The 45,450-nt window shown below is 69.9% G+C and carries 48 protein-coding genes; 19 read left to right on the top strand and 29 right to left on the bottom strand.

The window, feature by feature from the left end; translation table 11 throughout:
• Nucleotides 1-91 precede the first annotated feature (91 nt).
• Genes FPZ12_RS35110 through FPZ12_RS35100 form a run of 3 tightly spaced genes read right to left on the bottom strand, consistent with a single transcriptional unit; the run spans nucleotide 92 to nucleotide 3,263 of the window.
• Nucleotides 92-1,582 carry a precorrin-2 C(20)-methyltransferase gene (locus FPZ12_RS35110; protein WP_144757436.1) on the bottom strand — a complete coding sequence of 497 codons (1,491 nt, stop codon included), beginning with the start codon at nucleotides 1,580-1,582 and terminating at the stop codon, nucleotides 92-94.
• Nucleotides 1,579-2,202, bottom strand: a complete 624-nt coding sequence (locus FPZ12_RS35105; protein WP_144757434.1) for a precorrin-8X methylmutase — start codon at nucleotides 2,200-2,202, stop codon at nucleotides 1,579-1,581. The genes FPZ12_RS35110 and FPZ12_RS35105 overlap by 4 nt, the downstream gene beginning before the upstream one ends.
• Nucleotides 2,199-3,263, bottom strand: coding sequence for a nitrite/sulfite reductase (locus FPZ12_RS35100; protein WP_144757432.1), 1,065 nt, complete (start codon nucleotides 3,261-3,263; stop codon nucleotides 2,199-2,201). Before FPZ12_RS35100 ends, FPZ12_RS35105 begins: the two co-directional genes overlap by 4 nt.
• Nucleotides 3,264-3,372: 109 nt before the next feature.
• Between FPZ12_RS35100 and FPZ12_RS35095 the strand changes: the two genes are divergently transcribed.
• From FPZ12_RS35095 to cobN, 4 genes are all read left to right on the top strand, one after another.
• Nucleotides 3,373-4,305 (top strand): ABC transporter ATP-binding protein, encoded by a 933-nt coding sequence (locus FPZ12_RS35095; RefSeq protein ID WP_144757430.1) that lies wholly within the window; start codon nucleotides 3,373-3,375, stop codon nucleotides 4,303-4,305.
• Complete coding sequence (locus FPZ12_RS35090) at nucleotides 4,302-5,153, top strand: ABC transporter permease (RefSeq protein ID WP_144757427.1); 852 nt, start codon at nucleotides 4,302-4,304, stop codon at nucleotides 5,151-5,153. The genes FPZ12_RS35095 and FPZ12_RS35090 overlap by 4 nt, the downstream gene beginning before the upstream one ends.
• A gap of 73 nt (nucleotides 5,154-5,226) precedes the next feature.
• Nucleotides 5,227-5,463: a helix-turn-helix transcriptional regulator gene (locus tag FPZ12_RS35085; RefSeq protein ID WP_144757425.1), complete on the top strand. Its 237-nt coding sequence runs from the start codon at nucleotides 5,227-5,229 to the stop codon at nucleotides 5,461-5,463.
• 53 nt (nucleotides 5,464-5,516) lie between these two features.
• Complete coding sequence (cobN, locus tag FPZ12_RS35080; RefSeq protein WP_144757423.1) at nucleotides 5,517-9,056, top strand: cobaltochelatase subunit CobN; 3,540 nt, start codon at nucleotides 5,517-5,519, stop codon at nucleotides 9,054-9,056.
• Here cobN and FPZ12_RS35075 read toward each other — a convergent pair.
• Together FPZ12_RS35075 and FPZ12_RS35070 are read right to left on the bottom strand one after the other, a co-directional pair.
• Complete coding sequence (locus FPZ12_RS35075; RefSeq protein ID WP_144757421.1) at nucleotides 9,053-9,610, bottom strand: dihydrofolate reductase family protein; 558 nt, start codon at nucleotides 9,608-9,610, stop codon at nucleotides 9,053-9,055. The genes cobN and FPZ12_RS35075 overlap by 4 nt on opposite strands.
• Nucleotides 9,603-10,130, bottom strand: a complete 528-nt coding sequence (locus FPZ12_RS35070) for a cupin domain-containing protein (protein ID WP_144757420.1) — start codon at nucleotides 10,128-10,130, stop codon at nucleotides 9,603-9,605. The genes FPZ12_RS35075 and FPZ12_RS35070 overlap by 8 nt, the downstream gene beginning before the upstream one ends.
• Nucleotides 10,131-10,195: 65 nt before the next feature.
• Between FPZ12_RS35070 and FPZ12_RS35065 the strand changes: the two genes are divergently transcribed.
• Nucleotides 10,196-10,705, top strand: a complete 510-nt coding sequence (locus FPZ12_RS35065) for a MarR family winged helix-turn-helix transcriptional regulator (protein ID WP_144757417.1) — start codon at nucleotides 10,196-10,198, stop codon at nucleotides 10,703-10,705.
• A 381-nt stretch (nucleotides 10,706-11,086) separates the two neighbouring features.
• On the opposite strand, the gene FPZ12_RS35060 is transcribed toward FPZ12_RS35065, so the two are convergent.
• The 4 genes from FPZ12_RS35060 to FPZ12_RS35050 are packed head-to-tail and all read right to left on the bottom strand — an operon-like array spanning nucleotide 11,087 to nucleotide 13,647.
• Nucleotides 11,087-12,412, bottom strand: coding sequence for a HAMP domain-containing sensor histidine kinase (locus tag FPZ12_RS35060; RefSeq protein WP_144757415.1), 1,326 nt, complete (start codon nucleotides 12,410-12,412; stop codon nucleotides 11,087-11,089).
• Nucleotides 12,399-13,076, bottom strand: coding sequence for a response regulator (locus tag FPZ12_RS35055; RefSeq protein WP_144757413.1), 678 nt, complete (start codon nucleotides 13,074-13,076; stop codon nucleotides 12,399-12,401). Before FPZ12_RS35055 ends, FPZ12_RS35060 begins: the two co-directional genes overlap by 14 nt.
• A 17-nt stretch (nucleotides 13,077-13,093) precedes the next feature.
• Nucleotides 13,094-13,264 carry a hypothetical protein gene (locus tag FPZ12_RS45820; RefSeq protein WP_166463008.1) on the bottom strand — a complete coding sequence of 57 codons (171 nt, stop codon included), beginning with the start codon at nucleotides 13,262-13,264 and terminating at the stop codon, nucleotides 13,094-13,096.
• Entirely contained in the window at nucleotides 13,261-13,647 is a 387-nt protein-coding gene (locus tag FPZ12_RS35050) for a hypothetical protein (RefSeq protein ID WP_144757411.1), read from the bottom strand. Before FPZ12_RS35050 ends, FPZ12_RS45820 begins: the two co-directional genes overlap by 4 nt.
• A gap of 114 nt (nucleotides 13,648-13,761) precedes the next feature.
• Between FPZ12_RS35050 and FPZ12_RS35045 the strand changes: the two genes are divergently transcribed.
• Nucleotides 13,762-14,538: a LamB/YcsF family protein gene (locus FPZ12_RS35045; RefSeq protein ID WP_144757409.1), complete on the top strand. Its 777-nt coding sequence runs from the start codon at nucleotides 13,762-13,764 to the stop codon at nucleotides 14,536-14,538.
• On the opposite strand, the gene FPZ12_RS35040 is transcribed toward FPZ12_RS35045, so the two are convergent.
• Together FPZ12_RS35040 and FPZ12_RS35035 are read right to left on the bottom strand one after the other, a co-directional pair.
• Nucleotides 14,513-15,739, bottom strand: a complete 1,227-nt coding sequence (locus FPZ12_RS35040; protein WP_144757407.1) for a cytochrome P450 — start codon at nucleotides 15,737-15,739, stop codon at nucleotides 14,513-14,515. The genes FPZ12_RS35045 and FPZ12_RS35040 overlap by 26 nt on opposite strands.
• Entirely contained in the window at nucleotides 15,739-16,494 is a 756-nt protein-coding gene (locus FPZ12_RS35035) for an alpha/beta fold hydrolase (protein ID WP_144757405.1), read from the bottom strand. Before FPZ12_RS35035 ends, FPZ12_RS35040 begins: the two co-directional genes overlap by 1 nt.
• 75 nt (nucleotides 16,495-16,569) lie before the next feature.
• Here FPZ12_RS35035 and FPZ12_RS35030 point away from each other — a divergent pair, with 75 nt between their 5' ends.
• Nucleotides 16,570-16,809, top strand: a complete 240-nt coding sequence (locus FPZ12_RS35030; protein ID WP_144757403.1) for a pyridoxamine 5'-phosphate oxidase family protein — start codon at nucleotides 16,570-16,572, stop codon at nucleotides 16,807-16,809.
• Nucleotides 16,810-16,849: 40 nt separating this feature from the next.
• Here FPZ12_RS35030 and FPZ12_RS35025 read toward each other — a convergent pair whose 3' ends face one another.
• A complete protein-coding gene (locus tag FPZ12_RS35025; protein WP_243770199.1) occupies nucleotides 16,850-17,080 on the bottom strand; it encodes a hypothetical protein in 231 nt (76 codons plus the stop codon).
• 196 nt (nucleotides 17,081-17,276) lie between these two features.
• Between FPZ12_RS35025 and FPZ12_RS35020 the strand changes: the two genes are divergently transcribed.
• From FPZ12_RS35020 to FPZ12_RS35005, 4 genes are all read left to right on the top strand, one after another.
• Nucleotides 17,277-19,637 (top strand): Tex family protein, encoded by a 2,361-nt coding sequence (locus FPZ12_RS35020; RefSeq protein ID WP_144757398.1) that lies wholly within the window; start codon nucleotides 17,277-17,279, stop codon nucleotides 19,635-19,637.
• A gap of 105 nt (nucleotides 19,638-19,742) precedes the next feature.
• Nucleotides 19,743-20,165: a DUF6401 family natural product biosynthesis protein gene (locus tag FPZ12_RS35015; protein ID WP_144757396.1), complete on the top strand. Its 423-nt coding sequence runs from the start codon at nucleotides 19,743-19,745 to the stop codon at nucleotides 20,163-20,165.
• A gap of 88 nt (nucleotides 20,166-20,253) precedes the next feature.
• Nucleotides 20,254-23,121: an AfsR/SARP family transcriptional regulator gene (locus tag FPZ12_RS35010; protein WP_243770198.1), complete on the top strand. Its 2,868-nt coding sequence runs from the start codon at nucleotides 20,254-20,256 to the stop codon at nucleotides 23,119-23,121.
• 54 nt (nucleotides 23,122-23,175) lie between these two features.
• A complete protein-coding gene (locus FPZ12_RS35005; RefSeq protein ID WP_150980633.1) occupies nucleotides 23,176-23,817 on the top strand; it encodes an SDR family oxidoreductase in 642 nt (213 codons plus the stop codon).
• Here FPZ12_RS35005 and FPZ12_RS47155 read toward each other — a convergent pair.
• Nucleotides 23,814-23,990, bottom strand: a complete 177-nt coding sequence (locus FPZ12_RS47155) for a hypothetical protein (protein ID WP_424923673.1) — start codon at nucleotides 23,988-23,990, stop codon at nucleotides 23,814-23,816. The genes FPZ12_RS35005 and FPZ12_RS47155 overlap by 4 nt on opposite strands.
• 95 nt (nucleotides 23,991-24,085) lie before the next feature.
• On the bottom strand, nucleotides 24,086-24,550 hold the full coding sequence (locus FPZ12_RS34995) for an Lrp/AsnC family transcriptional regulator (protein WP_144758847.1): 465 nt from the start codon (nucleotides 24,548-24,550) through the stop codon (nucleotides 24,086-24,088).
• 78 nt (nucleotides 24,551-24,628) lie between these two features.
• On the opposite strand from FPZ12_RS34995, the gene FPZ12_RS34990 reads away from it, so the two are divergent.
• Entirely contained in the window at nucleotides 24,629-25,657 is a 1,029-nt protein-coding gene (locus FPZ12_RS34990) for a Glu/Leu/Phe/Val dehydrogenase dimerization domain-containing protein (protein WP_144758844.1), read from the top strand.
• On the opposite strand, the gene FPZ12_RS34985 is transcribed toward FPZ12_RS34990, so the two are convergent.
• Together FPZ12_RS34985 and FPZ12_RS34980 are read right to left on the bottom strand one after the other, a co-directional pair.
• The gene (locus FPZ12_RS34985) at nucleotides 25,624-26,724 is read right to left on the bottom strand and encodes a carboxylesterase family protein (protein ID WP_144758841.1); all 1,101 of its coding nucleotides are present in this window, start codon (nucleotides 26,722-26,724) and stop codon (nucleotides 25,624-25,626) included. The two genes, FPZ12_RS34990 and FPZ12_RS34985, sit on opposite strands and share 34 nt — an antisense overlap.
• On the bottom strand, nucleotides 26,721-27,590 hold the full coding sequence (locus FPZ12_RS34980) for a VOC family protein (RefSeq protein ID WP_144758838.1): 870 nt from the start codon (nucleotides 27,588-27,590) through the stop codon (nucleotides 26,721-26,723). The genes FPZ12_RS34985 and FPZ12_RS34980 overlap by 4 nt, the downstream gene beginning before the upstream one ends.
• Before the next feature lie 83 nt (nucleotides 27,591-27,673).
• Here FPZ12_RS34980 and FPZ12_RS34975 point away from each other — a divergent pair, with 83 nt between their 5' ends.
• Complete coding sequence (locus FPZ12_RS34975; RefSeq protein WP_243770197.1) at nucleotides 27,674-28,633, top strand: Lrp/AsnC family transcriptional regulator; 960 nt, start codon at nucleotides 27,674-27,676, stop codon at nucleotides 28,631-28,633.
• Here the strand turns inward: FPZ12_RS34975 and FPZ12_RS34970 are convergent.
• From FPZ12_RS34970 to FPZ12_RS34945, 6 genes are all read right to left on the bottom strand, one after another.
• Complete coding sequence (locus FPZ12_RS34970) at nucleotides 28,630-29,748, bottom strand: flotillin family protein (protein ID WP_144758832.1); 1,119 nt, start codon at nucleotides 29,746-29,748, stop codon at nucleotides 28,630-28,632. The genes FPZ12_RS34975 and FPZ12_RS34970 overlap by 4 nt on opposite strands.
• A gap of 10 nt (nucleotides 29,749-29,758) precedes the next feature.
• Entirely contained in the window at nucleotides 29,759-29,986 is a 228-nt protein-coding gene (locus tag FPZ12_RS34965; protein ID WP_144758829.1) for a hypothetical protein, read from the bottom strand.
• Between the two features lie 47 nt (nucleotides 29,987-30,033).
• Nucleotides 30,034-30,465, bottom strand: coding sequence for a MarR family winged helix-turn-helix transcriptional regulator (locus tag FPZ12_RS34960; RefSeq protein ID WP_144758826.1), 432 nt, complete (start codon nucleotides 30,463-30,465; stop codon nucleotides 30,034-30,036).
• 155 nt (nucleotides 30,466-30,620) lie between these two features.
• Complete coding sequence (locus FPZ12_RS34955; RefSeq protein WP_208026126.1) at nucleotides 30,621-31,910, bottom strand: aminotransferase family protein; 1,290 nt, start codon at nucleotides 31,908-31,910, stop codon at nucleotides 30,621-30,623.
• An 18-nt stretch (nucleotides 31,911-31,928) separates the two neighbouring features.
• Entirely contained in the window at nucleotides 31,929-33,266 is a 1,338-nt protein-coding gene (locus FPZ12_RS34950; protein WP_144758823.1) for an FAD-binding oxidoreductase, read from the bottom strand.
• The gene (locus tag FPZ12_RS34945; RefSeq protein WP_144758820.1) at nucleotides 33,266-33,751 is read right to left on the bottom strand and encodes a MarR family winged helix-turn-helix transcriptional regulator; all 486 of its coding nucleotides are present in this window, start codon (nucleotides 33,749-33,751) and stop codon (nucleotides 33,266-33,268) included. The genes FPZ12_RS34950 and FPZ12_RS34945 overlap by 1 nt, the downstream gene beginning before the upstream one ends.
• 87 nt (nucleotides 33,752-33,838) lie before the next feature.
• Between FPZ12_RS34945 and FPZ12_RS34940 the strand changes: the two genes are divergently transcribed.
• Together FPZ12_RS34940 and FPZ12_RS34935 are read left to right on the top strand one after the other, a co-directional pair.
• Nucleotides 33,839-34,429: a TetR/AcrR family transcriptional regulator gene (locus FPZ12_RS34940; protein WP_144758817.1), complete on the top strand. Its 591-nt coding sequence runs from the start codon at nucleotides 33,839-33,841 to the stop codon at nucleotides 34,427-34,429.
• Entirely contained in the window at nucleotides 34,426-35,076 is a 651-nt protein-coding gene (locus FPZ12_RS34935) for a VC0807 family protein (RefSeq protein WP_144758814.1), read from the top strand. Before FPZ12_RS34940 ends, FPZ12_RS34935 begins: the two co-directional genes overlap by 4 nt.
• On the opposite strand, the gene FPZ12_RS34930 is transcribed toward FPZ12_RS34935, so the two are convergent.
• Together FPZ12_RS34930 and FPZ12_RS34925 are read right to left on the bottom strand one after the other, a co-directional pair.
• On the bottom strand, nucleotides 35,060-36,007 hold the full coding sequence (locus FPZ12_RS34930; RefSeq protein WP_144758811.1) for a DivIVA domain-containing protein: 948 nt from the start codon (nucleotides 36,005-36,007) through the stop codon (nucleotides 35,060-35,062). The two genes, FPZ12_RS34935 and FPZ12_RS34930, sit on opposite strands and share 17 nt — an antisense overlap.
• Nucleotides 36,008-36,078: 71 nt before the next feature.
• Nucleotides 36,079-37,293 (bottom strand): FAD-dependent monooxygenase, encoded by a 1,215-nt coding sequence (locus FPZ12_RS34925; RefSeq protein ID WP_144758808.1) that lies wholly within the window; start codon nucleotides 37,291-37,293, stop codon nucleotides 36,079-36,081.
• 106 nt (nucleotides 37,294-37,399) lie between these two features.
• Here FPZ12_RS34925 and FPZ12_RS34920 point away from each other — a divergent pair, with 106 nt between their 5' ends.
• Complete coding sequence (locus FPZ12_RS34920) at nucleotides 37,400-38,293, top strand: TetR/AcrR family transcriptional regulator C-terminal domain-containing protein (RefSeq protein ID WP_144758805.1); 894 nt, start codon at nucleotides 37,400-37,402, stop codon at nucleotides 38,291-38,293.
• Nucleotides 38,294-38,345: 52 nt separating this feature from the next.
• Nucleotides 38,346-39,728 (top strand): serine/threonine-protein kinase, encoded by a 1,383-nt coding sequence (locus FPZ12_RS34915; RefSeq protein ID WP_150980630.1) that lies wholly within the window; start codon nucleotides 38,346-38,348, stop codon nucleotides 39,726-39,728.
• A gap of 1 nt (nucleotide 39,729) precedes the next feature.
• On the opposite strand, the gene FPZ12_RS34910 is transcribed toward FPZ12_RS34915, so the two are convergent.
• From FPZ12_RS34910 to FPZ12_RS34890, 5 genes are read right to left on the bottom strand one after another with little or no spacing between them, the layout of a single operon-like run.
• Entirely contained in the window at nucleotides 39,730-40,470 is a 741-nt protein-coding gene (locus tag FPZ12_RS34910) for an HAD family acid phosphatase (protein ID WP_144762085.1), read from the bottom strand.
• 47 nt (nucleotides 40,471-40,517) lie between these two features.
• Complete coding sequence (locus tag FPZ12_RS34905; RefSeq protein ID WP_144762082.1) at nucleotides 40,518-41,669, bottom strand: THUMP-like domain-containing protein; 1,152 nt, start codon at nucleotides 41,667-41,669, stop codon at nucleotides 40,518-40,520.
• Nucleotides 41,670-42,638 carry a class I SAM-dependent methyltransferase gene (locus FPZ12_RS34900; RefSeq protein ID WP_144762079.1) on the bottom strand — a complete coding sequence of 323 codons (969 nt, stop codon included), beginning with the start codon at nucleotides 42,636-42,638 and terminating at the stop codon, nucleotides 41,670-41,672. It lies immediately after the preceding gene.
• Nucleotide 42,639: 1 nt separating this feature from the next.
• On the bottom strand, nucleotides 42,640-43,419 hold the full coding sequence (locus FPZ12_RS34895) for an enoyl-CoA hydratase/isomerase family protein (RefSeq protein WP_144762076.1): 780 nt from the start codon (nucleotides 43,417-43,419) through the stop codon (nucleotides 42,640-42,642).
• 60 nt (nucleotides 43,420-43,479) lie between these two features.
• On the bottom strand, nucleotides 43,480-44,244 hold the full coding sequence (locus FPZ12_RS34890; protein WP_144762094.1) for an ABC transporter ATP-binding protein: 765 nt from the start codon (nucleotides 44,242-44,244) through the stop codon (nucleotides 43,480-43,482).
• A 280-nt stretch (nucleotides 44,245-44,524) separates the two neighbouring features.
• Between FPZ12_RS34890 and FPZ12_RS34885 the strand changes: the two genes are divergently transcribed.
• Nucleotides 44,525-45,064 carry a cysteine dioxygenase gene (locus FPZ12_RS34885; RefSeq protein ID WP_144762073.1) on the top strand — a complete coding sequence of 180 codons (540 nt, stop codon included), beginning with the start codon at nucleotides 44,525-44,527 and terminating at the stop codon, nucleotides 45,062-45,064.
• An 11-nt stretch (nucleotides 45,065-45,075) separates the two neighbouring features.
• On the top strand, nucleotides 45,076-45,447 hold the full coding sequence (locus FPZ12_RS34880; RefSeq protein ID WP_150980636.1) for a rhodanese-like domain-containing protein: 372 nt from the start codon (nucleotides 45,076-45,078) through the stop codon (nucleotides 45,445-45,447).
• Nucleotides 45,448-45,450 lie beyond the last annotated feature (3 nt).

Here is a 45,450-nt window from a genome sequence, read left to right as displayed (position 1 = left end):
GTGGGGTGTGGGGCGGGTTATGCGGCTTTCGTTGCCGGGCGCCGGGTGTGAGGCGCGCCAGCGCCGAAGGTCCTGCCGGGCACCCAAAAACTCAATAAGACCTTGGCGTCCAGACCTGCCCATTCGTCACCTGGGTCCGGGACGAGCCGACGATCAGCAGGCATCGCATGTCGACCGTCGCCGGATCGAGCTCACCTAGCGTCGTCACGTGCACCGACTCCTCTGGGCCACCGACGTCCCGCGCCACGACCACAGGCGTCTCAGGCAAACGGTGCCGTAGCAGGACTTCCCGCGCCTGAGCCAATTGCGTCGTCCTCGAACGCGAAGCCGGGTTGTAGATCGCCAGGGCCAGGTCCGCGGCACCGGCCGCGTCCAGCCGACGTTCGATGATCTCCCACGGCTTCAACCGGTCCGACAACGAGAGCACACAATAGTCGTGCCCCAACGGCGCGCCGACACGAGACGCCGCGGCCTGCGCAGCCGTCACACCGGGCACAACGCGCACGGACAGCGGTTCCTCCAACGAAGCCGACTGCTCCAGAACCGCCGAGGCCATCGCGAAAACACCCGGGTCGCCCGAGGAGACCACTGCGACCCGCGCCCCGCCCTTGGCGAGTTCCAGCGCTTCGCGGGCCCGTTCCGCCTCGACGCGGTTGCCCGACGCGTGCCGCTGCTGCCCCGCGCGCTGCGGGACCTTCGCGACGTACGGGCCGTAGCCGACGATGTGCTCGGCCTCCTCCAACGCCGCCGCGGCCTCCGGCGTCAGCCACTCCGGACCCGCCGGGCCCAGCCCGACGACCACGATCTCCCCGGTGGCCACCGACGCGAGAGGTTCCTCGACCACGCCGGATTTCCTTGCCGCGTAAGCAGGACTGGGCACGAGCGCGAGCGAGAAGTACGGCACCGACTCCGGGTCGACCTCCGCGAACGACTCGACGCGCTGGGCCTCCCAGGTGGCCCGCTCGACGAAGAACGCCTCGTCGAGTTTGCCCGCCTCCGACAACGCCTCGCGCACGGAACCGAAGGTGCGCCCCAGTTTCAGCACCGCCGCGGCCTGCGTGTCCGCGAGCCTGCGCGCCAACTCCGGCGCAGGCAAGGTGCCAGGCAAGACAGTCAGCACCTCGTCCCGCTGCACCAAGGGACGCCCCAGCACCGACGAAGCCGCGCTCACCGATGTCACGCCGGGCACGGCTTCCGCTTCGTACCGCTCACACAACCGTTCGTGCATATACATGTAAGAGCCGTAGAAGAACGGATCCCCTTCGCACAGCACAACGACATCGCGGCCCGCGTCGAGGTGCTCCGCGAGGCGTTTGGCGCTCAGCTCGTAAAACTCCGCGATCGCGCCCTCGTACCCGCCGGGGTGTTCGGTGGTCTCGGTGGTGACCGGGTAGACCAGCGCCTCCTCGAGCTGCCCCTCCCGCAGGTACCGCTCCGCCACCGAGCGCGCGATGCTGCGGCCGTGCCGGGCGCTGTGGTACGCGATCACCTGCGCCTCGTTGATCAGCCGCGCCGCTTTGACGGTCAGCAGCTCCGGGTCACCAGGACCCAATCCCACACCCCAGAGTTTCCCGGTGCTCATTCGACCTCACTCGCCAGCGCGTTCACCGCGGACACGGCCATCGCGCTGCCACCGCGCCGCCCGTGCACCACGAGGTAAGGGGCGGGCGCCCGCTTCACCAGTTCCACTTTGGACTCCGCGGCGCCGACGAAACCCACCGGCACGCCGATGATCGCGGCAGGCACCCCGGCACCTTCCTCCAGCATTTCCAGCAGCCGGAACAACGCCGTCGGCGCGTTCCCGATCGCCACCACGGACCCCGCGAGCTTATCCCGCCACAGTTCCAGCGCCGCGGCCGAACGGGTGGTGCCCATGCGCTCCGCGAGCCCGGGCACCTGCGGGTCGGACAGCGTGCACAGCACCTCGTTGTCCGCGGGCAACCGGCGCCGCGTGATCCCGCTGGCGATCATCTGCGCGTCACACAGCACGGGAGCGCCGCCGTTCAACGCCGCGCGCGCCGACTCGGCCAGCTCCAGCGAATAAGCGAGGTCCTCGACCAGATCGACCATCCCGCAGGAGTGGATCATCCGCACCGCCACCGGCTCCAGATCCTCGGGCAGGATCCCGAGATCGGCCTCCTCACGGATCGTGGCGAACGAGTGCCGGTAGATCTCCGCACCGTCCGAAATGTAGTCGATCACGCTTTTCCCTTCTGTACCAACGACTCCGCGACCCGGTCGGCGGGCACCCAGTCACCTTCGACGCGGTAGCCGCCATTCTCGGCGACCACGTCGGCCGCGTCCCGCGGTTTACCGCACCGCCGTGCGCAACCGGAGAAATGCGCCCGTGCGGACACTTTCCGCGCATCGGCCCGCACATCGGCGAGAGATTTCGCACAACCCGGCCTGCCGATGCACGCGCTGACCTGACTGTCCGTCGACAACGCCGACAGCTCCGTCCGGAACTCCGGCACGACCACCGTGCGCCACGGCGTCACCACCACCTCCGGCGACTCCGCCAGCAACCGCAACGCCGAGGACGGCAACTCGCCGAACAGCGGCGCGATACACAAGCCCCGGCCACCGTCGTCGCGCGCGAACTCCCCCACCCGCACCGGCCTGGCCGGCTGCCGCGGCGCTCCGGCGAAACGCGGAAGCTCCCGCATCCGCCACGCGTCGCCCCGGATTTCCAGGAACCGCAACGCTTCCCGCACCAGCGCGGGTACGGGATCCGCCTCCGGCCCCACCACCTGGCCCGCGAGCAGCAGCACACCGCCGTCTTCCGTCGCCTGCCAGCACACGTCGGCGTCCTCGGCCGCGACATCGCCACGCCCGTCGTCCAAAGCGAACAGGAACCTGCCCGGCAACGCGGCCAGCTCCGGCCGCGCGCACACCGCCGCGTCCAGCGAAGCGACCAACGGCCGCACATCCACCAGCCCACCGGCGAGACCGCTCAACGGCGAAGCGAGAAAGTTCCGCACGCGCTCGTGCGAAGGCGCAGGCAGCAGACCCGCCGCGGACAACCGCGCGACCAGCTCGCCCGTGTCCCGCGAAAGCCCGCGCAGCTGGACGTTTCCCCGCGAAGTCAGGTGCGCCGAGCCGTCGCCCAGCTCTTCGGCGCAGTCCGCCAACACCCGCAGCTGCGCGGAAGTCACGCGCCCGCCGGGCAGCCGGACCCTGGCCAGCGCGCCGTCCGCGGCGTCGTGTGTCGCGAATACGCCCGGGCACGCATCGGGGCGAGCACGCGCCGGGACCTCGGACATGCCCTCACTGTAAACGCCTGTTCTCCGGAGACCCCAGAGCAGGACTTGGAAGGTATGTAGCACACCTGCTACATTACATCGCAGGATCTTGATAATGGGGAGAACTCCTATGACAGTCTTGAGCGGCGCCACGGGGGTGGTGCGGCCGGTCGCGACAGGCAGCGGGCCGGTGCTGGACGTGCGTGACCTGCGCATGCGCTACGGCAGTCACGACGTGCTGACAGGCGTGCACCTCACCGCCCGCAAGGGGGAGGTGGTGGCGCTGCTCGGGCCGAACGGCGCGGGTAAGACCACCACGGTGGAAATCCTGGAGGGGTTCCGGATGCGCTCGGCCGGTGAGGTCCGGGTGCTCGGCACCGACCCGGCGCGCGGTACCGAAGCGTGGCGGGCGCGGCTGGGCGTGGTGCTGCAGTCCTGGCGTGACCACGCGAAATGGCGGGTGCGCGAGCTGCTCGCGCACCTCGGCTCGTTCTACGCCGGCTACTCCACGGACCGGATCCGCCGCCCGTGGGACGTGGACGAGCTGATCGACACCGTCGGCCTCACCCCGCACGCGGGCAAGCGCGTGATGAGCCTGTCCGGTGGGCAGCGGCGGCGGCTCGACGTGGCGATCGGCATCGTCGGCAAACCCGAGCTGCTGTTCCTCGACGAGCCGACGGCGGGCTTCGACCCCGAGGCGCGCCGCGAGTTCCACGACCTGGTGCACCGGCTCGCCGACGACGACGAGACCACCATCCTGCTCACCACGCACGACCTCGACGAGGCCGAGAAGTTGACCGACAGGATCCTGATCCTGGCCGGCGGTTCGATCATCGCGGACGGTTCGGCCGACGAGCTGTCCCGCCGGATGTCCACCGGTTCCGAGGTCAAGTGGACCAGGGACGGGCAGCGGTTCGTGCACACCACCGACGAGGCGACGAGGTTCGTGCACCAGCTGTTCCTGCAGTACGGCGACGCGATCGAGGACCTCGAAGTGCGCCGCGGCAGCCTCGAAGACACGTACATGGCGCTGGTGAAGGAATTCGAGGAGGGGACGCGATGAGCGCCGTACTGAGCGCGGGCCGCGCCGGGTTGACCAGAGGCCGGATCGAGCTGCGGCACACCCTGACCACCCCGCAGGACGTGTGGGCCTACGTGTTCCCGGCCGTCGCGCTGATCGTGGTGATGACCTTCATGCGCGGGTCGAGCGTGCCCGGCATGCGGTTCTCGCTCAGCTCGCTGACGCTGCCCGGGGTGCTGGGCATGAACATCGCGCTCGGCGGGCTGATCAACCTCGCCACCCAGCTGGCGAGCGAACGCGAGGACGGCACGCTGCTGCGCGCCAAGGCCGTGCCCAACGGGATGCTCGGCTATCTCGTCGGCAAGATCGTGCAGGTCAGCGGCATGACGCTGATCGCGGTCGCGCTCGTGCTGATCCCCGGGGTGTTCCTGTTCGACGGGCTGGAGCTGACCGCGGGCACGTGGTTCACCCTGCTGTGGGTGCTCGTGCTGGGGCTGGTCGCGACCATGCCGATCGGCGCCGTGGTGGGCTCGCTGCTGAGCAGCCCGCGCAGCATGGGCGTGGTGATGCTGCCGACGATGGCGATCATCGGCATCTCGGGCGTGTTCTACCCGATCACCGCGCTGCCCACCTGGCTCCAGGGGCTGGGACAGGTGTTCCCGATCTACTGGCTGGGCCTCGGCACGCGGTCGGCGTTGCTGCCGGACAGCCTGTCGGCGGTGGAGCTGACGCACTCCTGGCGGCATTTCGAGACGATGGGCGTGCTGCTGGCGTGGGCGGTCGCGGGGCTCGTACTGGCGCCGGTCATCCTGCGTAGGATGGCCCGGCGCGAGTCCGGTTCCAGTGTGGCCGCGCGGATGGAAAAGGCTATGCAACGGGCACCACGATGATCGAGGCACCACACGCGGCGAGCGTGACGCAGGAGGGATCGCGTGGAGGACCGACCGGGTGCGGGTGTCCCGCATGAGCGCTGAGACGATCCACAACCGCATCGCGATGCTGCGCGCCGAGCGCGGGATCTCGCGGCGGCAGCTCGCGGACGCGCTCGGGGTGCACTACCAGACCATCGGCTACCTCGAGCGCGGCGAGTACAGCCCCTCGCTCTACCTGGCGCTGAAGATCGCGCAGTACTTCGAGGTCGGCGTGGAAGTGATTTTCTCCACTGAACCCTTCCCGCGCCTCGGGGAGCGGTCTGCTTGACGCGGGGCCTCCCGCCCCCGGAAAGTGAGGGGGCGAGAAAGAGGAGGCCCCGCGTGATCCTGCTGCTGTCCACTTCGGACACCGACCTGCTGAGTGCCAGGGCGGGCACGGCCGAGTACCGGCTGGCCAACCCGGCCCGGCTCGACCTTGCCGAGCTGCCCGGGCTGCTGGAGGGCGCGGACATCGTGGTGGTCCGCATCCTCGGGTCGGCGCGCACCTGGCAGGAGGGCCTGGACCTCGTGCGTGCCACCGGGAAACACGTCGTGGTCCTCGGCGGTGAGCAGACGCCGGACGCGGAGCTGATGGAGCTGTCCACCGTTCCGGCGGGCATCGCCACGGAGGCCCACGCGTACCTGGCGCAGGGCGGCCCGGCGAACCTCGAGCAGCTGCACAGGTTCCTGTCCGACACGCTCCTGCTCACCGGTGACGGTTTCGAGCCGCCCGCGGAGCAGCCGTTGTGGGGCGTGCTCCCGCGCGAAACCCGCCGCACCGACGGGCCGGTCGTGGCGGTCCTCTACTACCGCGCGCACCACTTGTCGGGCAACACGGCGTTCGTCGAGGCGATGTCGCGGGCGATCGAGGACGCGGGCGGCCAGGCGCTGCCGATCTACTGCGCCTCGCTGCGCTCGCGTGAGCCGGAGATGATGGCGGAGCTGCGCAAGGCGGACGCGCTGCTGGTGACGGTGCTCGCCGCGGGCGGCACCCGCCCTTCGGAAGCCGGCGCGGGCGGGGACGACGAAGCCTGGGACGTCGCGGAGATGGCGGCGCTCGACATCCCGATCCTGCAGGCGCTGTGCCTGACGAGCGACCGGGAGACGTGGGCGGCCAACGACGAGGGACTGTCCCCTTTGGACGCCGGGAACCAGATGGCGGTGCCCGAGTTCGACGGGCGGCTGATCACGGTTCCGTTCTCCTTCAAGGAGATCGACGACGACGGCCTCCCGCACTACGTGGCCGACCCCGAGCGCGCGAGCCGCGTCGCGAAGATCGCGCTGTCGCATGCGAAACTGCGCCACACCCCGCCGCCGGAGCGGAAGATCGCGCTGATGCTGTCCGCGTACCCCACCAAGCATTCGCGGGTGGGCAACGCCGTCGGCCTTGACACCCCGGCGTCGGCCGTCAAACTGGTGCGCCGCATGATCGAGCAGGGCTACGACCTCGGCCCGGAACCGTTCCCCGGCATCGAATCCGGTGACGGGGACGAGCTGATCCACGCGCTGATCGCCGCGGGCGGGCAGGATCCGGAATGGCTCACCGAGGAACAGCTGTCGGGCAACCCGATCCGCGTGCCGGCGGCCCGTTACCGCGAGTGGTTCGCGGAGCTGCCCGAGGAGCTGCGCGCCGAGATGGAGCAGCACTGGGGCCCGCCGCCCGGCGAGCTGTATGTGGACAACGGCGACATCGTGCTGGCGTCGCTGCAGGCGGGCAACGTGGTGCTGATGATCCAGCCGCCACGCGGGTTCGGCGAGAACCCGGTGGCGATCTACCACAACCCGGACCTGCCGCCGAGCCATCACTACCTGGCCGCGTACCGCTGGCTGGAGGAGGAGTTCGGCGCGCACGCGGTGGTGCACCTCGGCAAGCACGGCTCGCTGGAATGGCTGCCGGGCAAGACGGCCGGGCTCTCCGCGGCCTGCGCCCCGGACGCGGTGCTGGGCAATCTGCCGCTGATCTACCCGTTCCTGATCAACGATCCCGGCGAGGGCGCGCAGGCGAAACGGCGTGCGCACGCCACGATCGTCGACCACCTGATCCCGCCGATGGCCCGCGCCGAAAGCTACGGCGATCTGGCCCGGCTGGAGCAGCTACTGGACGAGCACGCGAACATCGCGGCGATGGACCCGGCGAAACTGCCCGCGATCCGCGCCCAGATCTGGACGCTCATCCAGGCCGCGAAGCTGGACCACGACCTCGGCATCAGCGAACGCCCGCACGACGCGGAGTTCGACGACTTCCTGCTGCACATCGACGGCTGGCTGTGCGAGGTCAAGGACGCGCAGATCCGCGACGGGCTGCACATCCTCGGCGAAGCGCCCACGGGTGAGGCGCGGGTGAACCTCGTGCTGGCCATGTTGCGCGCCCAGCAGATGTGGGGCGGCAAGGCGGGCGCCGTGCCGGGCCTGCGTTCCGCGCTGGGGCTGAAGGAGGACGCACCACTGTCCGAAGTGGACACTGTCGAGCAGACGGCGCGTGAGCTGGTCGAGCAGCTGGAAGCGGCGAACTGGTCCGTCGACGCGATCACCGCCGAAGAGCCCGTGGCGGGCGTGCTGCGCTTCGCGGCGACGGAGATCGTGCCGCGTCTGGCGGGCACCACGGGCGAGATCGACGCGGTGCTGCATGCGCTCGACGGCGGGTACATCGCGGCGGGGCCGAGTGGTTCTCCCTTGCGTGGCTTGGTGAACGTGCTGCCGACCGGCCGCAACTTCTACACGGTGGACCCGAAGGCCATCCCCAGCAGGCTGGCGTGGGAGACGGGCCAGGCGCTGGCGGACTCGCTGCTGCGGCGGTACCGGGAGGACACCGGCGAGTGGCCGCGTTCGGTCGGCCTGTCTGTGTGGGGCACGTCGGCCATGCGCACGTCCGGTGACGACGCCGCGGAAGTCCTTGCGCTGCTGGGGGTTCAGCCGGTCTGGGACGAAGCGTCGCGGCGGGTGACGGGTCTGGAGCCGATCTCGCTCGCCGAGCTGGGCCGCCCCCGGATCGACGTCACGGTGCGGATCAGCGGGTTCTTCCGCGACGCGTTCCCGCACGTGATCGACCTGATGGACGACGCGGTGCGGATGGTCGCCGCGCTGGACGAGCCGGAGTCGGAGAACTTCGTGCGCGCCCACACGCGGGCGGACCTGGCGTCACACGGGGACGAACGCCGTGCCACGACAAGGATTTTCGGCTCGAAGCCGGGCGCGTACGGCGCGGGTATCCTGCCATTGCTGGACTCCGGCAACTGGCGCGACGACGCCGACCTGGCCGAGGTGTACGCGACGTGGGGCGGTTACGCCTACGGCCGCGGCCTCGACGGGAAGTCCGCGCGCGAGGACATGGAAAGCTCGTACCGGCGGATCGTGGTGGCGGCGAAGAACACCGACACCCGAGAGCACGACATCGCCGACTCGGACGACTATTTCCAGTACCACGGCGGCATGATCGCCTTCACGCGTTCGCTGACCGGTGAGGCGCCCGCGTCGTACATCGGCGACTCCACGAGCCCGGACTCGGTGCGCACCCGCTCCCTCGGCGAGGAGACGGCGCGCGTTTTCCGTGCCAGGGTGGTGAATCCGCGCTGGCTGGCCGCCATGCGGAAGCACGGGTACAAGGGCGCCTTCGAACTCGCCGCCACCGTCGACTACCTGTTCGGCTTCGACGCCACGGCCGGCGTGGTGGACGACTGGATGTACGAGAAACTGTCCGAGACCTACGTGCTGGACCAGCAGAACCAGGACTTCCTCTCGCAGTCGAACCCGTGGGCGCTGCGCGGGATCATCGAGCGGCTCAACGAGGCCGCCGACCGTGGCCTGTGGGAGAACCCGGACCCGGACCTGCTGGCGCAACTGCGCGAGGTGTACCTGAAAACCGAGGGCGATCTGGAGGATTAAGGCTGTCCGGCCGTCGCGGGGCGGTAGGTGAGGACGACAGCGCCGCTGGCGAACGTCGTCGTGTCGAGTAGCGCCAGTGTCATGGCGCTGGCTTCGCGGAAGAGCGGCTCGCCGCGGCCTTTGATGACCGGGCATACCCAGATCCGGTACTCGTCGAGCAGGCCGGCCGCGGCGAGCGCGTCGGTGAGGGCGCCGGTGCCCCAGATCAGGATGTCGCCGCCCTCCTGTTCTTTGAGCGCGGCGACCCGCGAGACGAGATCGCCGCCGGGGATGACGACGGTGGGGTTCCAGGCCGACGTGTCGACCGGCTGCGACGCGACGACGTACTTGGTGATCCCGTTGACGTGGTCCGAATACGGGTTTCCGCCCATCTGCGGCCAAGCCTGCGCCATGCCTTCGTAGGTGACGCGGCCGAGCAGGAGCGCGTCGGCGGCCGTGGTCATCGCGAAGGCGTACGCCTGTGCTTCCTCGTCGGAGTACTGCAGCGACCACTCGTGCGGGTTGTCGATGAAGCCGTCGAGGGTCGAATAGGTGGAGTTGATGACCTTACGCATGTCTTGCCTCCAGTGAGCCGGCCCGGCGGGCTTCCCGCCAGACGATGCTGTCGACGAAATGGTTGTCATAGCGTTCTTGCGCGGCGAGGACATCGTCCGGCGCGGCGTCGCCCCTGCGGACCCGGTCGAGGAGCCGGAAGTACCCGAACCGCTCGACTCCGGGGGTGAACGCGATCAGCACGTCCGCCCCGGATCCCGGCGCCGCACCGAACGCGTGCACGGTGCGCGGCGGCACGAACAGCAGGTCGCCTTCCCGCGCCGTGACGATCTCCTCGCCGAGGAGCACCTGCAGGACACCGCCGACGACGAAGAACGTCTCCGCCGAGACGCGGTGGTAGTGCGGCGAGGCCCCGTCCTGCCCCTCGCCCAAGGTCGTGCGCGTGGCGCTCAGGAAACCTCCGGTGGCCGGCACGTCGGCGAGCAGGGAGATCGTGCTGGGGCCCGTTCCCAGGACTTCCGCTTCGTTCCGCCGTGTCACCAGCGGCGAAACCTTCTGGCTGGTCAGCTCTGGTGTGCTCATGTCCTTATAGTCACACGACTGATAGTAAGGTGTCAAACTATCTCTCGTCGAATAGAGTGGAGCCCGTGAGCAAGACGCAAGAAGGTCACGCCGATGCCGTCGACGCCGTGGTCGAGGCCTGGCAACGCGAACGTCCGGACCTGGATCTCGATGCCATCGCCGTCGCCGGCCGCCTCGGCAGGCTGACGCTCCTCCTGGCACCCGCGCAGGAAACGGTCTTCGCCACTTTCGGCCTGCAGAAAGGCGAATTCGACGTCCTGGCGTCACTCCGGCGCTCCGGCGATCCGTACACGCTGCGGCCGTCACAGCTTTCCGCGACGCTGATGCTGACCCGCGCCGGCATGACCAACCGGCTGGATCGGCTGGAGGCGGCAGGGCTCGTCGAGCGCACCCTCGACCCCGAGGACCGGCGCAGCTTCCGCGTCCGGCTGACCGACAAGGGCTACGCCACCGTGGAGGACGCGATGACCGCGCACACGGCCAACGTCACCCAGCTGCTGTCCGCGCTGAGCGAGAAGCAACTCGGCACGCTCGACGGGCTCCTGCGAATCCTGCTGCGCGATCTGGAGCCCTGACCGGCTTTCCGCACCGGAACCGTCGCCCGATGCTCCCGCAAGCAACCAACACACCCGACCGAGCGGCCAACACGCCAACGGGGGCGGCCAACACGCCCGCGCGAACAACCAAGACGCGCGAGCGAACAACCAACACGCCCGAGCGGGCAGCCAACACGCCCGAGCGGGCAGCCAACACGCGCGAGCGGGCAGCCAACACACCAACGCGGGCAGCCAACACGCCCGAGCGGGCAGCCAACACACCAACGCGAGCGGCCAACTCGCCAACGGGGACGGCCAACACGCCAGCGCGGGCGACCAACACACCCGCGCAAACAGCCAACACGCCCGAGCGAGCGGCCAACACGCCAGCGCGGGCGGCCAACGCGCATCGTGGGAGTCCTAGGAAGCGAGGCTCACCGTGAAGGCGGCCCCGCCCTCCGGGGCGGGGCCTGCCGAGATCGTCCCGCCCATCCGGGTCACCAATCCGTGCGCGAGAGCCAAGCCGACGCCGGACCCCACCGGCCGGGAGCCGCGGTACTTGGCGTTCAGCGCGCCGCGTTCGAAGGCCATCGCGTAGTCCTCCGGCGCCAGCCCGGGCCCGCCGTCCCGCACCTGGAGCACGCCGGAAGCGTTCAGGGACAACACGATCGGCGCTCCGGCCGGCGTGGCGCGCAGGGCGTTCTCCGCCAGGATGTCCAGCACCTGACGCAGACGTCGCGGATCGGCCACGACGTGCACCGGCCCGGCCGGAAGCTCCGTCGAGAACCGCACCCCGGCCTGCTCACACCGCACCCGCCACACTTCGGCGGCAGAACGCACCGTCTCGCCGAGGTCTATCGAAGCCAGGTCCAGCCGGAACTCGTCCGCGCCCAGCCGGGCCAGATCGAGCAGGTCGTTCACCAGCCGCTCCAGTCGAAGCGACTCACGCTGGATCGTCTCCCCCGCCTCCGCAGGCGGAACCACACCGTCCACAAGGGACTCGGCGAACCCGCGCACCGCCGTCAACGGCGTGCGCAGCTCGTGGGAGACCGACAGCAGGAACTCCCGCTGCCGCGATTCGCTGTGCTGCAACGCCGCCGACAACTCGTTGACCGCGTTCGCCACCTCGGCCACCTCGGCCGGCCCCTCGACCGGCGCGCGAAGATCCCGGCGGCCCTGGCTCATCGTCGCCGCGACGCCCGCCGTCCGGCGCAACGGCCGCGCGAGCAGACGCCCCAGCACCAACCCCGCCACAGCCGCCACGAGCAGACCGGCCCCCAGCGCCAGCAACAGGTTCCGCACGAACACCCGCTGCGTGTTACGCGCCATCTGCACCGGCTCCACCAACGCGAACGCCGTCCCCGCCGCGCCCCGGATCTCGACCAGATACTCCTGCCCCGCCACGGTCCGCTTCACCGACACCGAGCCATCAGCCCGCTGCAGACCGGCTTCCAGCGCCGCACGCGAGGCCGCCCCGTCACTGGCCAGCCGGGCCGTCACCACCGAAATCCCTTGCCCCCGAAGGACATCCGCGACTTTCGCCAACCCAACCCGCGAACCGAGGCCGGTCGCGTCGAGCTGGCTCGCGACCACATCCGCCTGTGCCGACAAGGACCGCTGCAGCACGTCCTCCCCCGTGCGCCGGACCAGCGAAGCGGCGACGACGCCCGCCACCAGCACTGCCACCCCGGCGACGGCGAGACAGACCGCGGTGATCCGCGCGGCCAGGGAGCTACGACGCCGCATAGCCAACGCCACGGACCGTCCGAATAGGACTGGAATCGCCGAGTTTCGCCCGCAACTGCGCGATGTGCACGTCCACCGTCCGTGTCCCGGCCGAAGCCTCGTAACCCCACACCGCGCTCAGTAACTGCCCGCGCTCGAACACCCGGCCCGGCTGCCGCGCCAGTTCCGTCAGCAGGTCGAACTCCGTGGAGGTGAGCGAAACCTCGGTGCCGGATGCCCACACCTTCCGCTGCGCGACGTCGACCCGCACCGCCCCGATCGCGAGCACCTCCGCGGGCGGCCCCGCGGCGCGGCGCAGTACCGTCCGCACCCTGGCGGCCAGCTCGCGCGGGCTGAACGGTTTGGTGACGTAGTCGTCCGCGCCGAGTTCCAGCCCGACCAGCCTGTCCACCTCGTCATCGCGGGCCGTCACGAACAACACCGGGGTCCAGTCGCCCGCGGAACGCATGGTGCGGCAGACCTCCACACCGTCCATTCCGGACAGTCCGATGTCGAGCACCACGGCGACGGGGCGGAGCCGCCGTACCGCGGCCAGCGCCCCTTCGCCACTGGACTCGACGTGCGCGCCGAAGCCGTCCCGCTTCAGATAGCGCACGATGAGGTCGGCGATCGCGGCTTCGTCCTCGACGACGAGGACGAGGCCGCGGCCTGCGGGTGCGGTCATCGGCACTCCGGGCTGGCTCACGGCGAGCCGTCGCCCGCCACCTCCGAATCGATCGCGTCCAGCGTAGTCCGCACCCGGCTCAGCTCGTCGGCTCCCGTCGGAGCGCTCGACCGGTCGTCGCAGGCCGTGCAGCAGAGCGCGAGCGCCGCCGCGGCCAGTGCGGCCGCCGCCACCCGTCGCAGGCTCATTTCGCCACGCAGTGGGCGTTCTTGAAGTCGGTCAGGCGCTGGTCGACCGACTTCAGGTCGTCCACCCGGCCCGCCCGCCGGTCGGCCCGCGCGCCCAGCCGGTCGGCGATCTTGGCGTGCCCCTTCCCCCGCTGGTCCTGCGCCTTCGCCCGCAGCCACGCCACCGAACCCTGCACGTCGGCGCCACCGTTGATCTTGTCGGCCAGTTTGGTCTTCCGGTCGATCAGCCGCGGCAGCACGTCCGCGCACAGGTGCTGCGACTCCTCCGGGCTCAGCGTGATGGGCGCGTAGGTGGTGGTGTCCGCCGAAGCCACCGGGGCACCGGCGGCGAGCAGGGCCGCGGCACCGCAGGCGGCGAGCGCGGCGCGTGCTGGGATGCGCATCAGGTCACTCCTCGTCTCGTCGGCCCGACACGACGCCGGGACATGTGGGACTGTGCTGTACGAGGATTCGAGGAGCGTCGGCGCTTTGTTCGGGTTCGGTAAAGAAGATGGGGAGTGGCGTTGATCGATTTGAACAGTGACCTCGGCGAGGGCTTCGGCATCTGGCCGCTGACCCACGACGACGCCCTGCTGGGCATCGTGACCAGCGCGAACGTCGCCTGCGGCTTCCACGCCGGCGACCCGAGCGTGCTGCGGAAGGTCACCGGGCTGGCCGCGAACGCCGGGGTCGCGGTCGGGGCGCAGGTCGGCTACCGGGACCTGGCGGGTTTCGGCCGCCGGTTCATCGACGTCGACCCCGCGGAGCTGGTGAACGACGTGATCTACCAGATCGCGGCGCTCGACGGCTTCGCCAGGATCGCCGGAACCCGCGTGAGCTACGTGAAGCCGCACGGCGCGCTGTACAACGCGATCGTGCGCCACGCCGAGCAGGCGGCGGCCGTCGTCGAAGCGGTGAAAGCGTACGACGCGAGCCTGCCGGTGCTGGGTCTGCCGGGCTCGGAATGGTTGCGCCAGGCCGAATCCGCGGGCCTGCGCCCGGTTCGCGAGGCGTTCGCCGACCGCGCTTACACCCCGGAGGGCACGCTGGTTTCCCGCCGGGAGCCGGGTTCGGTGATCCACGATCCGGACGAGGTGCTGCGCCGCGTCGTGCGGATGGCCACCGAGGGCACCGTGGTCGCGATCGACGGCAGCGTGGTCGAGGTCGAGCCGGAGTCGGTGTGCGTGCACGGCGACACCCCGGGCGCGGTCGAGATCGCGCGCGGAGCGCGGGACGCGTTGGTGGAAGCGGGAGTGGAGCTCCGGGCTTTCACCAGCGCAGCGGGAGATGCGTGACGCCGTTGATGAAATTCGAGGTGAGGTGCCGTACTTCGCCGTCGAGCCGTGCTTCGGGCAGCCGGAGGAACTCGCGGAAGAACGTCCGCAGCTGAAGGCGTCCGAAGTGGGCGCCGAGGCACAGATGCGGCCCCTGACCGAAAGCCAGGTGATCGTTGGGCTCCCTGGCGAGGTCGAAGCGGTACGGATCGGGGAAGGCCCGCTCGTCGAAATGCGCCGACGCGAAGTAGACGACGACCTTGTCCCCGGCGCGGATCCGCTGCCCGGAAAGCTCGGTGTCGCGGCTCGCCGTGCGGCGGAAGGTGAGCACGGGCGGGTGCCAGCGCAGCATTTCCTCCACCGCGCTGGGCAGCAGCTCCGGATTTTCCTTCAGGCGCCGGTATTCCGCGGGGTGTTCGAGCAGCGCCAGCACGCCGCCGGGCAGCGCGCTGCGCACCGTGTCGTTGCCCGCGATCACCACGAGGAAGAAGAACATCTCCAGCTCGGCGTCGTCGAGCGCGCGCCCGTCCACCTCGGCCCGCACGAGCGCGGTCATCAGGTCGTCGGCCGGCCGCGCGCGCTTCTGCTCCGCCAGCTGTTGCGCGTAGGCGAACATGTCCTTGAGCATCGCCGGTGACCGCGGGTTGATCGGTTTGCCCTGCTCGTCGCGCACGATCTCGGCGTGCTCCGGGTCCTGGTAGCCGATCACACGGTTCGTCCACTTCAGCAACAGTTGCCTGTCCTCCGGCGGCACCCCGAGCAGATCGGCGAGGTTCAGCAGCGGGAAGTCGTCGGTGACCTGTACGGGCAGATCGCACCGGTCGCCCGCGGCTTCGAGCAGCCCGCCCGCCCGCCGCGCGATCTGCTCCGCGAACTGCTCCAGCCGCCTGCGCGTGAAGACCGCGGAAACTATGCGCCGCAAGCGATTGTGCTCCGGCGCGTCCATGTTGAGGATCATCCGGCGGATGAACGCGAGATCCGCAGGCTCGGGGTCACGGATCTGGGTGGCGCCGAGCCAGGAGGAGTAGACCTCCGGGGTGCGCAGCACGTGCCGGACGTCGGCGTACCGGGTCACCGCCCAGAAGCCCGGGCCGGCAGGCCAGCCGAGAACCTCGTGTTCGTCTTGCCACGCAACGGGTTCGGTGTCACGCAGGCGGCGGAACTCCTCGTGCGGCAGGCCCCGCGCGAACACGCGCGGATCGAAGACGTCCGCACCGGGCATCAGTGCTCGTCCAGGAACACTTCGATCGTGTTGGCGAGCGTGACCGGCACCTCGTCCGCGGCGTAGTGCCCGGCGTCCGGCATGACCTCGAGGTCGAGTTTCGGGTACCAGCGGACGAAAGTCTCCAGCATCGCCTGCTCGCCCAGCGCCGGGTCGTTCTCCCCGACGATCACCTTCACCGGCACCTCGGCGCCCTCGATGCGCTCGTGGAAGTCGGTCTTCGCCCAGGCGCGCAGGTACGCGGCGAACGCCTTCTTGTCGGAGTTCTCCTCCGAATGCAGCACCATCCCGTCGAGCCAGGCGTCGGGGTGGCGGCCGCCGGTGGTGAAGTCGATGATCGCCTTGCGGCTGGCGGAGTCCTCGGCCGCGCTGTCGAACAGCTGCCAGGTCTGCTCGTCGAACGGGACACCGCTGGCGGGCACCGGCGACACGCCGACGAGCGCACGCACCCGCTCGGGCGCGTCGGCGTACACCCATTGCATGATGCTGCCGCCCATCGAATGCCCGACGAGCGAAAAGCGTTCGGCGCCCAGCTCGTCCGCCAGCGCCAGCACGTCACCGGCGGCCTCGGCGATCGTGTACTCACCCGGCACGTTCCTGCGCGCGCCGTAGCCGCGGCAGTTGAAGAAGACGTAGCTGAACTGATCCCCGTCGAGGTGCGGGGTCAGGTTCTCCCACGCGTTCGCCGATCCGAACCAGCCGTGCAGGGCGAGGACCACATGCCCGCCCGTGCCGACGCGTACGTACTCGTCCACAGCGCCTCCTCATCGAGCCGGTCCGAGCTTGGCACACTCCGATGAGTTCCGCACCGTCGCCGAGTCCGCACCGGTATGGAAACGAGACTGGACAAGCGTTACAGCTCCGACGGCGCCGTCGCGACCCCGTGGGAGGAGGCACGCGAGCGGGTGCGCGCGGCGGGGGTTTCGTGGCTCACCACCCTCCGAGCCGACGGGCGCCCGCACATCACGCCGTTGCTGACCGTGTGGGTGGCGGACGCCGTCTACTTCTGCACCGGCGCGGAGGAACAGAAAGCGCTCAACCTGGCGGCGAACCCGCGCTGGCGCTTCTGACCACAATGGACCGAGGCGGGCCCACACACGTGCCCGTTCCCTACATCGGGCACTCGCTCTGGTGTTCCTGCCAGAGGAGCGCCTGGTGGAGCGCCTCGACGAGCCTCTCGTCGTCCTCCTCCGTCGGCTCCGCGCCGAACGGCACCCAGCGCTCACATACCGCCTTCCCGTCCTCGAATCCGCTCAGCAATATTCCGGGATACGAAAGGGAAACCTGCCGCCCGTCACCGGCCTCCACGCGCACCTGCCTGCAGTGCACCGTCACGCGCACGCACCGCTCCCCCGCACCAGAGCCTTGCATACGCACCTACCGGGAAGGGTGACCGACGTCGATACTCACGAGTCGCAGCCCGACGGCATTTGGTTACTGGACTCACGCACCCGATTCGGCAACCCTGTACCGACCGGCGGCGGTGCCGAAGGCAGAATGCAACGGACCGGCCTCGACAAGGGAGTGGATCAGGAACGTGACAGGCGTCGTGCAGTCGATCGAGCGCAGGATCGCCGAGGAGCTCGGCGTGCGCGAGGGACAGGTCAAGGCCGCCGTGGAGTTGCTCGACGGCGGATCGACCGTGCCCTTCATCGCGCGCTACCGCAAGGAAGTCACCGGCACGCTCGACGACGCGCAGCTGCGCACGCTCGAGGACAGGCTGCGCTACCTGCGGGAACTCGACGAGCGCCGGGCCGCGATCCTCGAGTCGATCGACTCGCAGGGCAAGCTGACCGAGGAGCTGGCGGACCAGATCCGCGCGGCCGACACCAAGGCCCGCCTCGAGGACATCTACCTCCCGTACAAGCCCAAGCGCCGCACCAAGGCCCAGATCGCGCGCGAGGCCGGCCTCGAGCCGCTGGCCGACGGCCTGCTGAGCGACCCGACGAAGGATCCTCAGGCGGCGGCCGCGGTCTTCGTCGACGCCGAGAAGGGCGTGGCGGACGCGCAGGCGGCGCTCGACGGGGCCAGGGCCATCCTGGTCGAGCGCTTCGGCGAGGACGCGGACCTGATCGGTGAGCTGCGCGAGAAGATGTGGGCGCAGGGCCGTCTCTCGTCGAAGGTGCGCGCGGGCAAGGAGACCGAGGGCGCCAAGTTCTCGGACTACTTCGACTTCGCCGAGCCCTTCACGAAAATGCCGTCACACCGCGTGCTCGCGATGTTCCGCGGCGAGAAGGAGGAGGTCCTCGACCTCACGATCGAGCCGGAGGAGCCCACCGACGAGCCCGGCCCGAGCAGCTACGAGCAGCGCATCGCGCAGCAGTTCGGCATCCGGAACGAAGGCAGGCCTGCCGACAAGTGGCTCGGTGACACGGTCCGCTGGGCCTGGCGCACCAAGATCCTCCTGCACCTCGGCATCGACCTGCGGCTGCGGCTGCGCCAGGCGGCGGAGGACGACGCGGTGCGGGTGTTCGCGGCGAACCTGCGAGACCTGCTGCTGGCCGCCCCGGCGGGCACGCGCGCCACGATGGGCCTCGACCCGGGCTTCCGCACCGGCGTGAAGGTGGCCGTCGTCGACGCCACCGGCAAGGTCGTCGCCACCGACACGATCTACCCGCACCAGCCTGCCAACCGCTGGGACGAGTCGATCGCGAAACTCGCCAAGCTCGCCGCCGAGCACCAGGTCGACCTGATCTCGATCGGCAACGGCACGGCCTCCCGCGAGACCGACAAACTGGCCATCGAGCTGATCAAGAAGCACCCGGAGCTCAAGCTCACCAAGGCCATCGTGTCCGAGGCCGGCGCTTCGGTGTACTCGGCGTCGGCGTTCGCCTCGCAGGAGCTGCCGGGCATGGACGTGTCGCTGCGCGGCGCGGTCTCCATCGCCCGGCGCCTGCAGGACCCGCTGGCCGAGCTGGTGAAGATCGATCCGAAATCCATCGGTGTCGGGCAGTACCAGCACGACATTTCCGAGGTTTCGCTCTCCCGTTCGCTGGACGCGGTGGTCGAAGACTGCGTGAACGCCGTCGGCGTGGACGTGAACACCGCTTCCGCCCCACTGCTGACCAGGGTTTCCGGCATCACGGCGAGCCTGGCCGAGAACATCGTGTCCCATCGCGACTCCAACGGCCCCTTCGCGTCGCGCGAGGTGCTCAAGCAGGTGCCCCGATTGGGCCCGAAGGCGTTCGAGCAGTGCGCGGGCTTCCTCCGCATCCGCGGCGGGGACGACCCGCTCGACTTTTCCAGCGTGCACCCGGAGTCCTACCCGGTGGTGCGCCGGATCCTGACGGCAACCGGCAAACAGCTGCCGGAGCTGATCGGCAACGAGCGGGAGCTCAAGTCCGTCCGTCCGGAACAGTTCGTGGACGAGACGTTCGGTCTGCCCACGGTCACCGACATCCTGTCCGAACTGGAAAAGCCGGGCCGCGACCCGCGTCCGGCGTTCAAGACGGCCACCTTCGCCGAGGGCGTGGAGAAGCTCGGGGACCTCAAACCGGGGATGCGGCTGGAGGGCGTGGTGACGAACGTGGCGGCGTTCGGCGCGTTCGTCGACATCGGGGTGCACCAGGACGGTCTGGTGCACGTTTCGGCGATGTCGAAGAACTTCGTCAAGGATCCGCGCGACGTCGCGAAACCGGGCGACATCGTCAAGGTGAAGGTGCTCGACGTGGACATTCCGCGCAAGCGCATTTCCCTGACGCTGCGCCTCGACGACGAGGTCGGCGCCGACGGCAAGCCGGCGCGCCAGGGCGGCGGCGAGCGGCAGGGCCAGCAGCGCCAAGGCCAAGGTCAGGGGCAGCGCAAGGGCGGGGGCCAATCCCGCGGCCGGCGTGACTCCCAGAACACCGGTGGTGGCGCGCTCGCCGACGCACTACGCCGCGCCGGTTACGGTAAATAGACGTTTTAGCAAGCCGGTGACAATGCGTCGCAGGTGAAACGCGCATCCGGCGGAATAACGTCCCCCCGGGTGGCGCACAGCTGGGGATCGGCCCATCATCAGTGCATGGGCTGGGCCGATTTCCTGGCGGACCGTTCCGCCCGGCGCTGGCTGTACGGCGTCGCCGGGCGGTTGGAGCCCGGCTGGCTGGCGTTGGCCGCCGAACCCCAGCTGTGGCCGGTTTTCGAACGACACCTGAGCGCGGTGGCCGACGCCGTCCGGTGCGAGGCCGACCTGGTCCCCCGGCAGGAGCCGGTCACCGACCTGGTGCTCGTCGCGGGGCACGCGCACGACGTGTGGCGGGCCGCGCAGGCCGAGGGCTGGACGCCGCCCACCACGGCGCTGGGCTGGACGGCGCAGGAATGGACGGGGTTGCGGCTGCTGGCCTGCTACCGGCTGGCGTCGGCCGAGCCCCGCGGGCCCCGGCTGAGCCGCACGGCGGCCGAGCTGCGGCCCATCTCGGCGGGAGTGCCCAGGCGGGTGCGGTGACCGTTCGCCGATCGCCGGACAGGATTCACCGACCGGACACACGCACGGTATTGGCGCGACGGGTGCCGGACTCATACGATTCGCCTTGGTGATCACCTTCCGCGTGCTGGGGCCGCTCGAGACCGCCGTGGCAGGCAGGCCCCTGCCACTCGGCGGCGCCAAACCACGTCTGCTGCTGGCCACGCTGCTGCTCCAGGCCAACACGGTGGTGTCGACGGACGCGCTGGCCGAGGTGCTCTGGCCGCGGTCCGCGCCGCGTTCGGCGGCGGCCAACATCCGCACGTACGTCCATTCGCTCCGCAAACGCCTCGACGACGCGGAGCCCGGGCTCGCCGAGCGACTCCAGGGCCGCGCCGGCGGGTACGTCGTAACGGTCGAGCCGGGCGAGCTGGACTCGGCCGAGTTCGAGAAATGCTTGGCACAGGCCGAAAACGCCGAACCCCGGGCGGCGTTGTCCGCGCTGGACAGTGCGGTCGGCTACTGGCGCGGCGAGATGCTGGCGGATCTCGCGCACAGTCACCTGTGGAGCTCCGAGGTCGCCCGCCTCACCGAGCTGCGGCTTTCGGCGCAGGAGCGGCGCATCCGGCTCCGGGTCGAGCTGGGCGAGGAAGCCAAGGCGGTGGCCGAAATCCGGGAGCTGCTGGCGGAAAACCCGTTGCGCGAAGAGCTCTGGCGCCAGCTGGTGCTGGCGCTGAACGCGGGCGGCCGCCGGGCGGAGGCCCTCGCCGCGTACACCGAGGCCGAGCAGGTGCTGCGCGAAGAACTCGACGCCGAGCCGGGGCCCGCGCTGAGCAGGGCGCACGCCGAACTGTCCACGGAGATGCAGTTGCCCGTGCGCCAGCTTCCCTTGGACCTGCCCGATTTCACCGGGCGCGAGGAGCTGATCGGCAAAGTCACGGAGCTGCTCGAGCGCAGCACCGAGCCCGCCGTCGTGGTGCTCTCCGGCGCGCCGGGAGTGGGGAAATCGTCGATCGCGGTACGGGTCGCCCACCGGCTGCGCGACGAGTTCCCGGATGGACAGTTGCATGTGGACCTTCGCGGGACGGCGGAGTCGCCACGCCGTCCGCAGGAAGTACTGCCGGAACTCCTTCGCGCGCTGGGAGTTCCGGATCCGGCGATGCCGCGCGGACTGGCCGAGCGTTCGGCGTTGTTGCGCACTCGGCTGGCTTCGCGGCGGTTGTGCATCGTGCTCGACGACGCGGCGAGCGCGGCGCAGGTACGCCCATTGCTGCCCGGTACGGGTTCCTGCGCTGTGCTGATCACGAGCCGGGGCGTCCTGCCGGGCCTGCCCGCGGCGCTGTCCGTGGATGTGGACGTTCTGGGCGCGGAAGACGCGGCCGCGCTGCTGGCGAAGATCGTCGGGAAGGAGCGGGTGGCGGCCGAACCTGAAGGGGCGGAACAGATCCTTCGCTCCTGCGGCCACCTCCCGCTGGCGATCCGCGTCGCCGGGGCGAAGCTCGCACATCGTCCTAATTGGACGTTGTCGATGCTCGCGCGGCGGCTCTCCGACGAACGCAGGCGGCTGGACGAACTGCGTCTCGGCGATCTCGCCGTCCGCTCCAGCGTCAGCCTGAGCTACGACCAGCTGCCGGTCAGCGCCGCGCGCGCCTTCCGCGGGCTGGGGCAGCTCGGGCCGGTCCACTTCCCGGCGTGGGCGGTCGCGGCCGTGCTCGACCGTCCGGACGGCGACGAGGCGCTGGACGTGCTGGTGGACGCGCATCTGGTCGCGCTGGTCAATTCCGGGGGCGAGCCGCGGTACCGGCTGCACGATCTGCTCCGCTGCTACGCGGTCGAGCAGACCGAGCCGGAGGACGCCGAGGTCAAACGTGCGCGGGTGCGGCGGGTGATCGAGGGCTACCTCGCGCTGGCGGCCGACGCCGTCCGCCGGATGCCGATCCACTTCTTCGGCCTGCTCCCCGAACCGACGGGTTCGTGGCGGCCGGAGCCGGACGGCGGTGACCCGAATCTGTGGTTCGAGGCCGAGTTGCCCACGCTCGTCGCGTTGGTCGAGCTGGCCGTGGTGTGGGGGCTGGACGATCTGGCGTGGCGCCTGACAGCGGCCTGCACGCCGTTCTTCGATCTCCGCGGTCTGCACGACGATTGGCAGCGCACGCACGAAACAGCACTGGCCGCGGCGCGCCGGTCTGGCGAGCAGACGGGGCAGGCGATCGTGTTGCGCAACCTCGGACAGGTGGCGCTTTACCAGGACGACTACGGGACGGCGCAGGACTCGTTCGAAGAAGCGCTGCGCCTGTTCGAGGAGGCCGGGGACGATCGCGGGGCGGCGATCGTGCTGGCCGGGCTCAGCATGGTGCGCCGGGTGAACGAGGAGAACGGGCCGGCGCTGGAGCTGCTGCTGCGGTCACTGGAGTTGTTCAGCAGGATCGGAGACCGGCACGGAGAGGCCGTCGTACGGCTGGCCGTGGGCAGCCTGTGGCTCCTGCGCGACTGCCACGCGACGGCGGAACGCTGGTTCACCGACGCCTACGAACTGTCCGCCGAGATCGGCGACCGTCACCGGGAAGCCCGTGCGCTGCAACGGATCGCGGTGTTGCACCAGATGCGCGGCAACCTCGGCGCGGCGCGTTCGGAGCTGGACAGGGCGATCGCGATCTTCGAGGAGCTGGGCGACGACCATTGTGTCGGGTACGCGCACCAGAATCTCGGCGAGCTGTTCCTGCAGAGCGGCGATCTGGCGCACGCCAGGCTGTTGCTGGTGAACTCCCTTTCGGTGCACCGCAGAACCGGCGACCGGCGGTCGGTGGCGGAGGTCAGTGAGCTGCTCGGGGAGCTGCACCGGCGGCTGGGGCAGCCGGCGAGGGCGCGCGAATACTACGAGCAGGCGCTGGCGATCTGGCGGGAGCTTTCGGCCGAACCGCAGGCGGAAGCCGTACTCGAACGGCTGCGCACCGATCCGCTGACACGGCCCGGCAAGATCGTCGCGCGGGGCTGTTGACCCGGGGTCGGGGCGCGGCCATGCTGGTCGTCTAGTGGCCAACGGGGAGGCATCATGGGTAGCAGCTTCGTCGTCGTGGGTGGCTCCGGCCGCACCGGGCGGCGGATCGCCGAGCGGCTCACCGCCGGCGGGCACCGGGTCCGGTCGGCCAGCCGCGAACCGGGTGCGGCCGTCGACGGGGTGGAGCCGGTGAAGCTCGACCTGGCCGAGCTCGACCGTTCGGTGTTCACCGGTGCTGAAGGTGTGGTGATCGCCGTCGAACCGCCCAAGCCGGCGGAGGACGCGGAAACCGTTATGCACCAAGGTGTTGCCGGGATAGCGGAAATCGCCGCGCGGGAAGACATCCCGGTTGTGCTGGTCTCGCAGATCTACGTGACGCGCCCGGCGGAGCACCCCGAGATGGCGGAGCGCATCGAAGCCAGGGCCCGCGGCGAGCAGGCGCTGCGGACCAGCGGCGCGCAGTACACGATCGTCCGACCGAGCTGGCTGCACGATCTACGGCCCGACGGAGTCCGCATCGAGCAGGGCGACACCGGCGAAGGCCGCATCAGCCGCGAAGCCGTCGCCGACGCTGTCGTGGCGGCGCTGTTCGACCCCTCGGCGTCCGGCAAAACGTTCGAACTGTACGACGACTCGGAATCGGCTCCCCCCGACTGGCCCACGGTCTTCGCCGCCCTGAAACCAGACACCGACTAGGCCACCAGCCGAATCCGCCCATCCGCGCCGTCTTTGCCACCCCCGTCCGCGAGTTGGCCACCCCCGTCCGCGAGTTGGCCACCCCCGTCCGCGAGTTGGCCACCGCCGTCCGCGAGTTGGCCGCCGCCGGTGGCAAATACCCACCAGCCAACACCCTCCCGTACCCGAGCCACCACCACATCAACGCCACGAGCCAACACGCGCGCGCCAGCGGCCAACACGCGCGCGCCAGCGGCCAATACGCGCGCGCCAGCGGCCAATACGCTGGCTACTCCTCCTCAGGCAACGGCTCCAGCACCGGCTTCCTCAGGTGCTGGTAGATGATCGACGTCCGGAAGCCGACGATCTCGCGGCGGCTCGTGAAGCGGTCGAGCAGGAAGGCGTGCAGGTGGTCGATGTCCTGCGCCGTCACGTGCACGAGGAAGTCGTCGCTGCCCGCCATCGTGTACACCGACAGCACCTCGGGTAGTTCCGAGACCAGCCGCTCGAAGCGCTGCACCACGGTGCGGCTCAGCGGCCGGACCTGCACCGCGACGATCGCCTGCACCCCGCGGTTGAGCGAGCGCAGGTCGATTTCCGCGTGGTAGCCCCGGATCACGCCCCGCTGCCGCAACAGCCTCGTGCGCTCCAGGCAGGTCGACGGCGCTATGCCCAGCTTGCGGGCGATGTCGCGGTTCGACTGCCGTGCATCCTCCTGCAGATGCCGGATGATCGCCGAATCAAGTTCGTCCACGTTCGTCCCTCACTCCACGCTGCCGAACATCGTTCGGAGATTGCAGCATAACCTTGGCCATCGGGCTAGTTTTCGGGCATGGAGTATGAAGAAGTGATCGTCCGGCGCGGGAGTCGCGGCCGGGTTCCGATGATCATCGCCGTGCATTCGCGGGCACTCGGGCCCGCCGTGGGTGGCGTCCGGCTGCGCCGATACCCCGGCTGGCGGGACGGGCTGGAGGACGCGCTGAGACTCTCGAAGGCGATGACCTTCAAATGCGCGGCCGCCGATTTGCCTTTCGGGGGCGGGAAAACCGTGCTCGCACTCGACCGGGCCACACCGTTGACCCCCGAGTTTCGCCAGGCCATCCTCGACGACCTCGGCGAGTTCATCGCGTCACTCGGCGGGTCCTACATCGCGGGCCCGGACGTCGGCACCGGCCCCGCGGACATGGCCGTGCTGCGGCGGCACACCCCGCATGCGTTCTGCCTGCCCGAAAACGTGGGCGGCACGGGCTCGTCGAGCGGCCCCACCGCGCGCGGGGTACTGGCCGCGCTCCGCGCCGGGATGCGGCACGTGTTCGGGAGCGCCGACCTGTCCGGGCGGACCGTGCTCATCAGCGGGCTCGGCTCGGTGGGCGCACTCATCGCCGAGGGAGTTCACGGGGCGCGCATCCTCGTGTCCGATGTGGACGATACGAAACGCGAGCAGGCCAACGAGAACGGCTACGAGTGGGTGGATCCCGCTCAAGTACTGACCACTCCGGCGGACGTGCTCGTACCAGCGGCCGTCGGTGGAGTGTTCGGGCCGGACACGATCGACCGGCTGAAGGTGCCGCTGATCGTCGGCCCCGCCAACAACCAGCTGACGGACGACTCCGTCGCCGAACTGCTGGCAGCGCGGGAGATCACGTGGATCCCGGACTTCGTCGCCAGCGCGGGCGGCGTGATCTACACGCTGGGCCGGGAGATCGAACGTCTCGACCACCAGGCTGCCACCGCACGCGTCGACGCGATCGAATCCACTGTGGACAGAATCCTCAAGGCACCGGGGACACCGCTCGCGGCTGCGATGTCACTCGCCACCGAGAGGATTCACCCCCGCACGAAGGAAACCACCCGGGCCTGAGTGCGCCCGACCACGTCCTCCAGCTCACTCCGGGACGCACCGGCGAGCATCGGCGCGTCCCGGAAAGCGTCCAGGGTGCCGAAGAAGAACGGCAGATCGATGCAGTGACAGGCGCCGAACGGACTGCACTCCGGCGCCCAGTCGAACTCGAACCATTCGGCCTCATTGCCGTTCGCCGCAAGGAGATCCACGAACCGGCGCGCCGGGCGGACGAAGAACTCCTCCGTCAGCGCGCCGGCCTCCGGGCCGAACGCGAGCCCCTCGTCCTTGGTGGCGGTCAGCAGGATTCTGACCTTGCTCTCCGCCGCGGCGACAACCGGATCCTCCGAACCCACGAGCTGGAAAGGCGGCACCACGCCGGGCTTCACCTGTGCTACTTTCTGTTGCGCGGCAATGATTTCCGACGCGTCCACCCGCGGCAGCTCCGCCGCCGAAACACCCAGCGCCGAGAGCAGCAGCTCCGTCGTCTCAGTGGCTTCCTCCGGCCGCGCGGGCGGCATCCCGGCCGGCGTGCTCATCAGGATGGCCTGCGCGAACAGATCTTCTCGCGGCAGCAGGGAAAGCAGCGAGTACGCCCCCGCCGACTGCCCCGCCGCCGTCACCTTCGACGGATCGCCACCGAAGGCGGAGATGTGCTCACGCACCCAGCGCAACGCCGCTGCCGTGTCCTGCAAGCCGAAGTTCCCCGCGCCGAGCCCGTCTGCCAGCGAAGCGAGGTACGCGAAACCCAGCGCGCCGAGCCGGTAGTTCGCCGTGACGACAACGATTCCGTGCTCGGCCAGCCTCGCCCCGTCGTACCACGGCAGACCACCCGAACCGCTCGAATACCCGCCGCCGTGGAAGAACACGAGCACCGGCAATCCTTCGGCACCCTCGGGCGACCAGACGTTGAGCGTCAGGCAGTCCTCGCTCTGCGGCGGGGAAACCGACCCCATCACGCGTTCCAGCCGCGAGGGCGGTTGCGGCGCCGCCGGGCCGGGCTCGTTGCCCCCGAAGGACAACGGGGCCGGCACCGGCGCGCCGAACCGGGACGCTGTGGCGAACGGAATCCCGGGGAAGGACCTCATGCCACGAATCCTACGCTGACGCCGAACGCGTCGGCAGCACGAACGAAGAACCCGCCTTCACTGTCCCAGGTCGCGATTCCGTTGTCCTCCACCAGTTTCCGTGCCACATCCAGGTTCTCGACGGAGAACGTCTGCGCCCCGAGGAACGGCAGCGCGGGCGCCTTCTCCCCGGGCAGGATCTCACCGAACGCCGACTCGGCCACGAGTTCGAAGCGCCCCGCGCTCAACTGCCAGTAGTAGCGCGGCCCGTTCTCCCGCGCCTGCGCGTCGAAGATCACCGAATACCGGTCGACGTACTCACCCACCGCGTCATCGGCCACGGCGAGCAGCACGCTCTCCAACCCACGGGCGCCGTTCGCATGGCGGAGCAGGTGCGGCTGGTGCACGTACTCGGGCGTCAGCTGCTGGCCCGCCTGAAACCCCACTCCCAGCGAGGTTTCCGCGCTGAGATACACACCGCGAGCCCGCAACGTACGCTCGCCTTCCGGGGTTTCGACGGGCCTCTCCAGCGAACGCACACCGGTCGACGGGAACCCCGCCGCACGCCAGCGCCGCTCGGTCGCCTCGGCGTCACCGGTGCCCGCGGTCAGGAGCAGCCCTCGGTTGACCTTGATCATTTCCTTGACATGCCAGGGATCCGGCGCGTTCTCGTCGACGAGTCCCAGTATCTCCACATAGGACTTCCCGAAGGCGGCGCATTGATTGGCCGTGCCCGCCTGCACCAGCGGCTCGCCCACAGCGGTGGACAACCTGTGGGCGGACGGGGCGCTGAGGGTGAAGCCGAGGTCCGTGTACAGCTTCGCCACTGCCTCCAGCTCGCGGGTCAGCAGCACGGTGTGGTCGAGGTAGCCGATGTCTTCGCTCATACGCCCAGACTGACCGGCCGCCGCCGGTACCGGCGCGAAAATCGATGATAGCGCCGGTATCCGACACCAGCTACCTTCAGCTGGTGGATCCGGACACGCTCGACGAGCTGGACCGACAGCTCGTGCACGCTCTGCAGCTCGACGCCAGGGCCCCGTTCAGCCGTATCGCGGAGGTGCTCGGCACGTCGGACCGCACGATCGCGCGCCGCTACGGCCGCCTGCGCTCCGCGCACCGGCTGCGCGTGGTCGGCCTGCCCAGCCCGAAGCACCTCGGCCTGACCGACTGGTTCGTCCGGCTGCGCTGCACCCCGGACTCCGCCACCCAGATCGCCGCCGCGCTCGCCCGCAGGCCCGACACGTCGTGGGTGAGCCTGATGTCCGGCGGCACCGAGATCACGTGCATCGCCCGCACCCGCGGCCGCAGCGACGCGGAGGGCCTCCTGCTGCACAAGCTCCCCCGCACCCCGCGCCTCGTTTCCGTGACAGCACACAGCCTGCTGCACCCGATGGCCGGCACCGCGGGCTGGCCGGGCCGGATGAAAGCCCTGTCGGACAAGCAGATCACGGAGTTGAGCTGGCAGCCGCCGCCCGACGCGCAGGCCCCGGCGGAGCCGGACGAAAGTCTGCTGGCGGCGCTGGCCGAAGACGGCCGCGCGGCTTTCCCGGACCTCTCCCGCGCCACGGGCTGGTCGGAGTCGACGGTCCGCCGCCGCCTCGACCAGCTGCGCGCCGAGGGCACCGTGTACTTCGACATCGATATCGATCCGCTGTTGTTCGGCTGTGCGAGCGAAGCGATCCTGTGGCTCACCGTCGCTCCCGCGGAGCTGCGCACGGTGGGCGCGGCGCTGGCGACGCATCAGGAAATCGCCTACGCCGCGGCCACCACCGGTCCGAGCAACGTGGTCGCCTTCGCCGTCTGCCGGGACGGGGAAGCGCTTTACGACTACCTGGCAGGGAAACTCGGCGCTCTGCCCGGCGTGCTGAGCGCCGAGACAGCTCCCGTCATCCGCCGGGTCAAACGAGCCGGCGCTCCTGTCGGCTAGCGCGGTTCGAGGTCCGTCCCCGGCTTCTTCTCCTCACCGCCGCCGAGGCCCTTCTTCACCGAGTCCAAAATAGACAGACCCTGGCCGACGAGCCCGGCCGCGATCTCCCCGAGCCCGTCGGAACCGTTGAGGATGTTGACGTTCGCGCCGGCCAGCCCGCCCGCCGCCTCCTTGACGATCATCGGCAGCTGGTCGATCAGCATCCTGTCCAGCGCGACGCGGTCGTACGAGGCGGCCGCCTCGGCCTGTATCCGCATCTTCTCCGCCTCGGCCTGTGCCAGGATGCGCACCCGCTCGGCCTCCGCGTCCGCGGGCTTCACGACCTCCGCGACCAGCTGCTGCTGGCGGAGCTCGGCTTCACGCTGCGCCAGCTCCGTCTGCATCGCGATGACCTCGCGCTGCGCCTGCGCCTGCGCGAGCGGCCCCGCCTGTGACGCCTCGGCCTGCGCGCGATCGACCTCCGCCTTGTACTGCGCCTGCACGACCGCCGTCTGCCTGCTGTACTCCGCCTGCCGCCGCTGCGACTCCTGCTCCGCCTCGGCCGCCGCCTGGTTCGCCTGCGCCTGCGCGATCTGCGCCTGCCGCTGGATCGCGGCGTTGTGCGGCGCGGCCATCGCGGCGATGTAGCCGAGCTTCATGTCGTCGATGGACTGGATCTGCAGCGAGTCCACGCTCAGCCCGATCTTCGCCATCTCCGCCTTCGAACCGTCGAGGACCTCGGTGGCCAGTTTCTGGCGCTCGGTCACGATCTCCTCGACCGTCATCGAGCCGACGATGGAGCGCAGGTGGCCGGCGAAGATCCGTCCGGTGAGGACGGACATCTGGTCCTGATCGGACAGAAAGCGCTGTCCGGCGTTGACGATGCTCTCCTCGTCGTTGCCCACCTTGAAGGCGATCACCGCGCGCACGTTGAGCGCGATGCCCTGTTTGGTCACGCAGGCTTCGGCGACTTCGGCCTCACACATGGCAAGCGTGAGGAACCGGACTTTACGGAAGAACGGCATCACGAAGGAGCCGTGCCCGGTGACGACCCGGAACGGGCTCTCGCCGTTGCTCCCCTTGCCGCCGGAAATCAGCATCGCCTCATCCGGTGCCGGGACGTGATAACCGAACATCGTGCTCTCCTCATCCGGTGCCGGGCAGATCCGTCCACGGCACGACGTCGACGGCCCGCGCGCCACGCCATTCCACGATCAGCACCTTCGTGCCGGAAGGGAGTGGCCCGGCCGAATGGGCCAGGTAGATTTCCGTGCCGCCGCTGATGCTGACCCGCACTTCGCCCGGCCCGTCTGCACCACGGGTGGGGTGGACCAGCTCACCGATCCGGCCCACGACGGAAGCACCGCTCGTCACAGGTTCAAACTAGCCCTCATTGTCCGTGCCGCGCAGGAAAACCGGGCTCAACGCGCGAGATTCACCGCGCAGGTGGCGAGCATCGCGCTCAGCCGGTGCCGGTCGCCGGGGGTGAACCTGGTGAGCATCCGCGCCTCGACCCCGGCGATCGCGTGCTCACCGGCGCGCAGCCGGGCCCGCCCGTCGACGGTGAGCTGCACCGGGCGGGTGCGGCCGAGCGGGCCGCGGCCGCCGACGAGCACGAGGCCCGAGCTGCGCAGGCCGCCCAGCACGTCGCGCAGCGTCTGCCGGTTCAACACGAGCAGCGGGGCGAGTTCCGTGGTGGACACCCCGGGCCTGTCGGCGAGCGCGCGCAGGAGGCTGTACTGGGCCAAAGTCAGGCCCAGCGGGCGTAGTTCGTCGTCACACGCTTTTTGCCACAGCTGCTGTACACGCTCGACCAGGTCACCAGGCCGGGCCTCGGTCGAGGCTTGACTCACGACGAGCAGATTACCGAGATCCGCGCGCCCGAGAAATCTGACAAACGGCCCACTGCGTTCAACCATTGGCGCACCGCGACTCCTGTGCGTGATCTTCCGCCCACGCAGCGGCGCCGGATCGATCAGTCCACAACGGACGTGGCCGGACTCGGCGGTCAATCCACTGTGGACTCGACCTTGAGCTTGAGTTCGTCAAGTCCTTCGGCGAAGGCTTCGCCGATCTGCCGCAGCTGCTCGGCCTGAACGGTCAGCGGCGGGGAAACCGCGAGCGCGGCTCCCAGCGGGCGCACGAGTACACCTTGCCGACGCGCAAGCAGCTGCAGATCAGCGAGGGCGGACGGCAGCCGGTCTCGCGTTTCCGCCGTCAGCTCCACCGCGCCGAGCAGACCGACCCCGGCCCGCACCTCGGCGACCAGCGGGTGCGCGGCCAGCGGACGCAGCACGTTCGCCAGCTCACCTTCCAGCTCACGCCCACGCCCCACCAGACCGTCACGCTCCAGCACATCGATGTTCGCCAGCCCCGCGGCACAGCAAGCCGGGTGGCCGGAGTACGTCGGGCCGTGCCGGAAAACGTTGCCAGGACGGGAAAAGAACGGCTCCGCGACCCGGCCGTGCACGACCACCCCACCGAGCGGCAGGTACCCGCTGGTGACGCCCTTGGCGAAAGTGATCAGGTCCGGCTCCACACCCCACCGCTCGACGCCGAACCACGAACCCAGCCGCCCGAACCCGCAGATCACCGCGTCCGCGATGGCCAGTACGCCGAACTCGTGACACACCTCGACCACGCCTTCGATGTAGCCCTCCGGCGGCGGCAACACCCCGCCGGCGCCGATCACCGGCTCGAACAGGAACGCCGCCACGCGCTCGGGCCCGACCCGCAGGATCTCCTCGCGCAACGCCTCGACCGAGTCGTACTGCACGCGCGAAGCCGCCGGGAGCATCTCGCCGAACCCGGCGCGGTTGGCCTCGATGCCCGCGACCCCGGTGCCGATTCCGTTGGTGCCGTGGTACGCCTGCGCCCGGCTGATCACGTGCACGCGCTCCGGTTCGCCCTGCGCCAAGTGGTAGCGGCGCGCGATCTTGACCGCGCTGTCGATGGCCTCGCCGCCGCCGGTGGTCAGGAAGACCTTCGCGTCCGGCACCGGCGCCAGCCCGGCGATCCGCTCCGCCAGTGCGCGCGCGGGTTCGTTGCTGAAGTCACCGAAGATCGAATAGCCCGCGAGCTTCCGCAACTGCGCGGCGGCGGCGTCGGCGATCTCGGCCCGGCCGTGGCCCGCGTTCGCATACCAGAGCCCGGCCGTCCCGTCGAGATACCGCCTGCCGCCGGAGTCGTAGACCCAGACGTCCTCGCCGCGCTCGATGACGAACTCGTGCTCCGCGACTGTCGCCATGTCCGCGAACGGATGCCACAGTGCCGTTTCCCCTGTCTCCGCAGTCTCCATCGGGCCAGGATGACAAGCTCAGCGGCCGCGCACCACCTTTCCGGGGTTGAGGATCCCGCGCGGGTCGAACGCCTCCTTGACCGAACGGTGCACGGCCACCCCGACTTCGCCGAGCTCGGTCTCCAGCCAGTCCCGCTTCAGCATCCCGACGCCGTGCTCCCCGGTGATGGTGCCGCCGAGCCGCAGCCCGAGCGCCATGATCGCATCGAACGCCGCCTGCCCGCGGCGCACCGAATCCGGGTCCTCGCTGTCGAAAACGACGTTCGGGTGCATGTTCCCGTCACCCGCGTGCCCGCAGCACGGCACCGGAACCCCGTGCTCGCGCGAGATCGCGGCCACGCCCTCGACGAACTCGGCGAGCCGGGACCTCGGCACGCACACGTCGTCCACCAGCCTCGGCCCGAGCCGCTCCATCGCGACCCCGGCCAGCCTGCGGCCCTCGATGAGCAGCTCCGCCTCGGCCTCGTCCGAAGCCACCAGCACGTCGGTGGCTCCACCCGCGCGAGCCACTTCGGCGAAGGCGGCAAGATCGTCCGGCGCTGCCGCACCGCGATCCGACTGCGTGATCAGCACGCCCTCGACGTCGTCCGGGAAACCGAGATCGCGGTACGCCGAGACCGCGTCGACCGTCGGCTTGTCCATGAACTCCAGCAGCGACGGGCGCCTGCCGGTGCTCACGTACTCGCTCACCACCGCGCAGGCCGCGCCCGCCGTGGCGAAGAAAGCGACCGCTGTCAACGGTTTCTCCGTGGCCGGGCGCAGCGCGACGGTGATCTCGGTGATCACGCCGAGAGTGCCTTCGGAGCCAGTGAACAGCCGCGCCAGGTCGTACCCCGCGACGCCCTTCGCCGTGCGACGCCCCGTGCGCAGCACCCGCCCGTCCGCCAGCACCACCTCCAGCTCGCGGACGAAGTCACTGGTCACGCCGTACTTCACGCAGCAGAGTCCGCCGGCGTTGGTGGCGACGTTGCCGCCGATCGTGGAAATCTCCCACGATCCGGGGTCCGGCGGGTAGAACAGCCCCTTGTCGGCGACCGCGCGCGAGAGCACCGAGTTGATCACGCCCGGCTGCACCGTCGCGGTGTGGTTGACCTCGTCGATCTCCAGGATCTCCGCCATCCGCTCCAGCGAAAGCAGGATGGCGCCGTCGATCGCGTTCGCGCCGCCGGACAATCCCGTGCGCGCGCCTTGCGGCACCACGGGAATCCGCTCCTCGTACGCGTGCCGCAGGACCTGCGCGACTTCAGCGGTGTTCGCGGGCCTGGCGAGCGCGCGCGGCATCCCGGCGTCGCAGAAACCGGCCTGGTCGAACCGGTAGCCGTCGAGGACGTCCGGGTCCGTGGTGAGGAAATCCATCACACGCTGACCTGGTCCTCGGGGTCGTAGGCGTTCATCGCGGGCACGTTGCGATACATCCGGCGCAGGAACGACATCAGCAACGCCTTCTCCTCCTCGCTGAACCCCGACAACAGCAGCTCCTCGCGCTTGAGCGAGATGACCAGCAGGTGGTCGTGCAGATCGTGCCCGGCCTCGGTCAGCCGCAGCCCGCGCCTGCCCTCGAAGTTCTCGACCGTGACCAGATCGCGGGTCTGCAGCAGCTGGATGCTCCGGCTGACCACGGACTTGTTGAGCCCGAGCTCCTCGCCGATCCGGGTGGCCGTGCTGCCCGGGGCGTTCACGATCGCGGACAGCACCCGCCATTCGTTGATGCCGACCCCGTGCAGCCGCAGGAACAGCCGCGATCCGCCCCAGGACAACGCGTTCGAGATGAGGCTCAGGTACGCGGGGACGTAGTCGTCCCGCCCCACGCTTCGCACCCGGTGGCCCGGCCGCCCTTCCATCTCACAGAGGTTAATCCCCTCGCAGCTCAGGCCCAAGGAATTACTTGACCACTGACAGGAATTACCTGCATGAGGTACTGTTTACTCATGCAGGTAAGCGAGCGGAGCTTCACGGCCAACGCGCGGCGCGCGCAGATCGTCGCGGCGGCGATCGAGACCATCGCCGAGCTGGGCTATCCGCAGGCGTCGTTCGCGAAGATCGCGGAACACGCGGGGCTGAGCAGCACGCGGCTGATCTCGTATCACTTCGCGGGCAAGAAGGAACTGATGGAGCAGATCGTGGCCGAGGTCTACCAGCAGATCGGCGGCTACATGACCGAGCGCGTCGGCAGCCAGGAGACGCCGTCGGCCGCGCTGCGCGCGTACATCGAGGGCTACATCGAGTTCGTCGCCGAGCACCGCACGCCGATGAAGGCACTGCTGAGCATCTTCCTCAACGGCGCGCTGGACTTCGACCCGCAGGACGACGAGCGCGCGGTGCTCTCGCCGCTCGAGCAGATCCTGGCCGACGGTCGCAAGGCCGGGGAGTTCCGCGAGTTCGACGTGCGCGTGGTCGCGTCCTCGATCCAGCGCAGCCTCGACGGGATCCCGATGATGCTGGAGGCGTACCCGGACCTCGACCTGGCGACCTCCGCGCGCGAGCTGGTCGAGCTCTACGAACGGGGGATCCGGAAATGATCAAGGCACTGCCCCGGCTGCTCGACATCGCGCTGCCGATCGCCCTGTACTACCTCCTGCACGGGATCGGGTTCAGCACCTACCACGCGCTGCTGCTGAGCGCGGTGCCCTCGGTGCTGACCACCGGCTTCCAGTTGCTGCGCAACCGGAAGCTCAACGAGCTGGCCGGTTTCATGGCCGCGATGACGCTGCTGTCCGCGCTCGTCGCCGTGGTCAGCGGGGACGAGCGCTTCCTGCTGGCGAAGGAAGGTTTCCTCACCGCCGTGACCGGGATCTGGATGCTCGCCACCACCCGCGGGCGGCGGCCGGTGGTGTACCACTTCGCGCGGTTCCTGCTGGACGGCCGGATCGGCGGCGGCGAACCGTGGGAATCGCTCTGGGAGCGCTCGGCGTCGTTCCGCCGCGTATGGCGCACCGCGAATGTCATCTGGGGGACCGCGACACTGCTCGACGCCGGTGTCCGCTTCGCGATCGCCTACACGCTGCCGGTGAACCTGGTGCCCGCGCTGAACGGCGCCCAATACGTTGCGCTCTTCGTGTTCCTGCAGGTGGTCACGAACATCTACTACTTCCGCGCCGGGCTGTTCGACCCGCGCTCGCGGCTGTACGCCAAACCCGAACCGGTGCCCGCTACCCCGCGGCCTTGACCGGCTCCTTCAGCGGCTTCGGCTTCGGTTTCGGCTTTTCCTCCACCGCACGCGGCTTCGCCTTCGCGGACTCGTCCAGCTCGACCACCACCGTGTCGGGCTCGTCTTCCTTGCGCGGTATGGGCAAATCACCCGGCACTTCCCGCGGCTCCGCGGGCTCGACCTCGAGCAACGGGCCTGCTTCTTCGAGCAGGCGCTGGGTGTCCCGCAGCTGCTCGGACATCAGCTCGCGCACCGCGTTCGTCGAGTCGGCCTTGCGCTGGGCTTCCGCCACCAGGCTTTCCGCCTTCTCGATGGCCTCCTGCTCCAGCTCCTCGATCGCGCGCAGGGAGTTGGCGCGCCGGATCGCCATCGCCTCCTCGAAATCGGCCTCCACCTGCCGGCGGCGCCGCTCCGCCTGCTCGTCCAGCCGATGCCGGGCACGCGCCGCCTCCTCGGTCATTTCCTCGACCTGCTGAGCGGTGCGTTTCATGAGCGCTTCGTGCTCCTCGGCCGCTTCGCGACGCCGCTCGTCCACGTCCGCGACCAGGCGTTCGTGCCTTTCGCGCAGGCGCTGGCCCGCGTGCTCGGCCGCCGCCCAGCTGCGCTCGGCGGCGGCACGCGCCCGTTCGGTGATCTCCGTGGCCTCGTCCTCGGCCAGCTCCACCATGCGGAGCAGGCGCTCGGACAGGCCGTCGGCCTCGATGGGGCTCCGGCTGATCCGGTCGATCTTCGCCCGCAGCTTGTCGTTCTCGCTGCGCAGTTCCTCCAGCTGCCTGGCGAGCTCCTCGGCGCTGGCGGCGGCCGCGTTCCGATCACTGATCAGCAATCGCAGGTCGGCCTCGACGCGGCGGACGAACTCCTGTACCTGACGCGCGTCGTACCCGCGCCAGGACCGGTCGAAATCCGTACGTAGCGGAGCCAGATCCTCGCGAGTGTCCGCGCCCGTCATCAGCACCTCCCGAAGCGACAGTCCTTTATGGACTATTCAGCGAAAACCCGTTACTGCCAAGCATCCTCTTCTCACCGCGCTTCGTCCACCGTCTGCACCGACGAAAGGTACTTTTCCAGTGTGACGCTCTCGGCGTTGCCGCCGAGGTCTCCGGTGAGCTTCCGCCGCCATGGCCCGGCGAGCATCAGCCTGGTCAGTTGATCACCCAGCCAGATCACGCCCGCGCTGCGCGGCAGGAACAGTTTTACCCCACCAGGCATAGGTTTCTGGTTAGCCGAGACGTAACCTCCGAGCTTCCTCCGGTACTCCGCGAACGCCCGCGCGTGATCACCGTCCGACGCCGCGAGTTCACCCGCGAGCACATACGCGGCGACGATCGCCATGCTCGTGCCCATGCCGGCGGAACCACCGGAAACAGCGTCACCCACGAGTACGGCGCGCCCACGCGACCATTCCGGCACCGATACCATGCTTTCGCGGTCGAAGTAGAAATCACTCGTTTCCCACATGGACTCGACCATTCGCGGGATTTCCCAGCCACACTCCGCGAACGCCTCCGCGACGATCTTCTTCTGCGCGCGGGTGTCGCCGCGGTCGTAGGCCACCGGGGGCGCGGCGAAGAAGAACATGCCCCGCGTCTGCCCGGTCGCGGTCGGGTACAGGCTCGCCCGCCGCCGGCCGGGCAGCACGTGCATCGCCTGCCATCCGCCCAGGTCGAGGCCGGTTTCGGCGGCGAAGATCACCTTGTAGTACCCCTGGTCGCGGACGTAGTCCGGCTCCGGCCCGAAGGCCAGCCGTCGCACCCGCGAGTGCAGCCCGTCCGCGCCGACCACCACGTCGAACCGGCGCTCGGCGCCGCTGGAGAAAGTGACGTCCACACCCTCGTCGTGCTGCCGCAGATCGGTGATGGAATCACCGAAGACGTATTCCACGCCGGGCGTGGTCGCGTCGTACAGAATGCGCGCGAGATCGGTGCGCAGAATTTCCAGGTCCGCGATGATGCCGCCGGAATGCCCCGACAGTTCCGCGCCCCAGCGCCAGCGTTCCCTGTTCGCGGCGTCCACCACGCGGATGCCGACCGTGCCGGTGTGCCGCGCGCGCACCGACGGCATCAGCCCCATCAGTTCGATCACTTCGCGGGCGGAGCCGCGGACGTCCACCGCCTGGCCGCCCGTTCGTAGTTCGGGCGCGCGCTCGACGACGGTCACCTCGAAGCCGTAGCGGTGCAGCCAGTAAGCCAGCGTGGGTCCGGCGATGCTCGCGCCGGAGATCAGGATTCGCTTCATGCGTACACCGTACAAACACTTGCGGTACGGTGTAAAGTCTCCTAGTGCACCGGCTGTGAACAGCGAAGACAGCAACTAGAGCACTAGTACACCGGAAGGCCGCCAGATGGAGCACCCGTACCTCAGGATCGTCGCCGAGCTGCGCCGGCGCATCGCCGCCGGAGAGCTGAAACCGGGCGCCCGCGTGCCCTCCACGCGGCAGCTCACCCAGGAGTGGGGCGTCGCGATGGCGACGGCGACGAAGGCGCTGACCACCCTCCGCCAAGAGGGTCTCGTGCGCGCGGTCCAAGGCGTCGGCACAGTCGTCGCGGAGCGCGGGGAGGCGCCGCGGCAGGCGTCCGAAACGGAGCTGAACCGGGAAAGCATCGTGCGCGCGGCCATCGAAATCGCCGACGCCGAAGGGCTGGCCGCGCTGTCGATGCGCCGGGTCGCCACCGAGCTCGGCACCGCGACGATGTCCCTGTACCGGCACGTGCCCGGCAAGGACGACCTGATGCTGCTGATGACGGACGCGGTCTTCCTCGAAGAACCGCTGCCGGCCGAACCGCCGCCGGGAGCGCGCGAACAGCTGGAAACGCTGTGCCGCCTGCAGTGGCGCATGTTCCGCAGACATCCGTGGCTCGCGCGGAGCCTCTCACTCACCAGGCCGCAGCCGCTGCCGAACGGGCTGGCGCACACGGAATGGTCGCTGCGGGCGCTCGGCGACCTCGACCCCAAGGAGAAGCTCTACGCGTACTTGTCGCTGTTGAACTTCGTGCGCGGGATCGCGGTGAACCTCGAGGGCGAAGCCGAAGCGGAGCGGGACACCGGGCTGACGCCGGACGAATGGATGCAGACGCAGGAACCCGAGTTGCTCCCGCTTCTCGACGGCGGTGATCACCCGCATTTCACCGAGCTGGTCCGGCACGACATCGCGTTCGAACTCGACGAAGTGTTCGAGTTCGGCCTGCAACGGCTCCTCGACGGGATGGCTGACCTGCTCGTACCGCCGAAGCGGTGACACAGCCGGTAGCTTCGTGATCGAATCGCGCCGCACCCCGTAGCCTGACCGGGTGACCGGGACGGAAAGAGACGAGGATGACGGACGTCTGATCGCCGGCCGCTATCGGCTGGAACGCCGGATCGGCGGCGGCGCGATGGGCGTGGTCTGGCTGGCCAAGGACGAGCTGCTGGACCGAACCGTTGCGGTGAAACAACTCCTGCTCACCGCCGGGCTCAGCAAGGCGGAGGCCGAACAGGCACGCAAACGCGCGTCGCGCGAGGCGCGGCTCGCCGCCCGGTTGCAGCATCGGCACGCCATCACCGTGTTCGACGTCGCGGAGGACGACGGCCTCCCGGTGCTGATCATGGAGTACCTGCCCTCGCGCAGTCTCACGGAAGTCGTGGCGGCCGAAGGGCCACTGCCACCGGCCGAGGTCGCGCGGATCGGCTCGCACGCCGCGTCGGCGCTGGCCGCGGCGCATGCGGCCGGGATCGTGCACCGCGACGTCAAGCCGGGGAACATCCTGCTCGGCGAGGACGGCACCACCAAGATCACCGACTTCGGCATCTCGAAGGCCGCCGACGACGGAACACTCACCGGCAGCGGCAGATTCGCCGGCACCCCGGCATTCCTGTCCCCCGAGGCCGCGCGTGGCGAGAAGCCCGACGCGGCCTCGGACGTTTACTCCCTCGGCGCGACCCTGTACGCCATCGTCGAAGGCCGGTTTCCCTACGGTGACACCGAGAACCAGATGGCGCTGCTGTACGCGGCGGCCGCGGGCCGGTTCGCGCCGCCGCAGCAGGCCGGGCCGCTGACCGACGTGCTCGGCCGGATGATGCGGTTCGAGCCCGAGTCTCGGCCGACGATGGCGGAGCTCGCGGCCGAGCTGAGCACGATCACCGAACCGCCGGGCGAGAAGCGCAACCGCAAGCCGCTGCTCTACACCGGGCTCGCGGTGCTGGTGGTGGCCGCAGCGGTGGTCGCCACGGTGCTGCTGACGAAGGACGCCGGCCAGCCGGACGCCGGCGCGGCGCCGCCCGCCACGGCGACAGCCACCGCGACGGTCACCGCGTCCGCCCCGGCGTCGAGCTCGCCCGCGAGCGCGAGCAAGCCGACCACGACGCCGCCCAGCTCCCCGGCCACCAACGCGCCCGCGTCACTCACGCAGGCGGTGAGCGACTACTACGCGGTCATGCCCGGCAACCCGGAGGCGGGCTGGGCCAAGCTCGGCCCGGCACTGAAGGGCCAGGGCTTCGCCGCCTACAAGGACTGGTGGTCCAAGGTCAGCGGCCTGAAGGTGACCGACGGCCCGAAGCAGGTCGGCGCGAACTCGGTCCAGGTCACCATCGACTTCACCTACGCGGGCAAGCACTACACCGAGACCCACACCCTCGGCATGCTCGTCGAGAACGGGCAGACGCTGATCAACACCGACTCCAGCTACCACGGCTGAGTCAGGGCAGGTAGTACATCGGGTTCGGCAGCTTCACCGCGCGTTCGGCGCGCCCTCCTTCGAGGTCGCTGTACTGGTCGCCGAGGTTCAGCACGAGATGCGCGCCGGTGGCCTCGATGTGGGCCCTCGTGCCGGACTTGTACTCGACGGTCGTGCAGCTCAGCCCGCACGAGAGATAGTCCGGCGCGGCGCCCTCGGGCTTGAAGAACGCCTCCGCCGGAGCGGGGTAGCCCTCGTTGGCGAGGTTCTTCAGCGTCGCCGGGCCCTGATGCCGCGAACGCCCGGTCAGGAAGTACACCTTCACGCCGTGCTGCGCCGCCCAGTTGGCCAGTTCCAGCGTCGGCTCGATCGCCGTGAACGTGCCGTCGTCGATGGCCTGCTGCTGTTTGACGGGATCGAAGCCGAAATCGTTGTCCGCCTCCCAGCCATAGGTGATCTCGGAGGTGTCGTCGACGTCGAGCACGATCGCCGGGTCGGCGACGCCCTGCGCGAGCCTCCGCTCGAGGTACTGCCGCGCCTGGCCGACCTGACGCCGGGTGTCCTGCGCCCACTGGCTGGTTTCGGAGTAGTGGTGGTGCCCCTCAGCGTCCACGCTGTCGCCGTAGTAGGCCTTCACATCCAGCTTGACCTGGCCGATGTTGTCCGGCTCGGACGAGCCGCCCTGCGTGGCCAGCGCCGTCGTCCCTCCCGCGATGGTCGCCCCGATCGCCGCCGCGGCGGCGAGCTTCAGCAGTCCGGTCATCCTGCGCACCACGATGCCTCCCAAACGTCAGGTGAACGGAAGGCAAACTACGGAATGCGCACTGCCTCGCACAAGAAGGCGACCGGGGAGCGGCCGATCCGGGTCAGCACGACGGTGGCTTCGGCGGGCCCCTTCGGCTTGAGCCGCTTTCGCAGCGCGTCGGGGTCGACGTCGAGGCCGCGGACGAGGATCTCCAGCCTGCCCACCTCGCGCCGTTTGAGCTGGGCACGTAAGGATTTTTCGCTGTACGCCCCGTGTTCGAGGATCCGGAACGCGCGCACGCCCGGCGGCGGCTCGGCGCCGGTCAGGTAGGCGATGCGCTCGTCGAGCTGCCACAGCCCGTGCCGGGCGCCGTAGTGTTTGACCAGCCCGGCCCGCACCACCGCGCCGTCCGGATCGATGATCCACTCCCCGGGCTCGCCCGCGCCGATATCGTCGGGATCCCGGTCGGTGACTGTCCACTGTGTACCGTCGCGCAGCACCGTCGCCCGGCGGCCCGCGGTGGCAAGGCCCTCCGACCACAGGCAGGCCTCGCGCACCGTGCCGTCCAGCGAGACCAGCTCCACCTCGGCCGCCCACGACATCCCGGACCAGTCCAGCCCCGGCGCGCACTTCACCGCGAGATCACGGCCCGCAAACGCTTCCACCAGCTGGTCCAGCGGCGGGGCGAAGTCCTCCGGGCGCCAGCGGCGGCCCCGCGAATCGCGCCGGGCGGGGTCGGCGACCACCACCGCGTCCCTGCTCACGGGGTGCAGCGCGTCGGCCAGCGCGAGCGGCACGTCCGGGCAGTTGAACCGGGCCATCGCCAGCCGCACACTGTCCACATCGGACCCGAGACAGCGCCGGGCCGTCTTCGCCAGCTCCGCGAGGTCGGCGCCGATCGAGCAGGTCACGTCGTGCACGTCGCGCCCGGCCAGCCGTGACGCCCGATGGCGCGCCACGGCCGAAGCGCTCGCCTGCTGCAGCGCGTCGGAGGTGAACAGCCAGTCGGTGCGGTCGAGCTTCCAGGCCGCCTTGCGGCGCAGCACCACGGTTTCCAGCACGGCCGACGCGTGCTCCCCGACCAGGCGCCGGGCGGTCTCGACGTCGGCGATGCGGGTTTTGTCCGTCAGCGGCAGCTCGGCGCAGGCCGCCAACGCGCGCTCGCCCTCGGCCGAGCGCAGGAACGCGACGTCCGAGGGCGAGAACGAGTACGGCAACTAGAGCTCGACGGGGGCGCCGGGCTTGGTGCCGGTGATCATCACGTTGTAGAACAGCTCGCGCGGGAGCACCTTCGACAGCAGCTTCTTGTCCAAAGCGGACAGTCGAAGCCACAGGTGGTAGGCGAACAGCCGCCACTTCACGGTCAGCTTCTCCTGCGGCACGGCGGCCTCGAAGGTACGGATCGGCCAGCCGGCCAGCGCCGCCGCGAACTCCTCGGTGACCGCCTTGACGTCCACCGCGCCAGCGCCCAGCGCCCAGCGCTCCAGCTCCTTCGGGTCGAACGTGTGGATGTCGACCACCGCTTCCAGCGCCGCGGCACGGGAGGACTCGTCCAGCTCCTCCTGCGGACGGCGCCAGCCGCTGAGCGGGCCGAGCTTGGTGACGTTCGTGGTCAGCCACCAGGTGAGCTGGCCGAGCTTGCGCGCGTAGAAGTCACCGATCTTGGTCGGCTCACCCGCGAACACGAACCGCCCGCCCGGTTTGAGCACCCGCAGCACCTCGCGGAACGAGGCCTGCACGTCCGGGATGTGGTGCAGCACCGCGTGCCCGACCACGAGGTCGAAGCTGTTGTCCTCGTACGGGATCGCTTCGCCGTCGGCCACCCGGCCGTCGACGTCGAGGCCGAGGTTCTCCGCGTTCCGCAGCGCCACCTGGACCATGCCCGGCGACAGGTCGGTGACCGAGCCCTTCTTGATCACCCCGCCCTGCATCAGGTTCAGCAGGAAGAAACCGGTGCCGCTGCCCAGTTCCATCGCCGTCGGGTAAGGCTGCTCCGCCTCGCCCGCGACCGCGTGGAAGACGTCGGTGGCGTAGGTGATGCAGCGCTCGTCGTAGGAGATCGACCACTTCTCGTCATACGTGCCCGCTTCCCAGTCGTGGTAGAGCACGTTGGCGAGCTTCGGGTCGTCGTAGGCCGCCTTGACCTCTTCGGCCGTGGCGTGCGGGTTCGGCGCTGGGTCGGTCATGTCACTTCCCTTCGAAGGTGGCCTTGCCCGGCCCGTTCTCGATGAAGGACTGCATGCCATTGCTCTGGTCCTCGGTGGCCCACAGCGAGGTGAACAGGTACGTCTCCAGCTTGAGCCCGCTGGCGAGGTCACCGTCGAGCCCGCCGTCGATCGCCGCCTTGGCGTTGGCCAGCGCGACGGCCGGGCCGTTCACGAACTGCCCCGCCCACTTCTTCGCCGCCTCGTACACGTCGTCCGGCGCCACGAGCTCGTCCACGATGCCGAGGCTGAGCGCCTCCTCGGCCTTGGCGAACCGGCCGGTGAAGACCAGGTCCTTGGCCGCGCTCGCGCCCGCGAGCCGGGCGAGCCGCTGCGTGCCGCCCGCGCCGGGGATGATGCCGAGCAGGATCTCGGGCTGCCCCACCTTGACGTTGTCGCCCGCGATGCGCCTGTCCGCGGCCATCGCCAGCTCGAGCCCGCCGCCGAGGGCGTAGCCGGTGACGGCGGCGACGACCGGCTTCGGGATGGCGGCCACCGCGGCCACGGTGTTCTGCAGCGCCGTGCCGAAGGCGCGCATCTCCGCGTACGAGCGGGCGGCCATCTCCTTGACGTCGGCGCCACCGCAGAAGGTCTTCTCCCCGCCGTAGAGGATCACCGCGCGCACGTCGGCGCGCTCGCTCGCCTCCTTGGCCGCCTGACCGAGCTCGGTCTGCACCTGATTGCTGATCGCGTTCACCGGCGGCCGATCCAACCTGATCGTGCCGATGCCACCGTCAACCTCGAGCCGTACGAACTCGCCCACGCTCAGTCCTCCTTAACTGGTCAGGCCCAGCTGGTCAGGCTACCGGCCGGTAAGGGAACCCTACCGACGTCGTGCGAAGAAGCGATCACCCGAGCGCTCCAGCACCAGATCCTGGTCGAACGTCTTCGACAGGTTCTCGGCCGTCAGCACGTCGTCGATCAGCCCCGCCACCACCGCGCGCCCCTCGCGCAGCAGCAGCGCGTGCGTGAAGCCCGGCGGGATCTCCTCGACGTGGTGCGTGACCAGCACGGTGGCCGGGGCGTCGGGATCCATGGCCAGCTCGGACAGCCTGGCCACCAGGTCCTCGCGGCCGCCGAGGTCGAGCCCCGCGGCGGGCTCGTCCAGCAGCAGCATCTCCGGGTCGGTCATCAGCGCACGGGCGATCAGCGTCCGCTTCCGCTCGCCTTCGGACAGGGTGCCGAACGTGCGATCGCCGAGATGTGTGATTCCCATCGCACCGAGCAGCTCGTTGGCGCGGTCGTAGTCCATCTTGTCGTACTCCTCGCGCCAGCGGCCGATCACCGCGTAGCCGGCGCTCACCACGACGTCGCGGACCAGTTCGTCCCCGGGGACCCGGCTCGCGATCGCGGCGGAGGTGAAGCCGATGCGGGGACGCAGGTCGAAGATCGCGACCTTGCCCATCCGCTCGCCGAGCAGGTCGACCGTGCCGGTACTGGGGTGCGACTCGGCGGCGGCAAGGCGCAGCAGCGTGGTCTTGCCGGCGCCGTTCGGGCCCAGCACCACCCAGCGCTCGTCCAGCTCCACCGACCAGTCCAGATCGGCCAGCAGCACGTTGCGGCCACGGCGGACCCCCACGCCCGACATCCGCACCACGAGGTCGTCAAGGTTGTCCGTCTCGCTCACGGCTTCATTGTGGCCGTCGTGGCGGGTGGCACTGGCGGCGGCCCCGTACCAGAACGTGGGACGTCACATGGTGTAGCGGGAACCCGTGGCACCATGCGGTCCGTGACCACCTTCTGGCGTGATCGCACCGTCGACCTGCTCCTGGTCGCGTCGAGTGGCTGTACGCGCACGCGACGCGCTTGATCCTGCCCGCGTCGCGTAGCCGAATCCCACTTCCGCCGCGACTTCACCGGAGCATCCGTTGACCCAGACCATCGCCGACGTCGAAATCCACCCGCGCCTGACCACGCGGCTCCCGGCGGAGCTGCTGCACCCCGAACGTCTACTTTGGACGTCCAGGGAGCTGGCCGGGCTGACCCGGCACGTCACCGCCGAACTGACCGGACCGCTGTCCGAGCTGCTGCACTTCGACGCCGAGCAGCGCTGGTGGGCCCGGCTCGCCCTCACCGACGGGGTCGAGCTATGGCTGCTGTCCTGGCTGCCCGGCCAGCACACCGCGCCGCACGACCACGGTGGCGCCGCCGGTTCGTTCACCGTGCTGCAGGGCGAACTCGCCGAGGAGTACCGCTACCCCGGCGGCCCGATCCGCCGCCGCACGCACCTCGCGGGCGAGGGCATCGGGTTCGGCGCCGGGCGCGCGCACCAGGTGACCGGCGCGGGCACCACCCCGTCCGCCAGCGTGCACGCCTACTCGCCGCCGCTCGTCCCGACGCGGCAGTACCGCACCCTGGACGAGGTGCCCAGCGAAATCCCGCCGCTTCCGGCCATACTCGACCGGTGACCGTCGAAGAGATGCTGGCCGCCGCCCGGTCCACACTGGACCGGGTGGACCCGGCCGGGGCGCGCGCGTTGCAGGACGAGGGCGCGCTCATCGTGGACATCCGCCCGGAGGCCAACCGCGCCGCGGAGGGTGAGATCCCCGGTTCGGTGCAGATCGAGCGGATCCACCTGGAATGGCGCCTCGACCCGGTCGGCCCGCACCGCCTGCCGGAGGCCGACGGGCGGGTCGTCGTGGTGGTGTGCAACGAGGGATACGCGTCGAGTCTCGCCGCCGCCGACCTGCGGCGCCTGGGAGTCGAGGCCACGGATCTGGATGGCGGGTTCCGGGCTTGGGCCGCGGCTGGGTTGCCGATTCGGGGTGGCCCGACACCCACCGTCCCCTAACCC

Origin of the sequence: Amycolatopsis acidicola (assembly GCF_007713735.2) — a bacterium.
GTDB lineage: Bacteria > Actinomycetota > Actinomycetes > Mycobacteriales > Pseudonocardiaceae > Amycolatopsis_E > Amycolatopsis_E acidicola.
Note: the sequence above shows the minus strand (reverse complement) of the source record. Positions and strands in the feature narration are given on the sequence as shown.

Coding starts and splice junctions, on each gene's coding strand:
- FPZ12_RS35110 (WP_144757436.1), bottom strand. CDS start 1,582: ATGAGCACCGGGAAACTCTGGGGTGTGGGATTGGGTCCTGGTGACCCG.
- FPZ12_RS35100 (WP_144757432.1), bottom strand. CDS start 3,263: ATGTCCGAGGTCCCGGCGCGTGCTCGCCCCGATGCGTGCCCGGGCGTA.
- FPZ12_RS35095 (WP_144757430.1), top strand. CDS start 3,373: ATGACAGTCTTGAGCGGCGCCACGGGGGTGGTGCGGCCGGTCGCGACA.
- FPZ12_RS35090 (WP_144757427.1), top strand. CDS start 4,302: ATGAGCGCCGTACTGAGCGCGGGCCGCGCCGGGTTGACCAGAGGCCGG.
- FPZ12_RS35085 (WP_144757425.1), top strand. CDS start 5,227: ATGAGCGCTGAGACGATCCACAACCGCATCGCGATGCTGCGCGCCGAG.
- FPZ12_RS35075 (WP_144757421.1), bottom strand. CDS start 9,610: ATGCGTAAGGTCATCAACTCCACCTATTCGACCCTCGACGGCTTCATC.
- FPZ12_RS35070 (WP_144757420.1), bottom strand. CDS start 10,130: ATGAGCACACCAGAGCTGACCAGCCAGAAGGTTTCGCCGCTGGTGACA.
- FPZ12_RS35060 (WP_144757415.1), bottom strand. CDS start 12,412: ATGCGGCGTCGTAGCTCCCTGGCCGCGCGGATCACCGCGGTCTGTCTC.
- FPZ12_RS35055 (WP_144757413.1), bottom strand. CDS start 13,076: ATGACCGCACCCGCAGGCCGCGGCCTCGTCCTCGTCGTCGAGGACGAA.
- FPZ12_RS45820 (WP_166463008.1), bottom strand. CDS start 13,264: ATGAGCCTGCGACGGGTGGCGGCGGCCGCACTGGCCGCGGCGGCGCTC.
- FPZ12_RS35050 (WP_144757411.1), bottom strand. CDS start 13,647: ATGCGCATCCCAGCACGCGCCGCGCTCGCCGCCTGCGGTGCCGCGGCC.
- FPZ12_RS35040 (WP_144757407.1), bottom strand. CDS start 15,739: ATGCCCGGTGCGGACGTCTTCGATCCGCGCGTGTTCGCGCGGGGCCTG.
- FPZ12_RS35030 (WP_144757403.1), top strand. CDS start 16,570: ATGGAAACGAGACTGGACAAGCGTTACAGCTCCGACGGCGCCGTCGCG.
- FPZ12_RS35015 (WP_144757396.1), top strand. CDS start 19,743: ATGGGCTGGGCCGATTTCCTGGCGGACCGTTCCGCCCGGCGCTGGCTG.
- FPZ12_RS35005 (WP_150980633.1), top strand. CDS start 23,176: ATGGGTAGCAGCTTCGTCGTCGTGGGTGGCTCCGGCCGCACCGGGCGG.
- FPZ12_RS34990 (WP_144758844.1), top strand. CDS start 24,629: ATGGAGTATGAAGAAGTGATCGTCCGGCGCGGGAGTCGCGGCCGGGTT.
- FPZ12_RS34985 (WP_144758841.1), bottom strand. CDS start 26,724: ATGAGGTCCTTCCCCGGGATTCCGTTCGCCACAGCGTCCCGGTTCGGC.
- FPZ12_RS34980 (WP_144758838.1), bottom strand. CDS start 27,590: ATGAGCGAAGACATCGGCTACCTCGACCACACCGTGCTGCTGACCCGC.
- FPZ12_RS34970 (WP_144758832.1), bottom strand. CDS start 29,748: ATGTTCGGTTATCACGTCCCGGCACCGGATGAGGCGATGCTGATTTCC.
- FPZ12_RS34955 (WP_208026126.1), bottom strand. CDS start 31,910: ATGGAGACTGCGGAGACAGGGGAAACGGCACTGTGGCATCCGTTCGCG.
- FPZ12_RS34950 (WP_144758823.1), bottom strand. CDS start 33,266: ATGGATTTCCTCACCACGGACCCGGACGTCCTCGACGGCTACCGGTTC.
- FPZ12_RS34945 (WP_144758820.1), bottom strand. CDS start 33,751: ATGGAAGGGCGGCCGGGCCACCGGGTGCGAAGCGTGGGGCGGGACGAC.
- FPZ12_RS34940 (WP_144758817.1), top strand. CDS start 33,839: ATGCAGGTAAGCGAGCGGAGCTTCACGGCCAACGCGCGGCGCGCGCAG.
- FPZ12_RS34935 (WP_144758814.1), top strand. CDS start 34,426: ATGATCAAGGCACTGCCCCGGCTGCTCGACATCGCGCTGCCGATCGCC.
- FPZ12_RS34930 (WP_144758811.1), bottom strand. CDS start 36,007: ATGACGGGCGCGGACACTCGCGAGGATCTGGCTCCGCTACGTACGGAT.
- FPZ12_RS34925 (WP_144758808.1), bottom strand. CDS start 37,293: ATGAAGCGAATCCTGATCTCCGGCGCGAGCATCGCCGGACCCACGCTG.
- FPZ12_RS34920 (WP_144758805.1), top strand. CDS start 37,400: ATGGAGCACCCGTACCTCAGGATCGTCGCCGAGCTGCGCCGGCGCATC.
- FPZ12_RS34910 (WP_144762085.1), bottom strand. CDS start 40,470: ATGACCGGACTGCTGAAGCTCGCCGCCGCGGCGGCGATCGGGGCGACC.
- FPZ12_RS34900 (WP_144762079.1), bottom strand. CDS start 42,638: ATGACCGACCCAGCGCCGAACCCGCACGCCACGGCCGAAGAGGTCAAG.
- FPZ12_RS34890 (WP_144762094.1), bottom strand. CDS start 44,244: ATGTCGGGCGTGGGGGTCCGCCGTGGCCGCAACGTGCTGCTGGCCGAT.
- FPZ12_RS34880 (WP_150980636.1), top strand. CDS start 45,076: ATGCTGGCCGCCGCCCGGTCCACACTGGACCGGGTGGACCCGGCCGGG.